A 57,671-nucleotide genomic window follows, 5' to 3' on the forward strand; every position below is an offset into this window, starting at 1 on the left:
GCGTCCCGCAACCGCGGCACCGGCCGCGCCTGCACCGCGGCCCGGCGCCCCCGCGGCCCGGCCCGGAACCACCACGACCCGCCCGGGAACCACGACGGCGCGTCCCGCAACGACGACCGCGCAGCGTCCGGGCGGACCGGCAGGTCGCGGCCCCGCAGTTGCAGCCGAACCGGACGAGGACGAGGCTCCGCGCCAGATCCGTCGCGGTCCCGGCGGCGCCGCGCGTCCCGCGCCTCCCCCCAAGACCACCCACAAGCCCGGCCCGCAGAAAGAGCGCGGCCGCCTCACCGTGGTCACCGCGCTCAACGCCGACGAGGTGCGCGAGCGCTCGATCGCCTCGTTTCGCCGCCGCACGCAGCGCCTGAAGGGCCATGCCTCGAACGAGCCGAAGGAAAAGCTCATCCGCGAGGTGATCATTCCGGAAGCGATCACCATCCAGGAGCTCGCCAACCGCATGGCCGAGCGCGCGGTCGACGTCATCCGCATGCTGATGAAGCAGGGCGCGATGCACAAGATCACCGACGTGATCGATGCCGACACCGCGCAGCTGATCGCCGAAGAACTGGGCCACTCCGTCAAGCGCGTGGCCGCGTCGGACGTCGAGGAAGGCCTGTTCGACACCGTCGACGATTCCACCGACACCGAGACGCGCTCGCCCGTCGTGACCGTGATGGGTCACGTCGATCACGGCAAGACTTCGCTGCTCGACGCACTCCGCCACGCCAACGTCGTCTCCGGCGAGGCCGGCGGCATCACCCAGCACATCGGCGCCTATCAGGTGGTGTCGCCCGAAAGTGGCAAGAAGATCACCTTCATCGACACGCCCGGCCACGCCGCGTTCACCGCGATGCGCGCCCGCGGCGCCAAGGTCACCGACATCGTCGTGCTGGTGGTCGCGGCCGATGACGGCGTGATGCCGCAGACGGTCGAAGCCATCAACCACGCCAAGGCGGCGCGGGTGCCGATCATCGTTGCCATCAACAAGATCGACAAGCCCGACGCCAAGCCCGAGCGCGTGCGTACCGAGCTGCTTCAGCACGAGGTGCAGGTGGAATCCTTCGGCGGCGAGGTCGTCGACGTCGAGGTGTCCGCCAAGAACAAGACCAACCTCGACAAGCTGCTCGAAATGATTGCCCTCCAGGCCGAAATCCTCGACCTGAAGACCAATTCGCAGCGTCCGGCCGAGGGCACCGTGATCGAGGCCAAGCTCGATCGCGGCCGTGGTCCGGTCGCGACCGTGCTGGTGCAGCGCGGCACGCTCCGCGTCGGCGACATCATCGTCGCCGGTGCCGAAATGGGCCGTGTCCGCGCCTTGATCTCGGATCAGGGCGAGACGGTGCAGGAGGCCGGTCCCTCGGTACCGGTCGAAGTGCTGGGCTTCAACGGTCCGCCCGAGGCCGGCGATCGTCTCGCGGTGGTCGAGAACGAAGCCCGTGCCCGTCAGGTCACCAGCTACCGTGCGCACCAGAAGCGCGAGAACGCGGCAGCCTCGATCTCCGGCATGCGCGGCTCGCTCGAGCAGATGATGTCGCAATTGAAGACGGCGGGCCGCAAGGAATTCCCGCTGATCGTCAAGGCCGACGTGCAGGGATCGCTGGAAGCCATCCTCGGCTCGCTGGAGAAGCTCGGCACCGACGAAGTCGCAGCCCGCATCCTGCATGCCGGCGTCGGCGGCATCTCGGAATCCGACGTGACGCTCGCGGAAGGCTTCAACGCCGCGATCATCGGCTTCTCGGTCCGAGCCAACAAGGAAGCCGCTGCGGCCGCCAAGCGCAACGGCATCGAGATCCGCTACTACAACATCATCTACGACCTCGTGGACGACGTGAAGAAGGCGATGAGCGGTCTGCTCGCGCCGACCTTGCGCGAAACCATGCTGGGCAATGCCGAGATCCTGGAGATCTTCAACATCTCCAAGGTCGGCAAGGTCGCCGGCTGCCGCGTCACCGACGGCACCGTGGAACGCGGCGCCAATGTGCGCCTGATCCGCGACAACGTCGTGGTGCACGAAGGCAAGCTGTCGACGCTGAAGCGCTTCAAGGACGAAGTGAAGGAAGTCCAGTCGGGTCAGGAATGCGGCATGGCCTTCGAGAGCTATCACGACATGCGCGCCGGTGACGTGATCGAGTGCTATCGCGTGGAGACGATCCAGCGCTCCCTGTAAGTCCAAATCTTACCGAAGCGTTCGGATCTTTTTGAACTGAAATTGCGGGAGTGCGATGGCCGGATTTTTCCGGCCATCCACCCCTCTTCGTTTCAACAGGAAAACGACAATGCCCGTGTCCCAAGCACGGGCATGACGAGGTGATTTTCGAAAATGCCACGCCACCATCAGAAGAAAAGTTCCGCGCCCGGCGGAGGCTCGCAGCGTCAGTTGCGCGTCGGCGAGCAGGTTCGCCACGCGATGGCCGATATTCTGGCGCAAGGCAACGTGCATGATGCGGATCTCGAAGGTCACATCATCACCGTGCCGGAGGTGCGGATGTCGCCCGACCTGAAGCTCGCGACGGTCTACGTGATGCCGCTCGGTGGCCGCGACACCGAGATCGTGATCGCGGCACTCGAGCGCAACAAGAAATTCCTGCGCGGCGAGGTCGCGCGGCGCGTTAACCTGAAATTTGCACCTGACATTCGCTTCCGCGTCGACGAGCGATTCGACGAAGCGGAACGGATCGAGAAGCTTTTGCGAACACCTGCGGTGCAGAAGGACTTGGACAAGGATCTGGAACAGAATCCGGCTTCGGATCGGGAAGAAGAGCAATGACCATGGACCCGGCTCACGGCACGATCGGCGGCAACGATGCCGATCAGCGCGAGGTGCAGAAGAATAATTTTGCGGATCTGGGAGGCGATGCCCGACCGCATCAGGAGCCGCGCCGCGTCAACAACGATCCACGCGCCAAGCAGCAGAAGGGCAACCAGCCGCGTCGGGACCGCCGCGACGTCCATGGCTGGGTCGTGCTCGACAAGCCGATCGGCATGACCTCGACGCAGGCGGTTGCGGTGCTCAAGCGGCTGTTCAACGCCAAGCGCGCCGGCCACGCCGGTACGCTCGATCCGCTCGCCTCTGGCGGGCTGCCGATCGCACTCGGCGAAGCCACCAAGACCGTTCCCTTCGTGATGGACGGCCGCAAGCGCTACCAGTTCACGGTCTGCTGGGGCGAGGAACGCGACACCGACGACATCGAGGGCCGGGTGACCGCGACCTCCGACCAGCGCCCGACCCGGGAGGCGATCCTGGCTCTCCTGCCCCGCTTCACCGGGGTGATCGAGCAGATCCCGCCTCGCTATTCCGCGATCAAGATCCAGGGCGAGCGCGCCTATGACCTTGCCCGCGACGGCGAGGTCGTGGAACTGGCGCCCCGGCCGGTCGAGATTCACCATTTAACCCTTGTAGATCAACCGGATAAGGACCGAGCCGTATTCGAGGCCGAGTGCGGCAAGGGCACCTATGTCCGCGCCCTGGCCCGCGATATGGGCCGAATTCTCGGCACTTACGGCCATATCTGCGCGCTCAGGCGGACCCTGGTCGGCCCATTTGGCGAAAACGACATGATTCCGCTGGATCAGTTGGAGGCTTTGTGCGATAGAGCCGCGTCCGGCGAGGGCAGCCTCGCCGACGCGCTTTTGCCCGTTGAGACCGCGCTGGACGACATCCCGGCACTGGCCGTCACTCGGGCTGATGCGGCAAGGCTCCATCGGGGCCAGGCCGTTTTGTTGCGCGGACGGGATGCGCCCACTTGTAGCGGCACAGTCTATGTCACGGTGGCAGGCCGGCTTCTCGCGCTTGCTGAAGTCGGCAATGGCGAAATCATCCCCAAGCGTGTGTTCAACCTGACCGGCCTGACTGCCAGCTCCGGTCGCAACGAGAGAAATTGACGATGTCGATTGCCGCAGAACGCAAAGCGGAAGTCATCAAGACGAATGCCACCAAGGCCGGCGACACCGGCTCGCCCGAGGTTCAGGTCGCGATCCTGTCGGAACGCATCAACAACCTCACCAACCATTTCAAGACCCACGTGAAGGACAACCATTCGCGTCGCGGCCTCTTGAAGCTGGTCTCGACCCGCCGCTCGCTCCTCGACTACCTCAAGAAGAAGGACGAGGCGCGGTACAAGGCGCTGCTCGAGAAGCACAACATTCGTCGTTAAGTGTTCCTGCGCGCGCCACTGGCGCGCGTTTTCGTGCGTGGTTTCGAACGAAAGCGCTTCCTTAAAGGTTTTTGATCGATGCTGCGTGCGCGTCGGATGCGAGTCTTTGAGGATTCGCATCCGGGCATGAAGAGTGAAGACCGCGGTTCGGTGTTCGCGTTCGTGCCGACTGACAGTCCAGCAGCAATCCGGCGGCTGGGCACAACGGGCAAGGCGCCCGTATGACCCGAAAGGATGGACGCCATCCGAAATCCAAAAACCATGGCAGGATCGCAGGACGATGATCATCCGCTCCGATCAGCGTCCCGCAATCTTGCGCATGGTTTTTGTTTTTCGACGCATCCCTTCTTTCGAGAACCCATGAAAGAAGACCACTATGTTCAATAAGCATTCAGTCGAGATCGACTGGGGCGGACGCCCACTCAAGCTCGAAACCGGCAAGATCGCCCGCCAGGCCGACGGCGCCGTCGTCGCCACCTATGGCGAGACCGTGGTGCTCGCCACCGTCGTCGCGGCGAAGGCGCCGCGCGAAGGCGTCGACTTCCTGCCGCTGACCGTCGACTACCAGGAAAAGACCTACGCTGCGGGCCGTATCCCCGGCGGCTATTTCAAGCGCGAGGGCCGTCCGACCGAGAAGGAGACGCTGGTCTCCCGCCTGATCGACCGTCCGATCCGTCCGCTGTTCGTCGACGGCTGGCGCAACGAGACCCAGGTGATCGCCACGGTGCTGTCGCACGACATGGAAAACGACCCTGACATCGTCGCGCTGGTGGCCTCGTCGGCGGCGCTGACCTTGTCGGGCGCTCCGTTCAAGGGCCCGATCGGCGCAGCCCGCGTTGGCTTCGTCAATGACGAATATGTGCTCAACCCGACGCTCGACGAGATGGTCGACACCCAGCTCGACCTCGTCGTCGCCGGCACCGCCGACGCCGTGCTGATGGTGGAATCGGAGGCCAAGGAGCTGAACGAAGACATCATGCTCGGCGCAGTGATGTTCGGTCACCGTCACTTCCAGCCGGTCATCAACGCCATCATCGAGCTCGCCGAGAAGGCCGCGAAGGAGCCGCGCGAAGTCACCGTGATCGACAATGCCGCGCTCGAGAAGGAAATGCTCGGCCTCGTCGAGCAGGAGCTGCGCGCCGCCTACGCCATTCCGGTCAAGCAGGATCGCTACGCCGCAGTCGGCAAGGTCAAGGAAAAGGTGATCGCCCACTACTTCCCGGAGGGCCAGGAGCCGAAATACGACAAGCTCCGTATCGCCGGCGTGTTCAAGGAGCTGGAAGCCAAGATCGTTCGCTGGAACATCCTGGACACCGGCAAGCGCATCGACGGCCGCGACAGCAAGACCGTGCGCAACATCATCGCCGAAGTCGGCGTGCTGCCGCGCGCCCACGGCTCGGCGCTGTTCACCCGCGGCGAGACCCAGGCGATGGTCGTGACCACGCTCGGCACCGGCGAGGACGAGCAGTACATCGACGCGCTGTCCGGGACGTACAAGGAAACGTTCCTGCTGCACTACAACTTCCCGCCCTATTCGGTCGGCGAGACCGGCCGCCTCGGCGGCACCAAGCGCCGCGAGATCGGCCACGGCAAGCTGGCCTGGCGCGCGATCCATCCGGTGCTGCCGCCGCATCACGAGTTCCCCTACACGGTGCGCGTGGTCTCGGAGATCACCGAATCCAACGGCTCCTCGTCGATGGCGTCGGTCTGCGGCGCCTCGCTGGCGCTGATGGATGCCGGCGTGCCGTTGAAGCGGCCGACCGCGGGCATCGCGATGGGCCTGATCCTCGAAGACAAGCGCTTCGCGGTTCTCTCCGACATCCTCGGTGACGAGGACCATCTCGGCGACATGGACTTCAAGGTGGCCGGCACGGAAGCGGGCATCACCTCGCTCCAGATGGACATCAAGATCGAGGGCATCACCGAAGAGATCATGCGCGTCGCCCTTGGCCAAGCCAAGGAAGGCCGCATCCACATCCTCGGCGAGATGGCCAAGGCGCTGACCAACGCCCGCGCCGAGCTCGGCGAATATGCGCCGCGCATCGAGACCTTCAAGATCCCGACCGACAAGATCCGCGAAGTGATCGGCACCGGCGGCAAGGTGATCCGCGAGATCGTCGAGAAGACCGGCGCCAAGGTCAACATCGAGGACGACGGCACCGTGAAGGTCGCCTCCAGCGACGGCGAAGCCATGAAGGCCGCGATCAAGTGGATCAAGTCGATCGCCTCCGAGCCGGAAGTCGGCCAGATCTATGACGGCACCGTCGTCAAGGTCATGGAGTTCGGCGCCTTCGTGAACTTCTTCGGCTCCAAGGACGGCCTCGTCCACATCAGCCAGCTCGCTTCCAGCCGCGTGCAGAAGACCTCCGACGTCGTCAAGGAAGGCGACAAGGTCAAGGTCAAGCTGCTCGGCTTCGATGACCGCGGCAAGACCCGCCTGTCGATGAAGGTGGTCGACCAGACCACCGGCGAGGACCTCGAGGCCAAGGAGAAGGCCGCCGAGGGCGAGAAGGCCCCGCGCGAAGCGGCGGGCGAATAAGCTCTCGCACCACAGCCAGAAACACGAAGGGCGGCCGAGAGGCCGCCCTTTTTGTTTGTGTTCGCTTCGGGCGATATGTGCCGCCTCTCCCGCTTGCCGGAGAGGCGACCAAAAGCCCTCACGCCACGATGTCGTATCGGTCGAGGTTCATCACCTTGGTCCAGGCCTTGGCGAAGTCCTTGACGAACTTCTCCTTGGAGTCCGAGGTGGCATAGACCTCGGCGAAGGCGCGGAGCTGCGAGTGTGCGCCGAAGATCAGATCGACACGCGTGCCGGTCCACTTCACCGCGTTGGTCTTGCGGTCGCGCCCCTCATAGGAGCCGTCGGCCGACGGCGTCCACTGCGTGCTCATGTCGAGCAGGTTGACGAAGTAATCGTTGCTCAGCGTACCCACCTTCGGAGTAAAGACGCCGTGCTTCGAACCGTTCGCATTCGCACCGAGCACCCGCAGGCCGCCGACCAGCACCGTCATCTCCGGACCGGTCAGCCTCAGCAGCTGCGCGCGATCGACCAGCGCCTCTTCAGGATGCATGAACTGATGCCGCTTGCCGATGTAGTTGCGGAAGCCATCGGCCCGCGGCTCCAGCGGCGCGAAGGAGGCCGCATCCGTCTGCTCCTGCGAGGCGTCCATGCGGCCCGGCGTGAAGCCGACCTTGACGTCGACGCCGGCATCCTTGGCGGCCTTCTCGACCGCGGCAGTGCCGCCGAGCACGATCAGGTCCGCAAGCGAGACCTTCTTCGCGCCGGACGAGGCGTTGAAGTCCTTCTGGATCGCTTCGAGCTTGCCGAGCACCTTGGCGAGCTGAGCCGGCTCGTTCACCTCCCAGTCCTTCTGCGGGGCAAGGCGGATGCGCGCGCCGTTGGCGCCGCCGCGCTTGTCGGAGCCGCGGAACGTCGAGGCCGACGCCCAGGCGGTCGAGACCAGCTCGGACACCGAGAGGCCGGAGCCCAGGATCTTGGACTTCAGGGTAGCGATGTCCTGATCGCTGACCAGCTCGTGATTGACGGCTGGAATGGGATCCTGCCAGATCAGCGTCTCCTTCGGCACCAGCGGGCCGAGATAGCGCTGGATCGGGCCCATATCGCGATGGGTGAGCTTGAACCAGGCGCGGGCGAAGGCGTCAGCGAACTGATCCGGATTCTCCAGGAAGCGACGCGAGATCTTCTCATACACGGGATCGAAGCGCAGCGAGAGGTCGGTCGTCAGCATGGTCGGCCGATGCTTCTTCGACTTGTCGAAAGCATCGGGGATGATCGCCTCGGCGTTCTTGGCCGTCCACTGCTGCGCACCAGCCGGGCTCTTCGTCAGCTCCCATTCGAAATTGAACAGGTTCTCGAAGAAGTTGTTGCTCCACTTGGTCGGCGTCTTCGTCCACGTCACCTCGAGGCCGCTGGTGATGGAATCGGCACCCAGGCCCGATCCATACTTGCTCTTCCAGCCGAGCCCCTGATCTTCCAGCGCGCCCGCTTCCGGCTCCGGGCCGACCAGCGATGCATCGCCGGCGCCGTGGGTCTTGCCGAAGCTGTGGCCGCCGGCGATCAGCGCCACGGTCTCTTCGTCGTTCATCGCCATGCGGGCGAACGTCTCGCGGATGTCCTTGGCCGCAGCGACCGGATCCGGCTTGCCGTTCGGCCCCTCCGGATTGACGTAGATGAGGCCCATCTGCACCGCGCCGAGCGGCTCGGCGAGCTGACGCTCACCGCTGTAGCGCTCATCGCCGAGCCAGGTGCCTTCCGGACCCCAATAGAGCTCTTCCGGCTCCCAGACGTCGACGCGACCGCCGGCAAAGCCGAAGGTCTTGAAGCCCATCGATTCCAGCGCGACGTTGCCGGCGAGCACCATCAGATCGGCCCAGGAAATCTTGCGGCCGTATTTCTGCTTGATCGGCCAGAGCAGACGGCGCGCCTTGTCGAGATTGGCGTTGTCGGGCCAGCTGTTGAGCGGCGCGAAGCGCTGCTGACCAGCGCCGGCGCCACCGCGGCCGTCGGTGATGCGGTAGGTGCCCGCGCTGTGCCAGGCCATGCGGATCATGAGACCGCCATAGTGTCCGAAGTCGGCGGGCCACCATTCCTGCGAGTCCGTCATCAGAGCGGTCAGGTCCTTGATGACCGCATTCAGGTCGAGCGACTTGAACTCCTTGACGTAATCGAAGTCCTTGTCCATCGGATCGGACTTGTCCGAGTTCTTGTGCAGGACCTCGACGTTGAGCTGCGTTGGCCACCAGTCGCGGTTTGTACGCGTGGGTTTTCCGCCCGAAAACGGGCACTTCGAAGTGTCGTCCATGAATACCTCCTCTGGCGGCGTCGAACTCGCGCCCTTGACCAGGTAGAACCACTCTAAGCGCCACGTCCCATCAGGGGAAGTTGACTTTAGTGATCGCTGCGATAGGATTTTCTTATGATAAATCTGACGCTGCGCCAGCTCCGGTATTTTGATGCGCTGGCGCGTCATGGCCATTTCGGCCGCGCGGCCGAATCCTGTTCCATCTCGCAACCGGCCCTGTCGATGCAAATCAAGGAGCTGGAGGAGACGCTCGGCGGGCTGTTGCTGGAGCGCAGCGCGCGGCAGGTCGCGCTGACCCGGTTCGGCGAGGAACTCGCCCAGCGCGTCCGTGACATCCTGCGCTCGGTCGACGAGCTCGGTGATTTCGCCCGGGCCTCGCAGGACCGCTTTGCCGGCCGCCTGCGCATCGGCATGATCCCGACGATCGCGCCTTACCTGCTGCCCAAGATCACCAAGAATCTCACGCGCATGCATCCGGAGCTCGATATCCGCGTGCGCGAGACCATGACTCCCCGGCTGATCCAGGAACTGGTGGAAGGCCGCCTCGACACCGCCATCGTGGCGCTGCCGGTGTCGGAGCCCTCGCTCACTGAGGTTGCTCTGTTCGAGGAGAAGTTCTTGCTGGTCCGGCCGGGCTCCGACGAGGGCACACCGGTGCCGTCGCGCGAGATGATGCGCGAGATGCGGCTTCTGCTGCTCGAGGAGGGGCACTGCTTCCGCGACCAGGCGCTCTCCTTCTGCAACATGCAGTCGGCGCCGCCGCGCGAGATGCTGGACGCCAACTCGCTCTCGACGCTGGTCCAGATGGTCAGCGCCGGCATCGGCGTGACGCTGATCCCGGAGATGGCGGTACCGGTGGAGACGCGATCTGCCTCGGTCTCGCTGGCGCGCTTCCGCGACCCCGAGCCGTCGCGCACCATCGGCATGGTGTGGCGCAAGACCAGCCCGCTGGCACGGCAGCTGCTGCAAATCTCCGAGGTGGTCTGCCTGTCGGCCGGCAAGGTGCGCGCGCGTCAGAGCGTGCGCAGCCAGCGGGCCTAGCGCCGATGCCGCATCCCGTCATCCGCCCTGCCCGCGCAGACGAGTATGATGAGGTCGGCCGCGTCTGGATGGAGAGCTGGGCCTCGACCGGGCTTGCCGAGACGAGCGACTTCCTCCTGGCCAACCTGCGTGCGCGCATCAGGCGCGAGATCGCGAACGGCTGGAGCCTGTTCGTCGCCGACGACAACGGCACGGTCGCTGCGATGCTGGCGCTGCATGTGCCAAAGCTCTATCTCGACATGCTCTTCGTCGCGCCCGACCATCAGGGTCGTTCGCTCGGGCGGCGACTGCTCGCGTTTGCGCGGACGCAAATGCCCGATGAGATGTACCTGCGCTGCGTGCGCGAGAACGAAAAGGCCTGGCGCTGGTACGAGCGCGAAGGCTTTGTGTTCGAGAAGGAAGAGATCGAGCCGTCGAACGGGTTCATGATGAAATATTATCGGTGGAAGAGGCAGTAGCCCGGATAGACGCTGTTTCCACGCTGCAGCTTGCGGTTGTCACCGTACCCACCTAGTGTGACGGCATCCGACGTCCTCCGCCTTCTGATCCCCTGGAATCCATGTTTCGATTTGCTGCCACGGCGCTTGTCCTGCTGTCCATTCTGGCTCCAGCGGTGGCGCAGACGCCGCCTGCAACCACTGCGCCTTCCGCTCAGACCGCACCACAGGTAAAGCCGACGACCAAGAAAGCGGCGGCGAAGCCGAAGGCGACAGCCAAGCCTGCGGAGCCGGCGACGACCGGTCCGTGTGGTGTCGGCGTGATTGCGGGGACCGGGGACATTTTCGTCGTCCAGAAGATCGGCCTGACCGTGTTCGGGAACGACTATGCAGAAGTCCCGGTATCCTGGGGCCTCGACGATCTCGTCTTTGCGCGGGCGCGGGCAGCAGCAGGCAGCACGCCGGTGCGACGGATCACTTACGCCAAGGGTGCGCTCGATTCCTACTATCATCCCGAATCCGGCCTGCTCCGCAATCGGCGCGAAGAGCTGTCGAACCTGATCCGGCAGGTCGCGGGGAATGCCGGTTGCGAGCGTTATCTCGTCATCATGCGTAGCGAAGGACAGCTCGACGGGACCAATCAATCGCTCAGCGGCGTCGGAATCTTCAGCCGGGGTGTCGGCCTCATCTCCTATGCGTATGTTTTCGCCTATATCGGCGTGACATGGGTCGACGGCCGCACCTTCGAAATCATGAAAGGCCCGGCCGTAACGTTTGAAGGTGTCATGAAGCATATGGCGGACAACTTCGTCTCGAACGAGCTCTTGCAGAAAGTGGACAAATCGATGTTTCCGGAGACGGCCACGGACTCCGCCAACAACACCGCCCTGCGCGACACCACGCGCGAATTTCTGACCAAACGGCTGGACAAGATCTTGCCGCCATATTTCGCGCAGTGACGATGATGAAGGAAAGCCAAGCTCGCAAGAAAGCGACGGTCAAGGCGGCTCAGGCCGTCGCAATGATCGTCGCGGCTCATCTGCTCTCAACGGCGGGAGCCGGGGCCCAGACAGCGCCAAAGACGAGCACGGCCAACGGCAAGGTAACCGCGCGGCGCGATGTGACGGCGAGGCCCGCTTCTACTGGGGGCGGCTCGTGCGACATCGGCGTCGTCATCGCTACCGGCGACGAGTTCATCGTGAAATCGACTGGCTTGACGATATTCCAGAACAAGACGACCGCAGTTCCGATCCCGGGCTGGAGACTCGGCGATCTGATGTTCGCGCGCATTCGCGCCGCGATCCCTGCCGGCGTGTCCGTTTTGAGAATTCCCTACTTCCCGGCGAAAATTCCTTCCCACGATTCGTCCAAGGACACGTTGATGGACAGGTTGTTCCGCGACCTCAAGGCGGAGTTAGCCGACTACATGCGAGAGGTCGTGAAAGGAACGAGTTGTCGACACTACATCCAGATCGGAAATTCGATCAGCCCCATCGGCTCGTCTAATTACACGGTTCGCGGCTTCGGCATTATCAACCAAGATGTGTTGGTCGGGCACCGCATCTATCTCTACGCACTGGCCTTTATCCGCGTGTTTGACGGGCGCGACTTCTCCGTCATCCGGCAGAGCTCTGCACTGATCAACCTGCAGCCTCTGATGGTGCAGAGGCTTTTGGGCGCACAAATTAGCGGTCCTTACCGCGAATTGCCCGAAGCATCGTTTCCGGCGCGTCCCGAGGACGCCGCCGGCAATTCCGCACTGCGTGATGACGTACGCGCCATGCTGGCGGAAAGCCTGGACAAGACGCTTCCGTTCATGCTCGGAGTCCGACCAACAACGCGACAAAGCGACACCAAAGAGCGCTGACCCACATGTCGTTCGCGCAGCTGACTCCTTGCCCAGACGTAGTGCGTTGCGAATGCGCGACAAACGCGTCATGAATGGCGCGCCGTTCGCTTCTCGCCGATGGAAGGTTCCTCACCATGATCAAGCTCTATTGGTCGCCCCGCTCGCGCTCGTTCACGACGCTTTGGCTGATGGAAGAGAGCGGCCTGCCCTACGAGCGCGTGCTGACCGACATTTCGACCGGCGCGCAGAAGACGCCGGACTTTCTAAAGATCAATCCGATGGGCAAGGTGCCGGCGCTGACCGACGGCGACGCGGCGCTCGGGGAAGCCGCGGCCATCTGCGCCTACATCGCCGACCGCTATCCCGAGACGAAACTGGCGCCTGGCGTGACCGATCCGCGCCGCGCGCGCTACCTGCAATGGCTGTTCTTCTCGCCGGGCTGCATCGAGCCCGCCATCATCCAGATCTTCACCAAGATCGAGATCCCGACCTCGACCGCGGCGTGGGGCAGTGCGACGCAGGTGTTCGACGTGCTGGAGGCCGCGCTTGAGAAAGGACCGTGGATTCTCGGCGAAGAATTTTCCGCCGCCGACATCACGGTCGGCTCAGGCCTGAATTTCGCGGTACGCCTGTTCAAGATGGTGCCGTCGCGCCCGGCCTTCGACGCCTATCTGGCGCGCTGCATGGCGCGGCCGGCGTTCCAGCGTGCGGAGAAGATCGCGGCGGGTTAGAGCGTGATGAGATGAGGCTGGATCGCTGCAACGATGGAGGTGCTCTCCCGCTCGCGGGAGAGGGTATTTCCGCAATGGGACAATCCCCAAGAGGAGAAAGCCCTCACCCGGCGCTTCGCGCCGACCTCTCCCGCTTGCGGGAGAGGTGAAGGAGCCGCGGCAATCGACTCAACCTAAAGCCATTCCGCTTTAGTCCGGCGTCTTCAGATCGTCCGGCCGCGGCATCAGGATGACGTTGTAGCCGGAATCCACGTAGTGGATCTCGCCGGTCACGCCGCCGGAGAGATCCGACAGCAGATACAGCGCCGAGCCGCCGAGGTCGTCGAGCGTGACGCCGCGACGGAGCGGCGCGTGCTTCTGCATGAAGGCGAACATCGCCCGCGCCTCGCCGATGCCGGAGCCGGCGAGCGTGCGGATGGGGCCCGCGGAGATCGCGTTGACGCGGATGCCGCGCGGTCCGAAATCGGCGGCGAGATAGCGCACGGAGGCTTCCAGCGCCGCCTTCGCCACGCCCATCACGTTGTAATTCGGCATCGCACGCTCCGACGCGCCGAAGGTCAGCGTGATCATGCTGCCGCCTTCCGTCATCAGTTCGGCGGCGCGTTTTGCGACCTCCGTGAACGAGAAGCAGGAGATCACCATGGTGCGCGAAAAATTCTCGCGGCTGGTGTCCGCGTAGCGGCCCTTGAGCTCGTTCTTGTCGGCAAAGCCGATCGCGTGGATCACGAAGTCGAGCCGGCCCCATTTCTCGCGGAGCGCAGCGAAGGTGGCATCGACACTGGCGATGTCCTCGACGTCGCAAGGCAGAACCAGATCCACGCCAAGCTGCTCCGCCAGCGGCTTCACGCGCTTGCCGAGAGCCTCGCCCTGGAAGGTGAAGGCAAGCTCTGCGCCATGGGCATGCAGCGTCCGCGCCATGCCCCAGGCGATCGAGTGATCATTGGCGATGCCCATGATCAGACCGCGCTTGCCTTTCATCAAACCTTCCATCTCACCATCACCTTCCGCTTCGCCGTGACCGGGCTCATCGCTTCGATGCTTGAGGCCAACACGTGGATGGCCGGGACGAGCCCGGCCATGACGAAGAAATCAACAATGCACCAACAATGATGTCACGCATCCAGCCGGCTGAACACCAGCGTGGCGTTGGTGCCGCCGAAGCCGAAGGAGTTCGACAGCACGGTGCCGATCTTGACGTTGTCGATGCGCTTGCGCACGATCGGCATGTCGGCGAACACGGGATCGAGCTCCTGGATGTGCGCGCTCTCGCAGATGAAGCCGTTGTTCATCATCAGCAGCGAATAGATCGCTTCCTGCACGCCGGTGGCGCCCAGCGAGTGGCCGGTCAGCGCCTTGGTCGCCGAGATCGGCGGGCACTGCTCACCGACGCCGAACACTTTTCGGATCGCCTCGATCTCCGGCGGATCGCCGGCAGGTGTCGAGGTCGCGTGCGGATTGATGTAGTCGACCTTGGTCTTCACCGTCGACATCGCCATGCGCATGCAGCGCTCGGCGCCTTCGCCCGAAGGCGCCACCATGTCATGGCCGTCCGAGGTCGCGCCATAGCCGACGATCTCGCCATAGATGCGCGCACCGCGCGCCTTGGCATGCTCGAGCTCTTCCAGCACCAGCACGCCGGCGCCGCCGGCGATGACGAAACCATCGCGATTGAGGTCGTAGGGACGCGAGGCCGTGGCCGGCGTGTCGTTGTACTTCGAGGACATCGCGCCCATGGCGTCGAACAGCACCGACAGCGACCAGTCCAGCTCCTCGCAGCCGCCGGCGAAGATGATGTCCTGCTTGCCGATCTGGATCGTCTCATAGGCATTGCCGACGCAATGGTTCGACGTCGCGCAGGCCGACGAGATCGAATAGTTCACGCCCTTGATCTTGAACCAGGTTGCAAGCGTCGCGGAGGCCGTGGAAGACATCGCCTTCGGCACCGCAAACGGGCCGACGCGCTTGGGTCCCTTGGTGCGGGTGATGTCGGCGGCTTCGACGATGGTGCGGGCCGAGGGACCGCCGGAGCCCATGATGATGCCGGTGCGGATGTTGGAGACTTCGTCGGGCGACAGGCCGGAGTCCTGGATCGCCTGCTCCATCGCGACGTGATTCCACGCCGCACCCTGGCCGAGGAAACGCATCGCGCGGCGGTCGACCACCGTCGAAGGATCGAGCGTGGGCTCACCTTGCACCTGCGAACGGAAGCCGAGCTCGGCATATTTCTCAGCCCGCGAAATGCCCGACTTCGCCTCGTGAAGGCTCGCAAGCACTTCCTGGGTGTTGTTTCCGATGGACGAGACGATGCCCATTCCGGTGACCACAACCCGCCTCATGACAGCCTCGCCTCAATCGTTGTCTTCTTGGTGATGCGCTCAGCCCAGGCTCGCGCCCTGCTTGAACAGGCCGACCTTCAGATCCTTGGCGCGATAAATAATCTGGTCATCGACCGAAAGCCACCCGTCGGCGATACCGAGCACCAGCTTTGCCCGCATCACGCGTTTGATATCGACGTTGTACACAACCTTGCGGGCGTCGGTCAGCACCTGGCCGCCGAACTTCAGCTCGCTCAGGCCGAGCGCCCGGCCGCGGCCTTCGCCGCCGACCCAGCCGAGGTAAAAGCCGACCATTTGCCACAGCGCATCCAGGCCGAGGCAGCCGGGCATCACCGGGTCGTTCTTGAAATGGCAGCCGAAGAACCAGAGGTCAGGTTTCACGTCGAGCTCGGCGCGCACCAGGCCCTTGCCGAACTCACCGCCATTGTCGGTGATTTCCGTGATGCGGTCGAACATCAGCATCGGCGGCAGCGGCAGCTCGGCATTGCCCGGACCGAACATCTCGCCGCGGGCACAGGCCAGCAGATCTTCGTAGTCATAACCGTTGCGCCTGTTCAGCATTCACGAGCCTCTGTTCAATCCCGATTGAGCGGCGTTCTTTGGCGAAAATGGGCCCCGTCTCGATCGGACAGCAACGCCAATTGCCACCGTCGGCCGCGACTCGCGCAAGCCCCGGATGGACTGCGAACCAAGCCTTTCATGCTCGGCTGCACCAAAATCGGCTAAGCGGAACCGCGCGCTCTCTAACACAGGCCATTTCGGGTGGCAAAGCGCATCCATGAAGGTAAAATGACGCGCTCACCACGCGGTTCCAAGCCTGATTAGAACCTCTCTAGTTGCGAGAAACTTGCATCTGCATCTTTCTCTTCTTATAGTAACAAAGAGATATTGTTCACGCGTGCCCGAAATCTGGAAATGACCGAGAATACCGCGTCCCACTACGACGACGACGCCCATGCTGCGGCCCTCCTGTCCGGCCGCCAGCCGGCCTTGACCGGCTGCCCGTGGCACGACGTCAACGAAATGCTCCAGTCCGCGGGGCTCCGTCCGACGCGCCAACGCATGGCGCTCGGCTGGCTGCTGTTCGGCAAGGGTGCACGTCACCTCACGGCTGAAATGCTCTATGAGGAAGCGACGCTGGCCAAGGTTCCGGTATCGCTGGCGACCGTCTACAACACGTTGAATCAGCTTACCGATGCCGGCCTGCTCCGCCAGGTCAGCGTCGACGGCACCAAGACCTATTTCGACACGAACGTCACGACCCACCATCACTACTACCTCGAGAACAGCCACGAGCTGGTCGACATCGAGGACCCGCATCTGGCGCTGTCGAAGATGCCGGAGGTGCCCGAGGGCTACGAGATCTCCCGCATCGACATGGTCGTGCGCCTGCGCAAGAAGCGCTGAGTTCGTCCTGAACTGCTGAATTCGTCGTCATGGCCGGGTTTGTCCCGGCCATTTTCGTTTGCGGCGCCATTTCGGGCCGACGCCTGCAGCGTCAATTCACCTGCTCGTCCGAATAGACGCCCCAGAGGCGCTCCTGCTGGATCCAGCCGTCAAAACCGTTGCCTATGACGCGGCACCAGTTTGCGGCGCACTTCTTCACCTGCGTGACGACGCCAGCCTGGAGCTTTGCTGCAACCGCGCTGTCAGGATCGGGCCGGTCGTAGATCGGGGCGAGGTCGTCCTTGTGCTTCATGGTGACGACCGCGGTGCGGCGGCCCGACAGCAGCGAGTGATAGACCCAGCCTTCGGCGCCCTCGGAATCGCGCACCCGGCGCCAGTTCTCGAACTCGGCGGTGATTTCGACCGGCAGGCCGGCGCGGGTGTAGACCCAGGCGACGTCATTGTCCTTGGTCGGGCCGGCGCGGACGTTGACGTGATCCGATTTGAGGCTGACATAGCGTGGCACCGGCAAGCCGCTGGCGGTCTGCGGGGTATTGTCCTTCGCCGAATGCGAGGGGCCGACCGAGGCGCTCAACCAGGTGCAAACGAGCGCCATCACCGAACAAAAACGCCCCAACGCCATCAACCCGTCTCCTGTCGAAGACCCGGCCGAACCGGATCCTCACCCCAAATTCCAAAACCCTGCCGCGTCTGCCCCTTTTCCCGCCCCACGCGGGTTCCAAGCCTTGGCCCGTGGTTCTTGTCTTGGCCCGGCCTTCTGCTAGAGAGGACGGGCACTTGAACAACCAGTTTGCCCCGATTTTCCGGCCGGAAATGTCGGGAGAGCTTGGAGGAAGCGCCGGGGACGGACACGGCAAGGGCAGTGTCGAACAACCGGGTTAATGAGGCCTCAACGGCCGGCCTTTGGCGACAGAGGCGGACCGCGACGCCTCATGAGAGCAGGACATGTCGGTGAAGAAAAAGCCCCTCGTCGTGGTGACGCGCAAGCTGCCGGATTCGATCGAGACGCGAATGCGCGAGCTGTTCGACGCGCGGATCAATCTCGAGGACACGCCGATGTCGGCCGACCAGATCGCGGAAGCCGCGCGCACCGCCGACGTGCTGGTTCCGACCGTGACCGACCACATCAGCGCCGATGTCGTGAACCAGCCCGACTGCAAGCTCCGCCTGATCGCCAATTTCGGCAACGGCGTCGACAATATCGACGTTGCGGCCGCCCATGCCCGCGGCATCACCGTCACCAATACGCCGAAGGTTCTGACCGAAGACACCGCGGATATGACCATGGCGCTGATCCTGGCCGTGCCGCGGCGGATGATCGAAGGCGCCTCGATCCTGACCGAAGGAAAGCCCTGGGCGGGCTGGTCGCCGATGTGGATGCTCGGCCACCGCATCGGCGGCAAGCGTCTCGGCATCATCGGCATGGGCCGCATCGGCCAGGCGGTGGCGCGCCGCGCGCGCGCGTTCGGCCTTCAGATCCACTATCACAACCGCCGTCCCGTCGCTCCTGTCATCGCCGAAGAGCTCGGCGCGACTTATTGGGAAAGCCTCGACCAGATGCTGGCGCGGATGGACATCATCTCGGTGAATTGTCCGCACACGCCGGCGACCTATCATCTGCTCTCGGCACGGCGGCTGAAGCTGATCCGCAAGGACGCCTACATCGTCAACACCGCGCGCGGCGAGGTGACCGACGAGGACACGCTGATCAAGTTGATCGAAGGCGGCGAGATTGCCGGCGCCGGCCTCGACGTCTACGAGCATGAGCCCGCGGTCAACCCGAAGCTGGTGCGGCTCGCCAGGGCCGGCAAGGTGACGCTGTTGCCGCATATGGGCTCGGCCACGATCGAAGGCCGCGTCGAGATGGGCGAGAAGGTGATCATCAACATCCGCACCTTCCTCGACGCCCACAAGCCGCCGGATCGCGTGCTGCCGAGCATGCTCTGAGGCTTACGTCCCGCGCCCTTCCCGCTTGCGCCAGTCCGCAACGAAATCGATGAACGCACGAAGCGCAGGCGGCGTCTGGCGTCGGCTCGGATAGTATAGGAACGGTCCGGGAAACGGCTCGCACCAATCCTCCATCAGGCTGACCAGCGCGCCGGACTTCACGGCGTCATGCACGTAGCCATCGAGCGTTGCCCACACGCCGACGCCGTCGAGCGCAGCGCGCATGGCAAGGCTCATATTGGTCGAGATCAGCTTGGCCGGCGGATCGACCTTCATGATCTGACCGTTCTTCTCGAACTCCCAATCATGCATGACGCCGCTCGAATAGCGGGCGCGAATGCAATCATGCTCGAGCAGATCCTTCGGATGCTCCGGCCGGCCGCGGCGCGCGACGTAGTCGGGCGATGCGACGACGACGTAGCGCTGCGGGCCGCTCAGGGGGATCGCGACCATGTCCTGCGCGAGGTGCTCGCCATAGCGCGCTCCGGCATCAAAGCCGGCGCTGACGATGTCGACGAAACCGCTTTCGGAGACGATGTCGAGATCGACCTTGGGATGCGCGGCGAGAAACGGGCCGACCATCGGCGCCAGCACCAGATCGACCGCCGGCGGCGGTGCGTTGATGCGCAGCCGGCCCGAGGCGACCGCGCGCAGGCCTCGTACTTGGTCCAGCGCATCGCCGACCTCGCGCAGCGCCGGCGCCACCCGCGACAACAGCAATTCTCCCGCCTCGGTCAGAGCGACGCTGCGGGTGGTGCGATTCATCAGGCGGACGCCTAGGCGCTCCTCGAAGTCGCGCAGACGCTGGCTAAGGCTCGATACCGACACGCGAATTTCTACCGCCGCACGCCGGAAATTGCGGGTGCGGGCGACTGCCACGAAGACATCGAGGTCGCGCAGATCAGGCTCGGCCATTGTTCGCCATTGTGAACAAGCCATTCCGGATTGTCCAGCTTATCGGCTCAATCAGTCGGGCGCATATCCGTCCTCGTCACGCGGCGCTCAACCGCCGCCCTTCGAGGAGAGCCATCATGGAACAACGAAAACTCGGTTCAACCGGCCCCACCGTCTCGAGCCTCGGTCTCGGCTGCATGGCCATGTCCGACGCCTACGGTCCTTCCGATCGCGGCGAAAGCATCGCCACCATCCATGCGGCAATCGATGCGGGCATCACGCTGCTCGACACCGGCGATTTCTATGCCATGGGCCACAATGAAATGCTGATCCGCGAGGCGCTCAAGGAGGTTTCACGCGAGAAGGTGCGGATCAGCGTCAAGTTCGGCGCGCTGCGCGGTCCCGCCGGCGACTTCATCGGCATGGACTGCCGGCCGGTCGCAACAAAGAACTTCCTCGCCTATTCGCTCCAGCGGCTCGGCACCGATTATGTGGACATCTATCGTCCGGCGCGGCTCGATCCGAACGTTCCCATCGAAGACACCGTCGGCGGCCTCGCCGATCTCGTGAAGGCCGGCTACGTCAGGCATATCGGCCTGTCCGAGGTCGGCTCCGACACCATCCGCCGCGCACATGCCGTGCATCCGATCGCCGACCTTCAGATCGAATATTCGCTGATCGAGCGCGGCATCGAACGCGACATCCTCAAGACCTGCCGCGAGCTCGGCATCGGTATCACCGCGTACGGCGTCTTGGCGCGCGGCCTGATCAGCGGTCACTGGTCGAAGGATTCGGGCAAGGCCGGCAAGGATTATCGGCTGATGACGCCGCGTTTCCAGGGCGCGAACCTCGATGCCAATCTCGCGCTGGTCGAATCGCTGCGCACGATTGCGAACGACGTCGGTGCAACGCCGGCGCAAGTCGCGATCGCCTGGGTGGCCGCGCAGGGCCGGGAGATCGTGCCGCTGATCGGCGCCCGCACCCGCAACCGTCTCGACGAAGCGCTCGGCGCAACCAAGGTGACGCTGACGCAAACTCATCTCGCAGCGCTGGCAAAAGCCTTCCCGCCGGATGTCGCTGCCGGCACGCGTTACACGGCCGAGCAGATGGCGCATCTCGATAGCGAGAAACCGGCCACCAGGTAACGGCGGCAATCAGGTGCGATGGGCACTGAGATCGCGGATCACGGGCCCGTCGCCGTTGAGCGGATTGGCTGGATCGCGCCCGTAGCGCAGCGTTTCGAAGCGCATCGCGCGCGCGTCGATCATCAGGAGACGGCCGACGAGGCCGTCGCCGAAGCCGACGATCTCGCGGATCGCCTCCAGCGCCATCATCGAGCCGAGCACGCCCGCGAGTGCCCCCATGACGCCGGCCTCCGCACAGGCCGGAACGGTACCTGGCGGGGGTGCTTCCGGAAACAGGCAGCGATAGGTCGGATTGAACTCGCCCTGCTCGTTCGTCTCATGCGCGCGGATGGTGGTGAGCGAGCCGTCGAAGGTCCCGAGCGCCGCCGTGATCAACGGCCGCTTCGCGAAGAAGCAGGCGTCGGAGACGAGATAGCGCGTCGAGAAATTGTCGGAGCCGTCGAGCACGAGGTCATAGTCGCCGATCAGGCTGAGCGCGTTATCCGCGTTGAGCCAGGTGGCGTGGCCGACGAAGCGGACATGCGGATTGAGCGCCGAGATCCGCTCGGCGGCGCTCTCGACCTTGTGGCGGCCGATGTCGGGCGTGGTGTGGATGACCTGGCGCTGCAGATTGGACAGCGAGACCACGTCGTCGTCGACCACGCCCAGCGTGCCGATGCCGGCGGCAGCCAGATACATCAGCGCGGGCGCGCCGAGCCCGCCGGCGCCGATCACCAGCACGGAGGCCCGCTTCAGCGCGGCTTGGCCCGGCCCGCCGACATCGCGCAGCACGATATGGCGGGCATAGCGTTCGAGTTCGTCCGGGCTCAGCATCGTCCTACATTCCTCTCACTCCTCATGGTGAGGAGCGCGGAACGCGCGTCTCGAACCATGAAGGCCCCGATCTCGCCCGTGGCCATCCTTCGATGACGCGGCCTTGGGGCCGCTCCTCAGGATGAGGACTTGAGTTCGCGGCTCCTGTCAAACCTGAACCACCCCAACATTGTTCGCGACCAACGAGATGTGCTTCAATGACACTGCGTTCAATGGGCTGGCTGGATTTGTCATGAGATCGATGCTTGCGGCAACACTGATGTTTGCGGCCGCTACAGGCGCGAACGCCCAGATGACGGCGCCACAGGTCCCCGGGACCAAGCCGAAAACGGTTCAGACCGTCCCGGTCCGGCCTCCTGCGATGCAGACGCCGTCAGCGACGGCCGATGCCATGGCAAAAGCGGAGCGGCTGTCGCTCCAGTCCGACCTCGCCTGGGTCGGCCAATATAACGGCGCCATCACCGGCGACGTCAGCGAGCGCATGGTCAACGCCATCAAGGAGTACCAGAAGGCCAAGGGCGGCAAGCCGACCGGTGTGCTCAATCCGCAGGAACGCACCGCGCTCGCCGAGGCGGCCCGAAAGAAGCAGGAGAGCGTCGGCTGGAAGATCGTGACGGAGCCGACCAGCGGCGCCCGGCTCGGCATCCCCGGCAAGCTGGTGCCGCAGCAGGCAAGCGACGCCAACGGCTCGAAATGGACCTCGCCGACCGGCACGGTTCAGGTGCTGCTTAGCCGCCGCAAGGAGGTGAACCCGACCTCGGCAAAGCTCGCCGATCTGGAGAAGGAGCCGTCCGGGCGCAAGGTCGATTACACCGTGGTGAAGCCCGACTTCTTCGTGCTGTCGGGATTGCAGGGCCTGAAGAAATTTTACGTGCGTGGCACCTTCAAGGGCGACGAAGTCCGCACCATGACGATCCTCTACGACCAGGCGACCGAGAACACGGTCGAGCCGGTCGTGATCGCAATGTCGAGCGCATTCAATGCATTTCCGTCCGGACCGCAAGCCGGGCCGCCGCCGCGCAAGACCGTCGAATACGGCACCGGCATCGTCGTCAGCGACGACGGTGCGATCGTCACCGACCGCCTCGTCACCGATGGCTGCCTCGCGATCACGATCGCCGGTCATGGCAACGCCGACCGCCTCGCCGAGGACAAGGGGCATGATCTCGCGCTCCTGCACATCTACGGCGCCCGCGCCCTGAAGCCGCTCAGCCTCGCCGGCGGCGCAGCGAAGGCGAATGTGGACATCGTCGGCATCGCCGATCCGCAGAGCCAGGGCGGCGCGGCCGGCGTGTCGAGCGTCAAGGCTGCGCTGACGGCGGCGACAAGCAGCAATTTCGCGCTGTCGCCTCCGCCCGCGGTCGGCTTCTCCGGTAGCCCGGCCATCGACGCCGACGGCAAGTTCGCGGGCATCGCGCTGCTGAAACCGGCGATGGTTGCGGGACCTGCGACGTCGGTGCCGGCATTACAGGCTGTGATGGTCTCCGCCGAGAGGATACGGGATTTCCTGAAGGCGAACGGCGTCACTGCGAATGGCACGTCGACGGATGCGAAAGCGGCCGTCGTGCGCGTGATCTGCGTGAGGAAGTAGGACGGGCGAAAGCACCCATTCTCCCCTGTCCCGGACGCGGCGCGGCACAAAGTGACGCTCCGCAGAGCCGGGACCCATGCGTCCTCAAATTCCGTGCAAGCGGCTCACTGGGCCCCGGCTCTGCAGCGCATCGCTTTTGCGCTGCGCTTTGTCCGGGGCACAACGGTCAACCATCACACGTACGACTACGGGTCCGGTAATGGTACGGATTCGCTGGCATTCCCTATTCCGCCATCATCGTTACCGTTGATTCGGACCTCCGCGATCCCCCTTTGGATCGGGCCGGCACGTCCTGAGCGAGAAGAGCTCAGCATCGCGAAGCGGTGCACGTTCGCGTGGCGCATTCCTGACCCAGCACTCCAAAGGATTGAACTTCAATGCACACGATCGTACTGGCCACCCAAAAGGGCGGCAGTGGCAAGAGCACCCTCGCCGTCGGCCTCGCGCTGGCGGCCAAGCAGGTCGGTTTCACCGTTCGCCTGATCGAGACCGACCCGCAGGGCACCCTGTCCAACTGGCAACGCCGCCGCACCACGGACGATCTCGTCGTCGAACCGATCTATCACGCCGCCGACATCGAGCCGCGTCTGAAGATGCTCGCCGACAGCGGCCTCCAGCTCGCGATCGTCGACACCGCGGCCGGTCTCAGCGCCGCGACCACCGCCGCAATCCGCCATTCCGACCTCTGCCTGATCCCGGCCCGCCCGAGCGTCGCCGACATCGAGGCCACCGCCTCGACGCTGAGCGTCGCGCGCGCCTGGAAGCGGCCGTACGGCTTCGTGCTGAACCAGACGCCGATCCGCGGCCAGCGGATCGACAACGCCGCCAGCACCCTCGCTGAAGAAGCTTCGCTTGATCTCGCCGAGGTGCTCGCGCGTCCACTGATCGCGATGCGCAACGACCACCAGGATTCGCTCGCCAGCGGCCTTGCCGTGGGCGAATTCGCGCCGAACGGCAAGTCGGCGGACGAGATCCGCGGCCTCTGGCGCTGGATCCAGACCCGGCTGGAGCTCGAAGCCCCGACCAATGTCCTGATTGACCAGGTGATGTCGGCCGCCGACGGCATGTTGCACGTCGCCGCTGGCCTTGCTGCGGACGAGAGCACCACATTGGCGTCCTGAGCGGAGCGATCGCTCAGCCGCCAGACGGACTACTTCGCCATCCGGAGAAAGAGCCCAGGCGAGAAAGCAATCCGGCCATCAGCCCGGTCGGATTGCTTCGCTATGCTCGCAATAGTGGAGTAGTTCCTGCTGCGGCTTTGCGCTCATCTACGGTGACGACGTCACTTCTGACATTTCGGACACCAGAAGGTCGATCGGCCGTTCTGCGTGAACCGCTTGATCGTGCCGCCGCAGCGCGGCGTCGTGCATTTCTCGCCTTCGCGGTCGTAGACCTTGAACGAGTGCTGGAAGTAGCCGAGCTCGCCTGACGTCTGGCGATGGTCGCGCAGACTCGAGCCGCCGGCCTTGATCGCATCGTTCAATACGGTGTGAATCGCGCCGACCAATCGCTTGGCATGGTCCGTCGGCTCGCCCCCGGCAACGCCTTTGCGTTGTCCGGACTTCGTCGACAAGGTCGCGGCGATCCGACGCGGCGACAGATGCGAGCGATGCAGCGCCTCGCAGACATAGATGTTGCCAAGCCCTGCCACGACGCGCTGGTCGAGCAGCGCGGCCTTCAGGCTGGTGGTCTTGCCGGCGCAGGAGCGCGCCAGCATCGCGGCGTCGAATTCGTTGCCGAGCGGCTCGGGTCCGAGCCCGCGCAGCAGCGGCTCGTCGTCGAGCGCATTGCGCGCGATCACTTTCATGTAGCCGAAGCGGCGCGGATCGTTAAACACGATGTCGGCGCCGGAGGACATCCGAAACAGCACGTGGTCGTGCGTGGAATCCTTGGCCCGCGGATAATGAAACTCGCCGGGCTGAGTGTCGTTGCCCGGCTTGATGACACGGAACGAGCCCGACATGCCGAGATGCATCAGCAGAACGTCGCCGGAGGCGAGATCGGCCATGAGATATTTTGCACGGCGGCCGAGGCCCGTGACGACCTGGCCCTTGAGCCGGGCCACGAAGTCCGGCTGGAACGGGAAGCGCAAGTCCGGCCGCCGGGCCTCCGCGACAAGGATTTTCGCGCCCTCCATCACCGGCTGAAGCCCGCGGCGGACGGTCTCGACTTCTGGCAATTCAGGCATGGTCAGGCATTCACCTTATGAGGGCGGTGTGATAGCGCCATTGCGGCGGGCGCGCTATGGTCCGCCTCGCGGAGTAGAGTAATGGATCGGCCGGGCGAAACCACGCATTTTGGCTTCAGGGACGTCCCCCTGGGCGACAAGCAGACGCTGGTGAACGATGTGTTTCACAGCGTGGCGTCGCGCTATGACTTGATGAACGACCTGATGTCCGGTGGCCTGCACCGGGTCTGGAAGGACATCATGATCACGGCGCTCGACCCGCCCAGGGGCGACCGGCCGTTCGCCCTGCTCGACGTTGCCGGTGGCACCGGCGACATCGCGTTCCGCGCCGCCAAGGCCGCGGGTGCGGGTTTCCATGCCACCGTCTGCGACATCAACACCGATATGCTGGCCGTGGGCCGCGAACGCGCCGCCAGGCAGCATCTCGACACCCGGGTCGACTTCGTCGAAGGCAATGCCGAAGCGCTCGCCTTCGCCGATCGCAGCTTCGACGCATATACGATCGCTTTCGGCATTCGCAACGTGCCGCAGATCGACCTGGCGCTGCGCGAGGCCTATCGCGTGCTGAGGCCCGGCAGCCGCTTCCTCTGCCTGGAGTTCTCGACCGTCGAGATGCCCGGGCTCGACAAGCTCTACGATCTGTTCTCGTTCAAGGTGATCCCGCCGCTCGGCCGCATGGTCACGGGCGACGCCGAATCCTACCAATATCTCGTCGAATCGATCCGCAAGTTTCCGAGGCCTGCCGCTTTCGCCGACATGATCCGCGAGGCCGGCTTCTCCCGCGTCAGCTGGCAGACACTCTCCGGCGGCATCGTGGCACTGCATTCGGGCTGGCGTTTGTGATCTCTGCCATCACCCACATGACGCGCCTGATCCGCGCCGCGTTCGTGTTCGCGCGTGAGGGCGTGTTCGGCTCGGTCGATCCGAGCCTCGTGCCGCCCCCGGGACAGCTCGCGCTGAAGCTGGCGCGCCTCGTCGAACGCCGCGGCACCAAGCACGGCCCGCGGATCGCGCGCGCGCTGACGCGGATGGGCCCGGCCTATCTCAAGCTCGGACAATTCCTGGCGACGCGTCCCGACGTGGTCGGCGTCATCATGGCGCGCGACCTCGAAAGCCTGCAGGACCGCCTGCCGCCGTTTCCGCAGGACGAGGCCGAGGCCGCCATCGCGACGTCGCTGGAACGGCCGCTGAAGGACATTTTCGCAAGCTTCGGCCCGCCGGTCGCGGCTGCCTCGATCGCGCAGGTGCATCGTGCCGAAGTGCTGCGCGACGGTATCCGCAAATCGGTCGCCGTGAAGGTGCTGCGGCCCAACGTCGCCGCACGCTTCCGCCGCGATCTCTCCGATTTCTTCTTCGTCGCGCACAAGGCCGAAGCCTATTCGGCCGAGGCGCGGCGGCTGCGCCTGGTCGAAGTCATCAACACCATGTCGCGATCGGTCGCGATGGAGATGGATTTGCGGCTCGAAGCCGCCGCACTGTCGGAGATGGCGGAGAACACGCGCGAGGATCCTGACTTCCGCGTGCCGACCGTCGACTGGGATCGCACGACGCACAACGTGCTGACGATGGAGTGGATCGACGGCATCGCGCTGAACGACCACAAGCGCCTTGCCGAGTCGCAGGTCGACCTGCCCGACCTCGGCCGCAAGATCATCCAGAGCTTCTTGCGGCACGCGCTGCGCGACGGCTTCTTCCACGCCGACATGCATCCGGGCAATCTGTTCCTGGATGACGCCGGCCGTCTCGTCGCGGTCGATTTCGGCATCATGGGCCGGCTCGGCATGAAGGAGCGGCGCTTCCTCGCCGAGATCCTGCTCGGCTTCATCACCCGCGACTATCGCCGCGTCGCCGAGGTGCATTTCGAAGCGGGCTATGTGCCCGCGCACCATTCGGTCGAGAATTTCGCGCAAGCCATCCGCGCCATCGGCGAGCCCATTCACAACCGCACCGCCGAGGAGATCTCGATGGCGCGGCTGCTGACGCTGCTGCTCGAGGTCACCGGCCTGTTCGACATGACCACGCGGCCCGAGCTGATCCTGCTGCAGAAGACCATGGTGGTGGTCGAGGGCGTGGCCCGCGGCTTCGATCCCAAGCTCGACATCTGGAAGATCGCCGACCCCGTGGTACGCGAATGGATCGAGCGCAATCTCGGGCCCATCGGCCGGGTGCAGGGTGCGCTGGCCGGGACCGGCGACATCGCGCGCGTGCTGATGCGCCTGCCGGAGATCGCCGAGCGGTCGGTGAAGGTCCTCGAGCAGCTCGAGACCATGACCCGCGAGGGCATCAGGCTGTCGCCGGAGAGCATCGCGGCCATGGGGCGCAGCGAAGGCCGCAAGAACCGCTGGCGCACCGTGGCGCTGTGGATCATCGCCGCGACATTCATCGGCATCCTGATCGCCGTCCGGAATCTTTGATTGCACTGCAATCACGTGAGTGATAGCATCGCTATCATTCCGTGCTGGAGGGCGTCATGGCAAGCCTGACCATCCGCAAGCTCGACGACGGCGTCAAAACCTATCTGCGGCTGCGCTCGGCCAAGAACCGCAGGTCGGTCGAGGAAGAGGTCCGGGTCATCCTGCGGGAGCTGATCGAGGGCCGCGAGGAGCCGCTGACGCCGTTTGCGGTGCCGCCTGCCCCGTCCGCCGCACCGGCGCCGCAGCGCACCGGCGCCCTCCCCGAGGCCAGCGTCACCCTGATCATCGGCGGCGGGATCGCGGCGTACAAGTCGCTCGACCTGATCCGCAGGCTGAAGGAGCGCCGCATCGAGGTCCGCTGCGTGCTGACCAAGGCGGCCCAGCAATTCGTCACGCCGCTGGCCGTCAGCGCGCTCTCGCATGAGCGCGTCTACACCGACCTGTTCGACCCCCAGAGCGAATTCGACGCCGGCCATATTCGCCTCGCGCGCGATTGCGACCTGATCGTGGTGGCGCCGGCGACCGCCGACCTGATGGCGAAGATGGCGAACGGCCATGCCGACGATCTCGCCAGCGCCATCTTGCTCGCGACCAACCGCAAGGTGCTGCTGGCGCCGGCGATGAACCCGCTGATGTGGAGCAACGCGGCGACGCGCCGCAACGTCGGCTTGCTCCAGCGCGACGGCGTGGTGCTGATCGGCCCCAATTCCGGCGAGATGGCCGAAGCCGGCGAGGCCGGAATCGGTCGCATGTCGGAAGCGATCGAGATCGCCAATGCCGCCGAACGGCTGTTGCGGCCGCCGGCGCCGCGGCCGCTCGCGGGCAAGCGCGTGCTGATCACCGCGGGTCCCACGCACGAGCCGATCGACCCCGTGCGCTACATCGCCAACCGCTCCTCCGGCAAGCAGGGCTTTGCCATCGCCGCCGCCGCGCAGGCCGCCGGCGCCGAGGTGATCCTGGTGAGCGGCCCGGTCGACCTCGACGATCCACCCGGAGTGACGGTGAAGCACGTCGAATCGGCACGGCAGATGCTGGAGCAGGTGCAGGCCGCGCTTCCCGCCGATATCGCGATCTTCGCCGCCGCGGTCGCCGACTGGCGCGTCGCCAACGAAGGCGAGCAGAAGCTGAAGAAGACCGCAGCCGGCATGCCGCCGCTTCAGCTGGTCGAGAATCCCGACATCCTCGCCACGATCTCGAAACTGACCGACAAGCGCCCGCCCCTGGTGATCGGCTTTGCCGCCGAGACCGAACATCTCATCGACAACGCCAAAGCAAAACTCGCGCGCAAGGGCTGCGACTGGATCGTCGCCAATGACGTGTCGCCGGCCACCGGCGTGATGGGCGGCGACCGCAACACCGTCCACCTCCTCAGCCGCAAGGACGGTGCCAAGGACGGCGAGATTGCGGTTGATTCCTGGCCGGTGATGACCAAGGAACAGGTCGCCATCGAACTGGTCGCACACATTGCCAGACGCGCGACCGACAAATCCCTGGAGACGGCATCTTGAGCACGAAGGTCACGGTCGAACTGCAGCGCCTCGCCCATGCCGAAGGTCTGCCGTTGCCGGCCTATCAGACCAGCGAGGCCGCCGGCCTCGATCTCATGGCAGCCGTTCCGGACAGCGAGCCGATGACGCTCGCCCCCGGCCAATACGCGCTGGTGCCGACCGGCCTTGCGATCGCGCTGCCGCCGGGGCACGAGGCGCAGGTGCGGCCGCGTTCGGGGCTTGCCGCCAAGCACGGCGTCACTGTGCTGAACTCGCCGGGCACGATCGACGCGGACTACCGCGGCGAGATCAAGGTGATCCTGATCAACCACGGCGCGGCGCCCTTCGTGATCAAGCGCGGCGAGCGCATCGCCCAAATGGTGATCGCACCCATGGTGCAAGCTGCCCTGGTTCCCGTCGCGACGTTGTCGCCGACCGATCGCGGCGCCGGCGGCTTCGGCTCGACCGGCCGCTGAAGTCCTTACCCCTCCGCGAGCGAGCGGGAACGCGCACCCTGATCGTGGCGAGCAATCCGCGCGACCTGCGGAACCCCAAGAATTACGTGGGCGGGAACACCACGGCGGCATTTTTGGGGGCCCGCCTTTACGTTCACGATCTGGACTCTTACCGGCGGAGTCACGGTGGGGGTATTGTCTTTTGATTCGCGCGCGACGGGGGTCGCCGCGCGCAAATTCGTGCGGTCTTGGGGCAACTATGTCAGGCGTGATCGTGTCGATGCGTCGGACGCTGCTGTCGTGCACGTCGCTGGCGCGCAGCGGCTTGATTGGGAGCGCTCTTGCGGCGCTGCTGCCGGCTGCGCCGGCCCGGGCCGCCGATCTCATCGACACCCTCTCCACCATGCTGGATTTCAACCGGCAGGAACTCGCCGTCCTCGCCACCGCGCTGGCGCTGCTCGGATTCTCGGTGGTGGCCGCGATCCTGTTGATGCGCACGCGGGTCCGCCTGGTCAAGAACGAGGCGCGGCTGCGCGCACGGATCGGGGAACTTCAGCTCCAGGCCGACCGTTTCGGCGCGCTGCTGTTCGCCGAACCGCAGATTCTGATCTCCTGGCCGGCCGGCGATAACCGCGTTCAGATCTCCGGCGACATCTCCATGGTGCTGCCGCGCGACTCCTCCCCGCAGCGCGTGCTGGCGTTCGGAACCTGGCTGCCTCCGGAGCCCGCGCTTCAGATGGACCATGCCGTCGACGCGCTGCGCGATCGCGGCGACGGGTTCCAGCTGACCTTGACCACCGCGCACGGCCATACGCTGGAAGCGATCGGCCGCGCCATCGGCGGCCAGGCCATTGTCCGGATTCGCGAGCTCTCGGGACTGCGCCGCGATCTGGCCGAGACCCATCTGCGCTACAAGGCGCTCTCCGACGAGACCGAGATGCTGCGCGGCCTTGCCGCCGCCGCGCCCTGGCCAATCTGGGCCAAGGGTGAGAACGGCGCGCTGACCTACGCCAATCCGGCCTATGTGCGCGCCACCGAAGCGAACAGCGTCACCGATGCCCAGGAGCGCAAGCTCGAGCTGCTCGACAGTGCCAACCGCACCGCGATGGAACGGGGACTGAAGGACGCGGCCAATTTCAGTTCGCGGCTGCCGATCGTGATCGGCGGCGAGCGGCGTATCTACGACGTGCGCGCCATCAATGTGGGCGGCGGCAGCGTCGGCGTCGCGATCGATGCCAGCGAAGCGGATGCACTGAGGTCGGCGCTGGTGCGAATGGCGGAGGCGCACCGCCGCACGCTCGACCAGCTCTCCTCCGGCGTTGCCGTGTTCGACGGCCAGCGCCGCCTCGCCTTCTACAATGATTCCTATCGGCGGCTGTGGGACCTCGACCGCACCTTCCTCGACGCCAACCCTGACGATTCCAGCGTGCTCGACCAGCTCCGCGCCGCGCGCAAATTGCCGGAGCAGCCGGATTTCCGCGCCTGGAAAGCCAAGCTGCACGAAGCCTATCGCGCGGTCGAGACCGCCAAGGACACCTGGTTCCTGCCTGACGGCCGCGCGCTCTCGGTCGTCACCACGCCGAATCCCGAGGGTGGCGTCACTTACCTGTTCGACGACGTCACCGAGAGCCTCGACCTCGCCCGCCGTTTCGACGGCCTGATCCGCGTTCAGCGCGAGACGCTGGACAGCCTCGCCGAGGGCGTCGCGGTGTTCGGCAGCAACGGCAAGGCGCAGCTGTTCAATCCGGCCTTCGTCCGGATGTGGAAGCTCTCCAGCGATGCCATGCGCGACGAGCCGCACATCCAGACGGTGGAAGGCTGGTGCCATCAGCTCTACGACGATCCCGTCGTCTGGCGCCAGATCCGCGAGGCCATCACCTCGATCGAAAACCGCGCCGACGTGCCGCTGAAGCTGGAGCGCAAGGACGGCAGCGTGCTCGACGGCATGATCCGGCCGCTGCCCGACGGCGCCACCATGCTGACGTTCCAGGACATCACCGACACCGAGAATGTCGAGCGCGCGCTGCGCGAGCGCAACGAGGCGCTGGAGGCTGCCGACCAGATGAAGGTGGATTTCGTCCACCACGTCTCCTACGAGCTGCGCTCGCCGCTCACCACCATCATCGGCTTTGCACATTTCCTCAGCGATCCCTCGACCGGGCCGCTGACGCCGAAGCAGGCCGAATATCTCGACTACGTCACCAAATCGACCAATGCACTGCTCGCGCTCACCAACAACATCCTGGATCTCGCCACCATCGACGCCGGCGCGATGAAGCTGGAACTCGGGCAAGTCGACGTCAGCAAGGCCATCGAGCTCGCCGCAGAGGGCATCCAGGACCGGCTCGCCACCGACCGCATCCGCCTCAAGGTCGAGATCGCGCCCGACGTCGGCAGCTTCACCGGCGACGAGAAGCGCGTGGTGCAGGTGCTCTATAACCTCCTGGCCAACGCCGTCGGGTTTTCTCCACAGGATTCCACCGTCGGCATCAGCGCACGGCGCACCGAACGCAGCGTGGTCTTCACCGTGACAGATTCGGGACCTGGAATACCTGCCGACATGAAGGACAAGGTGTTCAACTGGTTCGAAAGCCGCTCGCAGGGCTCGCGTCACCGCGGCGCCGGGCTCGGCCTGTCGCTGGTGCGCTCCTTCGTCGAGCTGCATGGCGGCAAGGTGCGGGTGGATTCGATCGTCGGCCGGGGCACGGTCGTGATCTGCGATTTCCCGACCGACCAGGCGGCGCATCGCGACGCCGCCGAATGACGGAACCAACCACATTCTCCGTCGCGCTCCACAACGAGACGGCCACTGCGCAATTGATGGCCGACCTCGCGCTGCTGGTCGGCCCCGGTGACGTCATCACCCTCACCGGCGATCTCGGTGCCGGCAAGACTGCGGCGGCGCGCAGCCTGATCCGCTACCTCGCCGGCGACGAGACGCTGGAAGTGCCGAGCCCGACCTTCACGCTGGTGCAGGGCTACGAGCTGCCGCCTTTCCCGGTGATGCATGCCGATCTCTACCGCGTCGAGGACGAGAGCGAGCTCGAGGAGATCGGCCTGTCGCCGCTCCCGGATGCCACCCTCGTCCTGATCGAATGGCCCGAGCGCGCACCGTCGGCGATGCCCGAGGATCGCATCGACATCGCGCTGACGCACCGACCGGCGCTGGGATCGAGCGCACGCGCCGCCGACATCACCGGCCACGGCAAGGGCGCCGCCATCGTTGCACGGCTGCAGGCGCTGCGCGAATTCCTCGGCGCATCCGGTTACATGGAGGCGACGCGCAAGCGCATGGCCGGCGATGCGTCGACGCGCTCCTATGCGCGGCTGCTGCGCGACGACGGCATCGTCATCCTCATGAACTTTCCGCAGCGGCCCGACGGCGCGGCCCTGTACAACGGAAAGTCCTATAGCGCCGCGGTGCATCTGGCCGAGAACATCAGGCCTTTCGTTGCCATGGACGCAGGCTTGCGCGTGGTGGGGATCTCGGCGCCCGCGATCCACCATTACGATCTCGACCACGGCTTCCTGATCTCAGAGGATTTCGGCAGTGAAGGCGTGGTCGAAGGTGATCCGCCGCGCCCGATCGCCGAACGTTACGAAGCTGCGACCGACGTGCTGGCCGTGCTGCACAGAAGGACATTGCCGCAGACGCTGGAGCTGCCGGATCAGACCTACACCATTCCTGTCTTCGACACCGAGGCGCTACTGATCGAGATCGGGTTGATGCCGGAATGGTATCTGCCCGATCGCAACGCACCGCTGAGCGATCAGAAGCACGCAGAGTTCTTCGCGATGTGGCGCGAGTTGCTGAAAAAGCCGTTGGCCGGGCCGAAGACGTGGGTCATCCGCGATTATCACTCGCCGAACTTGATCTGGCTCGCTGACCGCGACGCCATTAAACGCGTCGGCGTGATCGACTTCCAGGACGCCGTGCTCGGGCCGCACTCTTATGACGTGGTGTCGCTGCTGCAGGATGCGCGTGTCGACGTCCCTGAAACCCTCGAGCTGGCGCTGCTGTCGAGCTACATCAAGACGCGCCGCTTAAGCGATACGAACTTCGATGCGGCCGGCTTTGCCGAGAGCTACGCTATTATGTCGGCGCAGCGGAACACGCGCCTGCTCGGCACCTTCGCCCGGCTCAACCGGCGCGACGGCAAGCCGCATTACCTGCGCCATCAGCCGCGGATCTGGACCTATCTCCAGCGCTCGCTAGCGCATCCCGCGCTGAGCTCCTTGCGCGAGTGGTATCTCGCCAACGTGCCGCCGCCCCAAGGGGCGTCCCAAGGACCGTTCCAAGCGGCATCTCAAGCCTGATTGAGACCCGATTTACCGGCCGTTAGCCAAAACGTCGGTATTCTGGCGGCGAGGCAGCCGGATGATTACGGGGCTGGAGCAGGACAGATGGCGGTACAGACGGATCAGCGCGGCAACAGCCGGGTTGTTTTCGAACGCGGGATTCCGGCCCAGGTGATGGGAATCGACGGCACCTGGCGGCGCGACTGCACCATGGAGGACGTCTCCGAGAGCGGCGCCAAGCTGACCATCGACGGCTCGGTGGAAGGGCTCCATCTGAAGGAATTCTTTCTCCTGCTGTCGTCCACCGGGCTGGCGTACCGGCGCTGCGAACTTGCCTGGGTCAATGGCGACCAGATCGGCGTCAATTTCCTCAAGCTCGGTGACAAGAAGAAAAGGGCGCGTTCCGCGACCATTGGGGCGTGACGGCAACACCCGTCGTACAACCGTCACGGCGGGTGGTTAAGGCGGTCGAGATGCGATGCGGCTGATCGAGCCTCGTGGTAGGATTGCTGCGAATGCGAACGGTCTGAGAAAGCGAAGGATGCCCGTCAAACCGACCAAAGCCATGGTGCTCGCCGCAGGGTTTGGCCTGCGCATGCGTCCGCTGACGGACAAGATGCCGAAGCCGATGGTGCCGGTGGCTGGCCAGCCGCTGCTCGACCACGTGCTCGACAAGCTCGGCCAGGCCGGCGTGACCGAGGCGGTGGTCAACGTGCATTACCTGCCCGACCAGATCATCAATCACGTCGCTTCGCGCCAGCATCCGCGCGTGACCATCTCCGACGAGCGCGACCAGGTGCTCGGCACCGGCGGCGGCGTGGTCAAGGCACTGCCGCTGCTCGGCGACGCGCCGTTCTTCCACGTCAATTCCGACACGCTGTGGATCGACGGCGTGCGCTCGAACCTGACGCGGCTCGCTGAAAATTTCGACCCGGAGCGCATGGACATCCTGCTGCTGATGGCGCCGACCGCAACCAGCATCGGCTATGGCGGCCGCGGCGATTACGGCATGCTGCCCGACGGGGCCCTGCGCAAGCGCAAGGAAAAAGAGGTCGTTCCGTTCGTCTATGCCGGCGCGGCGATCATGTCGCCGTCGATCTTCGCCGACGCGCCGAAGGGCGAGTTCTCTTTGACCAGGATGTTCGATCGCGCCAACGAGCAGGAGCGGCTGTTCGGCCTCCGGCTTGACGGTGTCTGGATGCATGTCGGCACGCCTGATGCCGTTCACGCCGCGGAAGAGGCGTTTCTGGAGAGCGTGGCGTAAGGCCCGCTCGTGTCCCGGACGCTGTGCAGCGCGTAGCGGTGCACAGCTGAGTCGGGACCCACACGTCCACAGCCGTGATGAAGCTACATCGGCCCCCGGCTCAGCGATGCGTCATTTCATGCCGCGTTGCGCCCGGGGCACGAGACCGCCGTCGCCGCGAACAGCGGGGACTACTCACCTGCGCCCATGACCATTTGACGCTGCCTCCCTATATTGCCCTGATTCTCGAATCAGGCGGCTCATGCGCGTTTTCAGCGTTCCCATCTCAGTTCCGTTTCTGCGCACGGTCGTCACGGCCCTGCTCGACGGCCGGCTGGTCGAGGGGTTCGAGGCCCGCAAGGAACCGGCGCGGCTGGCCGACGCCACGCTGTATTTGCCGACAAGGCGCGCGATGCGCGTCGTGCGTGAGATCTTCCTTGACGAGATGAAGGCGGACGCAGTGGTGCTGCCGCGCATCGTCGCGCTCGGCGACATCGACGAGGACGAGCTCGCCTTCGCCGGCGAGAGCGAACAGTTTTCCGGTGCAGCGCCGCTCGACATTCCGCCGCGGCTGGGCGAGCTCGAACGGCGGCTGACACTGGCGCAGCTCGTCGCCGCCTGGGCCAGGGGCCCGGTGCTGTCGCCCCTGGTGGTCGGCGGGCCGGCCTCGACGCTGGCGCTTGCATCCGATCTCGCGCGCCTGATCGACGACATGGTCACGCGCGGCGTGGACTGGAGCGCGCTCGATGGGCTGGTGCCGGACCAGCTCGATCGCTACTGGCAGCACTCGCTCGAATTCCTGCGCATCGCGCGCATGGCCTGGCCCAATCATCTTGCGGAGATCAACCGGATCGAGCCGGCCGCGCGGCGCGATCTCCTGATCGCGGCGGAAGCCAAACGGCTGACCGCGCATCCGAACGGGCCGGTGATCGCGGCGGGTTCGACCGGCTCGATGCCGGCCACCGCGAAGTTCTTGCACGCAGTCGCGTCGCTGCCGCATGGCGCGGTGGTGCTGCCGGGCCTCGACACCGATCTCGACGACGACGCGTGGCGCACCATCGGCGGCGTGCGCGATGCGCTCGGCAAGTTCGTGGAGCATCCGGCCTCGAACCATCCGCAATATGCCATGCACGCGCTGCTGCAGCGTTTCGGTATCAAGCGTGGCGATGTCGAATTGCTTCAGCCCCCAGCGGACGACGGCCGCGATCTGCTCGCGTCCGAATCGATGCGGCCCTCCGCCAGGACGGAAGTCTGGCACGACCGGCTGAAGCAGCCTGACGTCGCCGCGAAGATCGCCGGCGGCATGAAGAACCTCGCTGTCGTCGAAGCCCCCAACCCTGAGATGGAAGCGCTCGCGATCGCCATTGCGATGCGCGAGGCGCGGCATCTCGACAAATCGGCGGCGCTGGTGACGCCCGACCGCGCGCTGGCGCGGCGGGTGATGGCGGCGCTGACTCGATGGGACCTCGCCTTCGACGATTCCGGCGGCGATGTGCTGATGGAGACATCCGCCGGCACTTTCGCGCGTCTCGCGGCAGAGGCGGCGACAAAGGGGCTGGAGCCGGCAACATTGCTGGCGATGCTGAAGCATCCGTTATGCCGGCTCGGCCGCGCGCCCGGCACGTGGAAGATGGCGATCGAAGGCCTCGAGCTCGCAGTCCTGCGCGGCACGCGCCCGCCGGCGGCCACCGCAGGCCTCCTGCGCGAATTCAACCGTTTCCGCGAGGAACTCGCAAAGCTCTGGCGCCGCGAGGTCTCCGCGCTGCACCGCGCCGAGCCGCGGGCGCGTCTCAAGGCGGAGGATCTCGATCGCATCCAGGCGCTGATCGATGTCCTGCAAAAGGCACTGGCACCGATCGAAAGCCTGCCGCCCGCGAGACCATATGACTTCGCCGAGCTCGCGCATCGGCATCGCGAGATCATGATCGAGCTGTCGCGCGACGAGCAGGGCATCCCGCTCGCCTTCGAGGATCGCGATGGTCTCGCGCTTGCCAGCGCCTTTGACGATCTCCTGCGCAGCGGCACGGCCAGCGGGCTGATGGTGCCGCTGCCCGACTATCCCGACGTCTTCCAGACGGCGTTCGGCGATCGCGCAGTGCGGCGGCGCGACAGACCCGGCGCCCGCCTGCAGATCTACGGCCCGCTGGAATCGCGCCTGATGCAGGCCGACCGCATCATCATCGGCGGCCTGATCGAAGGTGTCTGGCCTCCGGCGCCGCGCATCGACCCCTGGCTCAGCCGGCCGATGCGACACGAGCTCGGGCTCGACCTGCCGGAGCGCCGCATCGGCCTCTCCGCCCATGACTTCGCGCAGCTGCTCGGCGGCGGCGAGGTGATCCTCACCCATTCCGCCAAGGCCGGCGGCGCACCGGCGGTCGCCTCGCGCTTCCTGCACCGTCTGGAGGCGGTCGCGGGCGATGATCTCTGGAGCGCGGCTGTCCGTGCCGGCGAGAAATATGTGCAGTTTGCGGCCGCACTGGACCAGCCCGACGAGGTCAGACCGATCAAGCAGCCGGAGCCGCGGCCGCCGCGCGCCATGCGGCCGCTCAAGATGTCCGTCACCGAAATCGAAGACTGGCTGCGCGATCCCTATACGATCTACGCCAAACGCATCCTGCGGCTCGATGCGCTCGATCCGGTCGACATGCCGCTCTCGGCTGCCGACCGCGGTTCGGCGATTCACGATGCGCTCGGCGAGTTCACCGAGGCCTATGCCGCACATCTGCCCGACGATCCCGCGCGCGTGCTGCGTGCGATCGGCGAGAAGCATTTTGCGCCGCTGATGGAGCGCCCCGAGGCGCGGGCGCTGTGGTGGCCCCGCTTCCAGCGTATCGCGCGCTGGTTTGGCGAATGGGAGACGGCGCGGCGCGACGCGATCGAGGCAATCACGGCCGAGACCCGGGGCGAGATCTCGATCCCGCTCGACAACGCGCGCACTTTCTATCTTTCCGCGCGCGCCGACCGCATCGAGCGCCGCCAGGGCGGCAGCTACGCCATTCTCGACTACAAGACCGGGCAGCCGCCGACCGGCAAGCAGGTCCGCATGGGCCTGTCACCGCAGCTCACGCTGGAAGCCGCGATTTTGCGCGAGGGCGGCTTCCCAGATATCGACGCCGGCTCCTCCGTGAGCCAGCTCGTCTATGTCCGTCTCAGCGGCAACAATCCGCCGGGCGAGGAGCGCATCCTGGAGCTCAAGTTCAAGCAAGGCGACGAGCCGCAGCCGCCGGACACCGCGGCAGCCGAAGCGCGAGCCAAGCTGGAAGCGCTGATCCGTGCCTTCGAGGACGAGAGCCAGGCCTATACCTCGCTGAATCTGCCGATGTGGGCGAACCGCTACGGCACCTATGACGACCTCGCCCGGATCAAGGAATGGTCCGCCGCCGGAGGATTGGGGATCGAGGAATGGTGAAGGCGCCGCGTCCCATCCCCGACGAGGCGCGCGCGCGACAGGCGCGCGCGTCCGATCCGACTGCATCGGCCTTCGTCTCGGCCAATGCCGGCTCGGGCAAGACCCATGTGCTGGTGCAGCGCGTGATCCGCCTGTTGCTGTCGGGCGTGCCGCCGGAAAAGATCCTCTGTATCACTTTCACTAAGGCCGCCGCGGCCAACATGGCCGAACGTGTGTTCACCACGCTCGGGCATTGGGTGACGCTGGATGATGCCGCCCTCGATGCCGCGATCCGCGCCGTCGGCATCCCGCATCCCAGTGCAAAGCTGCGGCGCGACGCGCGAAAACTGTTCGCCTGCGCACTGGAGACCCCGGGCGGGCTGAAGGTGCAGACCATCCATGCGCTGTGCACCCGCCTGCTCCAGCAGTTTCCGTTCGAGGCCAACGTGCCGGCGCGCTTTGCCGTGATCGACGAGCGCGACCAGACCGACATGATGGAGCGCGCCAATCTGAAGGTGCTGCTGGAGGCAGCGCGCGCCCCCGAGAGCGTGACAGGACGCGCGCTCCTGACCGCGATGTCGAGTGCCGCCGATGTCACCTTCAAGGAGGTCGTGCGCGAAGCGTGCCTCAGCCGCGATCACTTCATGGCCTGGACCGACGAGGCCGGCAACGCGGAAGCCGCAGCGGCGCAGATGGCTGCGGTGCTCGGCGTTGACGTGAGCGACCGCATCGAGGACATCGAAACGGAGATTCTGGATGGTCCGTTCCTGCCGCGATCGCGCTGGGACGACATCGCCTTCGCGCTGGAAAACGGCAGCAAATCGGACAATGACCAGGCGGGGCGCCTCCGCGCGGCAAAGGCGTTCTCCGGCAGCGACCAGGTCGATGCCTATTTGTCCGTCTTCCTCACCGACGACAAGCTGCCGCGCAAGGCGGTGCTGACCAAGAAATTCTGCGATCACAATCCGTCCGTTGCCCGCCTGTTCGAGGCCGAGGCGCAGCGTCTTGCAGGACTGATCGAAAAGCGTCGCGCCGTGACGGTTCGTGACCGCACCGCCGCGCTGCTGCACATCGCGACCGCCGCTGCCGCGAATTACCGCCGCGAGAAGCAGGAGCGCGGGCTGCTCGACTATGACGACCTCATCGACAAGACGCTGGCGATGCTCGATCGCGTCTCCTCGGGCTGGGTGCATTACAAGCTCGACCGCGGCGTCGACCACGTCCTGATCGACGAGGCGCAGGACACGAGCCCCCGGCAGTGGGACATCGTCGCGCACATCATCTCCGAATTCACCGCCGGCGAAGGCGCGCGCGAGGGGCTGAACCGCACCATCTTCGCGGTCGGCGACGAGAAGCAGTCGATCTTCTCGTTCCAGGGCGCAGCGCCCCACGAGTTCGATGCGCGCCGGCGCGAGCTGCATCGCAAGTTCACGGCCGCCGGGCTGAAATTCGATCCGGTCGCCTTCACCTATTCGTTCCGTTCGGGTGCGACGATCCTGCACTCCGTCGACCACGTCTTCCGCGATCCGCAGATCTACAAGAGCATCCATTCGGTCGAGATCGGTCATCCCCTGCACAATGCGCTCGCCGATGCAGGGCCGAGCGTGATCGAGCTGTGGGATCTGGCCGAGGCCGACGACAGGCAGGACATCGAGGGCTGGCGCGCGCCCTTTGACGGCGTCGCCGTCACCAGTCCGGAGGTGAAGCTCGCCCGCCGCATCCAGGCCGAGATCAAGCGGCTGGTGGAGAGCGGCACGCTGACGGGACACGAGGGCGAGCGGCGGCCGCTGCGTTATGGCGACATGCTGATCCTCGTGCGCCGGCGCGGCAACGCATTCGACGCCGTGATCCAGGCGCTGAAGCACGCCAACATTCCGGTCGCCGGCGCCGACCGTCTCAAGCTCACCGAGCACATCGCCATCATCGATTTGATGAACCTCGCCGACGCGCTGCTGCTGCCGCAGGACGATCTCGCGCTCGCGGTGGCGCTGAAGAGCCCGCTGTTCGGGCTCGATGACGACGATTTGTTCACGCTGGCCTGGGACCGCAAGGGATCGCTGCGCCGCGCGCTCGGCGAGCACGCAGCTGGAAGCGAAAAGTTCGCCGCTGCGTTGCGGCGCCTGGAAGCCTGCGAGATGCTCGCCACCGAGGAGACGCCGTTCGCGTTCTATGCCTGGCTGCTCGGCGGCGACGGCGGCCGCGCGCGCATCCTGCGCCGGCTCGGCCATGAGGCCAACGACGCCCTCGATGAATTTCTTGAGCTCGCGCTGAACTACGAGCGTAAGGCACCGGCCTCGCTGCAGGGCTTCATGGCCTGGCTGCGCTCGGCCGATACCGAGGTGAAGCGCGACATGGAGATCTCGCGCGACGAGGTCCGGGTGATGACCGTGCACGGCGCCAAGGGCCTCGAGGCCTCCGTCGTGTTCATGGTCGACACCACCTCCTCGCCCGCGGACTCGCAGCGGCTTCAGCTGATCAACGTATCGCGCGACAATGGCGGCGAGGTCGTGGTCTGGGCCGGCCGCAAGGCGGATGATCCCAGGCCCGTTGCCGAGGCGCGCAAGGCGATGATCGAGGAGACAGAAGACGAGTATCGCCGTTTGCTCTACGTCGCGATGACGCGCGCGGCGGACCGGCTGATCGTCGGCGGCTGCCTGCCGGGCAACAGGAAGGACGTCCGCAAGCTGAGCTGGTACGACCTCGTCGACACCGGTCTCGCCGGCGCGGGCCTGAACAAGCAGATCATCGAGACGCCGCTCGGCAAGGTCACCCGATTCGCCCGACCGGAAGATGTCGCGGCGCTGGGGGCGCCGGCGGCGCCCCGGGACCAATCGATCGTGCTGCCGGACTGGCTGCGGACGCCGGTGCCGAGCGAGCCCATCGACGACGATCCCGTGCGCCCCTCGGGCCAGTCTGCCGAGGAAGGCCGCAGCGTGCGGACCGGCGAGTCAATCCAGTCGCGCGCTCTGGCGCTGCAGCGCGGCACGCTGGTGCACCGTCTGCTGCAATCCCTGCCCGACATCGCCGTTGAGCGCCGGCGCGAGGCGGCGCTCGGCTTTATGGCACGCAATGCCTCGGACTGGCCGGAGGCCGACCGCATTGCGCTGGCCGATAAGGTGCTCGCCTTGATCGCCGAACCGCGTTTCGCCCCGGTCTTTGCCGTCGGAAGCCGCGCGGAGGTTGCCATCGCCGGCCGGCTGGAGCGGCCGGGCCGCGCCCCGGCGCTGGTGTCGGGGCAGATCGACCGGCTGGTGGTTCGCCCCGAGGAGGTCCTGATCGTCGATTTCAAGACCAACCAGGCAGCCCCCAGAAGCGCCGCAGAGGCGCCGGCGGCTTATGTCCGACAGCTTGCGCTGTACCGGGCGGTGCTGTCGCGGCTCTATCCCCGAAAGCCCGTCAGGGCCGTCCTGCTCTGGACGGAGGCCCTTGAATATATGGAGATTTCGGCCCCCGCGCTGGACGCGGCGCTGGCATCCCTTCATCTCGGTGTGAGCGTCCTTGACCCGGCAAGGAGCCGTTCATAGGTTGACCACATGATCCCGGGCGCGATTCCAGGTCGCGCCGATTCTCTTTCAACCGAGTGAGGTACTCCCAATGGCCGTTAGCAAGGTTTCCGACGCCGATTTCGAAGCCGAAGTGCTCAAGGCGAACGGCCCCGTGGTCGTCGATTTCTGGGCCGAATGGTGCGGCCCCTGCCGCATGATCGCGCCTGCCCTCGACGAGATCGCCGGCGCGATGGGCGACAAGGTCAAGATCGTGAAGCTCAACGTCGACGAGAGCCCGAAGACCGCCTCCAAGTACGGCGTGATGTCGATCCCGACCCTGATGATCTTCAAGGGCGGCGAGATGGCCTCCCGCCAGGTCGGCGCGGCGCCCAAGGCGAAGCTGCAGCAGTGGATCACCTCCGCGGTCTGATCCGCCTCCAGGTTTATTTTCGGAAACGGCCGGCGAAAGCCGGCCGTTTTGCGTTGATGGGACGTGTTCAGCGTATGACGAGCCCCGCCGTTGCCAGCCCCTCCCGCGAAGCGCGTCCGAAGATCGAGCTCTCTCGTCGCGATGGAGGCGCGTTCGGTCGACGAGATCCCGCGCGGCAAGGAATGGCAATATGAACCCAAGTGGGACGGCTTCCGCTGCCTGCTGTCGTGCGAGGGCGGCAACGTTGATCTGCGCTCGAAATCCGGCGAGGACCTTGCGCGCTATTTCCCCGAGATCGTTGCCGCCGCGCTGAAGCTGAAGGCCGATCGCTTCACGCTCGACGGCGAGATCGTGGTGCCGCAGGGCAAGGGTTTTTCGTTCGACGCGCTGCTGCAGCGAATTCATCCTGCCGCAAGCCGGGTGAAGAAGCTCGCCCAGGAGACGCCCGCGCTCTACCTCGTTTTCGACCTGCTCGCGACGGCCAGGGAGAAGCAGCTTGCCAAGGCGCCGCTCAGCGAGCGACGGCCGGCACTGGAAGCTTTTGCGAAGTCCCATCTCAAGGGCAGCATCTTCCGGCTTTCGCCTGCGACGGCGAGTTATGCCTCGGCCAGGAAATGGCTCGCACAATCCGGCGGCGGCTCGGATGGCGTCATCGCCAAGCGCGTCGACCTGCCTTATCAGGCGGGAAATCGCGACGGCATGCAGAAGATCAAGAAATTCCGCAGCGCCGATTGCGTGGTCGGCGGCTTCCGCTACGCCACCAACAAGATCGCCGGCCGCAACGTGGTCGGCTCGCTGCTGCTCGGACTCTACGACGATGACGGCCTGCTGCATCATGTCGGCTTCACCTCGGCCATCAAGGCACAGGAGAAGCCCGACCTGACCGACCGACTGGAGGCGCTGATCGGCGAGCCCGGCTTCACCGGCAACGCGCCGGGCGGGCCGAGCCGCTGGTCGACCGAACGCTCGGCGAAATGGTGTCCGCTGAAGCCGAAGCTCGTCATCGAGGTCTGCTACGACCATTTCAGCGGCGAGCGCTTCCGCCACGGCACCTCGATCCTGCGCTGGCGCCCCGACAAGGCGCCGCAGCAATGCCGCTTCGAGCAGTTGAAGCAGAAGTTGGCCGACCCGATGAAGCTGTTGAAGTGATGGCCGACGCGCGCGGCCCTACTTGATCCATCCCGTCGCGAGCGCGTTCGCCAGCTCCGGCTGATCGTTGCGGCGCGCCAGCGCGGCCATGGCCTCGTGATCATAGACCACGTTTCGAAACGTCACCTGCCAGGCACCATCGACGAGTTCGAGGATCGCATAGCGCGCGTGGGGGGTGCCTGCCTCGACGACATGCGGGAATGGATGCTTGTCGCGATAACCAGGGCTGCCGACGCTGCCGGGATTGACGATCAGCCGGCCGTCGCGCAAGCGCACGGCACGGGCGAGATGGGTGTGGGCGCACAGGATCAGCGACTGCGTGATCCCTTGCGCAAATTGCTCGATGCGATCGAGCGGCGACAGCGCGACCGTGCCGTCGGGATGCACGGTGTCGAGCCAATAGACTTCATCGCTGCCGGGCGTCGCGTGGCAAAGAAACACCCGCTCACGGAACACGCGCGTCATCGGCTGCGCACGCAGCCAGTCGAGCTGAGCGGCATCGAGCTGTGCGTGGGCGGGCCGGTCCCACGAGCCCATCTTCTCCGGCGGACGGTCGAGCAGATAGCGGTCGTGATTGCCGAGCACGTGTACCGCATCGAGCGTCATCAGGATCTCGATCGTCCGGCGCGCATCGAGCGGGCCACTCAGCATGTCGCCGAGATTGACGATGTCGCCGATGCCGTGCGCGCGGATGTCGGCGAGCACGGCCTCCAGCGCGAGGTAGTTTCCGTGGATATCGGCAATCGCGGCAAAGCGCATTGGCATTTCTCTCTCGTTCCCCGGACGCAGCGCAGCGCCTCTTCAGCGGTGCGCTGCAGAGCCGGGGCCCATGTTGCGGCATTCTGGGTCCCGGCTCTGCGGCTCATCGCTTGCGCGATGCGCCGCGTCCGGGACACGAGACCGTCATGCAGGAGGCGTGCCGTTGATTGCCAGCACGTGGCCCGCCAGATACAGCGAGCCGGTGATCAGGATGCGCGGCGGCACCTCGTAGGCGAGCTTCGCCAAGGCGCGCAGCGCGGCTTCGACGCCGGAAACGGTCTCGACGCGCATGCCGAGGCTGCGCGCGGCATCCGCGAGGCGATCGACCGGCATTGCGTTCTCGGTGTCGGGAATCGGCACGGCGATGATATGACGGGTGAGGCCAGCGAAATTGGCGAGAAATCCCTGCGCGTCCTTGTTGGACATCATGCCCGCGATCACCACCAGCGGCCGCGACACCCGTTCCTCGAGATCGCCGAGCGCCGCCGCTGCGACCCGCCCGCCCTCGGCATTGTGGCCGCCGTCGAGCCATATCTCGGAGCCCTGCGGACCCCAGGACAGCAGTTCGCCCGAGGTGAGGCGCTGCATCCGCGCCGGCCATTCGGCACCGACGATGCCGGCTTCGAACGCGGCGTGGTTGACCTTGATGGCTGGAAGCGCACGCAGCGTCGCGATCGCAAGCCCGGCATTGGCGAATTGGTGGCGGCCGAACAGACGCGGCGCCGGGAGATCCATCAAGCCGCGATCGTCGGAATAGACCAGACGCCCGCGCTCGACATTGACGTGCCAGCTCTCGTTTGCGGCAAACAGCGGCGCACGCATGTGCTTCGCCTGCGCTTCGATCACGGCCATTGCCTCGGGCATTTGCTCAGCGCAAATCACGGGCACGTTGCGCTTGATGATCGCGGCCTTCTCGCCAGCAATCGACGTCAACGTATCGCCGAGGAAATCCATGTGGTCCATGCTGACAGGCGTGATCACGCAGGCCGCCGGCGCATCGACCACGTTGGTCGAATCGAGCCGGCCGCCGAGGCCGACTTCGAGCAGCACCACATCGGCCGGGTTCTGCGCGAACAGGTGAAACGCGGCAGCCGTCTTCAACTCAAACACAGTCGCCGGCTCGCCGGCATTGACGCGCTCGACCTCTTCCAGTGCGGCGCGCAACTCGTCGTCACCGACAAGCACGCCGCCGCCCACGCGGCCGAGCCGGAAGCATTCGTTGATGCGGACGAGATAGGGCGAGGTATAGGCGTGGACGCTCAGACCTGAAGCTTCCAGCGTCGCGCGCAGATAAGCCAGCGTCGAACCCTTGCCGTTGGTGCCGGCGATATGGATCACCGGCGGCAGCTTGCGTTCGGGGTGACCGAGCCGTTCGAGCAGACGGTGCATCCGCTCGAGCCCGAGATCGATGCGCTTCTGATGCAGGGCCGACAGCCGCCCGATCAATTCGCCGAGCGATGTCTTTGCACTGTCAGAGGGGGCGTTCACGCGTGGGGCGCAGCCGGCGCCGTCTCGGCGGCCGATACGATCTGCGCCGGGCTCGCCACCGGCTGCACTGGTTTCGATGCGCCTTCCAGCGCCGGCGCCTTGGTCAGCAGTCGGCAGAGCCGCGCCAGTGTCGGGCGCAACTCGTGACGGTGCACGACCATGTCGACCATGCCGTGCTCCTTGAGGTACTCGGCGCGCTGAAACCCTTCAGGGAGCTTCTCGCGAATGGTCTGCTCGATCACGCGCGCACCGGCAAAGCCGATCAGCGCACCCGGTTCGGCGATCTGCACGTCGCCCAGCATCGCATAGGACGCGGTGACGCCACCGGTGGTCGGATTGGTCAGCACGACGATGTAGGGCAGTTTTGCCTCGCGCAGCATCTGCACCGCAACCGTGGTGCGCGGCATCTGCATCAGCGACAGGATGCCCTCCTGCATGCGCGCGCCGCCCGAGGCGGCGAACACGATGAACGGCGACTTCTTCTCGACCGCGAGCTCCATCCCGCGCACGATGGCCTCGCCTGCGGCCATGCCGAGCGAGCCGCCCATGAAGTCGAAATCCTGCACGGCGACGACGACGGCGGAGCCTTCAAGCTTGCCATAGCCGACCTTGATCGCGTCGTTCAGATTGGTCCGCGCCCGCGCATCCTTGATGCGGTCGACATATTTCTTCTCGTCGCGGAACTTGAGCGGGTCGGGCGTGACATCGGGCAACGCGACGTCGAACCAGGTCTCGTTGTCGAAGATCGACTTCAGACGCGCCACCGCGCCCATGCGCATATGGTAATTCGAGCCGGGAATGACGAACTGGTTGGCCTCGACGTCCTTGTAGAACACGAGCTGCCCGGAATCCGGACATTTGATCCACAGATTCTCCGGCGTCTCCCGCCGCAGCATGTTGCGGATCTTCGGCCGGACCACATTGGTAAGCCAGTTCATGGTTTGCTCCGATGTGCGAACCCGCCTCGCGGATCGCCTGAAGGGATATATGGCGGCCCGCCCTCTGCCCGGCAAGCCGCCGTGTCGCTCGCCTCAAAAGCGGAATTATGGCCTATTCCGCCGCCTGAGACGCGCCCTTGACGCCCTGGGCCAGGGCCGCCGTCAGCTCGGCCACGGCGTTGACGGTTTTGCCGGTCGCCCGCCCCTCCGCATCGAGGCTTTTCTTGAGCGCATCGACCAGTGCCGTGCCAACGACCGCGCCATTGGCATGCGAGGCAATGGCGCGCGCCGTCTCCGGCGTCCGGATGCCGAAGCCGACGCAGACCGGCAGTTTCGTATGCCGCTTGATGCGGGCGACCGCCTCGCTCACCGCCACGGAGTCCGCGGCCGCCGCACCGGTGATGCCGGTGATGGAGACGTAATAGACGAAGCCCGAAGTGTTGGCGAGCACCGCCGGCAGGCGCTTGTCGTCGGTCGTCGGCGTCGCCAGACGGATGAAATTGAGGCCGGCCTTCATCGCGGGCAGGCAGAGCTCGTCGTCTTCCTCCGGCGGCAGGTCGACGATGATGAGACCATCGACGCCCGCGCTCTTCGCATCGACCAGGAACTTGTCGACGCCGTAGATGTAGATCGGATTGTAGTAACCCATCAGCACAATCGGCGTCGCGTTGTCGTCCTTGCGGAAGCCGCGCACCAGCTCGAGCGTCTTCTTCAGCGTCATGCCGGCCTTGAGCGCGCGCAGGCCCGCAGCCTGGATCGACGGGCCGTCTGCCATCGGATCGGTGAACGGCATGCCGATCTCGATCACGTCGGCGCCGGATTTCGGCAGCGCCTTGATGATCTCGAGCGAGGTCGCGGGATCAGGATCGCCGGCCATCAGGAAGGTCACGAAGGCCGAGCGGCCCTGCTTCGCAAGCTCGGCAAAACGGGTGTCGATACGCGTGGTCATGATCCGGCCGCCGCTGTGCTATACCTCTCCCCTCCGGGGAGAGGTCGGCTGCGAAGCAGCCGGGTGAGGGGGATGGAGAGGTTCAAGTCCAGAGCGCGAAGGCTCCGCGAGTCGCAGACGAGCGCCGAAGCAAAGCTTTGGCAAGCGCTGCGCAACAGGCAGCTCGCCCACTGGAAGTTTCGCCGACAGCATCCGATTGATCGGTACATCGTCGACTTCGTGACTTTGGACGGCAAGCTCATCGTTGAAGTGGATGGAGTCACGCATTCCAGCCCAGCGGAAGTCGAACGCGACGAAGTCAGGACCGAAATTCTCGAGGCCTGCGGATTCCTGGTCATTCGGGTCTCGAACACGGATGTGTACGAGAATCTCGAGGGCGTGCTTGAGCTCATCGCATCTTCACTGAGATTCGAGTAAGCGGAGAGCCCCCTCACCCGGCTGCTTCGCAGCCGACCTCTCCCCGGCGGGGAGAGGTGAAGAGAGTGCGACACCCGCCTCACTTGCTCTTGCCCCTCAGGATGTCGCCAACCTGCGGGACGTCCTTGTCGCCGCGGCCGGAGAGATTGACGACCATCAGGTGATCTCTTGCGCGCTTCGGCGCGAGCTCCATCACCTTGGCGATGGCGTGCGCGGGTTCGAGCGCGGGGATGATGCCTTCGAGCTTCGACAGTAGCTGGAACGCGGCGAGCGCCTCGTCGTCCGTCGCGGAGAGATAGTTCACGCGGCCGACCTCATGCAGCCAGGAATGCTCGGGGCCGATGCCGGGATAGTCGAGGCCGGCCGAGATCGAATGCGCGTCCTGGATCTGGCCGTCCGCATCCATCAAGAGGTAGGTGCGGTTGCCGTGCAGCACGCCGGGACGGCCGCCCGCGATCGAGGCCGCATGCAGTTGCGTGAGCCCATGGCCTGCGGCTTCGACTCCGAAGATCTCGACCGTGGGATCATCGAGGAAGGGATGGAACAGGCCCATCGCGTTCGAGCCGCCGCCGATGCAGGCGACCAGCGAGTCCGGCAGGCGTCCTTCGACCTCCTGCATCTGCGCCTTGGTCTCGTTGCCGATGATCGACTGGAAGTCGCGCACCAGCGTCGGATAGGGATGCGGACCTGCGACCGTGCCGATGCAATAGAAGGTGTTGTGCACGTTGGTGACCCAGTCGCGCAGCGCCTCGTTCATGGCGTCCTTGAGCGTGCGCGTGCCCGACTGCACCGGCATCACCTTGGCGCCCAGCATTTCCATGCGGATGACGTTGGGCTGCTGCCGCTCGACGTCGACCGCGCCCATATAGACCACGCATTCCAGGCCAAAGCGCGCGCACAGCGTCGCAGTGGCGACGCCGTGCTGGCCGGCGCCGGTCTCGGCAATGATGCGCTTCTTGCCCATGCGCCGCGCCAGCATGATCTGGCCGAGCACGTTGTTCACCTTGTGCGAGCCGGTGTGGTTCAGCTCTTCGCGCTTGAGGTAGATCTTGGCGCCGCCGAGATGCTCGGTGAGGCGTTCGGCGAAATAGAGCGGCGAAGGCCGGCCGACATAGTTCTTGAGATAGCCGTTCATCTCGGCCTGGAAGGCCGGATCGGCCTTGGCGGCGGTGTAGGCCTTTTCCAGGTCGAGAATCAGCGGCATCAGGGTTTCGGCGACGAAGCGGCCGCCGAAGATGCCGAAATGGCCGCGCTCGTCGGGGCCGCTGCGGTAGGAATTGGGTTTGGCGACGGTCATCGAACACTCAACTCTTGGCTTGTATCTTGGCTGGCGCGCGCGGCGCGAATGAAGGCCTTGATCATCTCGGGATCCTTGACGCCGGGGGCGCTCTCGACACCGGAGGACACGTCGACGCCGCCGGCGCGGGTGACGCGGAGGGCTTCGGTGACGTTGTCGGCGTGAAGCCCGCCCGAGACCATGTAGGGCAGCTTCAGATCGAGATTTTCCAGCAGGTGCCAGTCGAAGGGCTCCCCCAGGCCGCCGGGCCGCGTCGCATCCTTCGGCGCGCGCGCGTCGAACAAAATGCTGTCGGCGACCGCGGCGTAGCCCGGCAGCGCGGCGAGATCGGCCGATGTTGCGACCGGAACCGCCTTCATCACCGGACGGCCGAACCGCTGCTTGATGTCGCGCAGCCGCGCCACGCTCTCCTTGCCATGGAGCTGGAAGATGTCCGGCGACAGCGCATCCATGATGTTGTCGAGCGTGGCGTCGTCGGCATCGACGGTGAGCGCGACCTTGAGCGCGCGCTGCTTCACCTGCCGGCCGAGCTCGCGCCCGGCCTCCAGAGAGAGATGCCGCGGCGACGGCGGAAAGAACACGAACCCCACCATGTCGGCGCCGGCGTCGAGCGCCGTTTGAAGCGTCTCGCGCGTGGACAGGCCGCAGATTTTGACGAGCAGGGACATGGTCTCAAAGCAGATGGAGGCCGCGGGTCCGCGGCCGGAAAACGGGGCTTTCGGTCGGGGCCGCTTCTACAACGTCGCGCGCTGCTTGTCTCGCCCGATGGGCCCGTACAGGCCCACCCCGGAGGGAGAGGGAAGGCGCTGGGGCTCGGGCCTGGCCGCAGCCGCCTGGGCCCGCAGATCGGACAGCTCGGCCCGGGCGGCCCGGGCCTCCGCATCATTCCGGCGCGCCGCGCGCCGCCAGTGCCACTGGCCGAACCAGACGGCTGAGCCGCCGACCACGACGCCCAGCGCGGCCACCAGAATCAGGAGCATGAACAGCGGCAACGTCAGCGACAGTGACGGGTCGTCGGAAATGAAGGGATCGAAGGAGACCGTGACGAAATGCCGGTTGGCGACGGCAAACGCGACCAGGATCAGGCCCAGCGGAATCACGATCAGCGCGGTCAGGAACTTTCGCATCTCGCTTCGCTCGCCTTGAATCAAGCCTGCGGCCGCATCGCGCGCGACCGCGAAAAACCCTGATGCCGGCCCTAGAGCATGATCCGGAAAAGTGTGCCGCGGTTTTCCGAAAAGATCATGCTCAAACAATAAACTAAAGCGCGATCACATCGCGCTTTAGTCTGCCGCGCCGGGATCCGGATGGTCGCGGTTCAGCCGCTCGCGCATTTCCTTGCCGGTCTTGAAGAACGGAACGCTCTTCTGATCGACGGGCACATGGGCGCCGGTGCGTGGATTGCGCCCTGCGCGGGCAGGGCGGTGCTTGACCGAGAAGGCACCGAAGCCGCGCAACTCGACGCGATCACCGCGCGCAAGCGCCGCTACGATCTCTTCGAGAATCGCATTCACAATGTTCTCGACATCCCGCTGGTACAGATGCGGGTTGTGCTCGGCGATACGCTGAACAAGTTCGGATTTGATCATCGAGAGATAGGACCCGGAAGCGTGCGGATGACCATTTCCGTGAAAATACCTTGATCTGTCAAGACGCTAAATCAAGGCTGGGCGTCGCGAAAATACGTGACAAATGCCGAAAAAGCGTGCTGCGACGGCACTCGCCACACGAGAAAACCTTTTGGAACTCGCCTGCCCAGTCAGTTTGATGCGGCCGGCTGCCACAAGGCCAGCATTCCATCCATTCCGAGCCGATCGACCGCCTGCGCGACGCCGGTTTGGCCGATCTGATGCGCAATCGAGCCCAAACCGAGCGCTTCCAGCGTCACGGCGGCGGCCGTCTTGAGGAAAGTAAGATCGCCAAAGCGCGGCTGAAGCTTGTAATCGCGTACCGGAAGCCCCTTCTTGACACCCTTGTGCTCGACCAGCCAGGTCACCGCCGTCTTCTCGTCGCCGATCTGGTCGATCAGCTTGAGATCGATCGCCTGGCGCCCGGTGAAGACACGGCCATCGGCGACTTTTTCGAGCTGCGTGTCATCCATGCCACGCCGCTCCTTCACCATTCCCTTGAACCAGGCGTAGGAATCCTTGACCAGCGCATCGAGCGCGGCGCGCGCCTCGGGACTGGTCGGCTCAAAACCGTTGGGTGCAGCCTTCAGCGGCGAGGACTTCACCTCCTCGACCTTGACGCCGATGGTCTTCAGCAGCTCGGAGACGTTGGGGTACTGGAACAGCACGCCGATCGAGCCGACCAGCGAACTCTGCTGGGCGATGATGTGGTCGCTCGCGATCGCCGTGATGTAGCCGCCCGACGCGGCGAGACCCTCGACGACGACGACCAGCGGTTTCTTCGCCTTCAGCCGGGTGAGCGAGTCGTAGAGCTGCTCGGAGCCGGCAGTGGTGCCACCCGGCGAGTTGATGTGAACGATGACGGCGGCGGCCCCCGAATTCTCCAGCCGCTCCAGCGCCTGGGTGCGCTCGGCATCGCTGCGGATCAATCCATCGATATGAACGCGCGAGATCGAGCCGGCGGATGCGAAGGTGCCGCGCGCCCCGGGTGTCGCGATCAGCGCGAAGCTCGCGATCGCCGCGATCGCGATCAGCGCGGCCATCACACGCCAGAACGTCAGCTTGCGGCGGATCCTGCGGCGATCGACGATGATGTCCGAATCGAGCGACATCGGAATATCTCCAAATGAAAGGCCGGGCGCGTTGTGCCGTCACAGCGTGACCATTGGCTTATCTGGATACATCAATTGCGGCGCATTTTGAAGAAAACAAGGCTGTGGCCGGCAGGAGGCCGCCACACATTCGGCGTCGTCCCCACGAAGGCGGGGACCCATAATCACAGGGAGGCGTGTAACGCGAGGCGCCCACTCCGAGTCGTCGTCAAACGGCACCCTGTGGGTATGGGTCCCGGGCTCGCGCTTCGCGCGCCCCGGGACGACAATCGAGTACGCAGCAACAAAAAAGCCCCGGCTCGCGCCGGGGCTTCGATGCAGCAAAACGGACGTTTCGCTTACTTGCTGTCGCGGTTCTTGAGCGCGGTGCCCAGAATATCGCCGAGCGTCGCGCCCGAATCGGAAGAGCCGTACTGCGCGATGGCTTCCTTTTCTTCGGCGACTTCGAGCGCCTTGATCGACACCTGGACCTTGCGGGCCTTCTTGTCGAACTGGATCACGCGGGCATCGACCTTCTCGCCGACGGCGAAGCGTTCGGCGCGCTGGTCGTTGCGGTCACGCGCGAGCTCGGAGCGCTTGATGAAGGTGGTGAAGTCGGTACCGGCGATCTTCACCTCGATACCGCTCTCCTTCACTTCGAGCACTTCGCAGGTCACGACCGCGCCCTTCTTGACATCGCCCGGCTCGGCGAAGGGGTCGCCTTCGAGCTGCTTGATGCCGAGCGAGATGCGCTCCTTCTCGACGTCCACATCGAGCACCACGGCCTTCACCATGTCGCCCTTCTTGTAGTTGTCGATCACCTGCTCGCCCGGAAGCTTCCAGTCGAGGTCGGAGAGGTGGACCATGCCGTCGACGTCGCCCTCGAGACCCAGGAACAGACCGAACTCGGTCTTGTTCTTGACCTCGCCCTCGACCACCGAACCGGTCGGGTGAGCTTCGACGAAGACCTCCCAGGGGTTGCGCATGGTCTGCTTGAGGCCGAGCGAGATGCGGCGCTTGACGGAATCGACTTCCAGCACCTGCACGTCGACTTCCTGCGAGGTCGAGACGATCTTGCCGGGATGCATGTTCTTCTTTGTCCACGACATCTCGGAGACGTGGATCAGGCCTTCGATGCCCGGCTCGAGCTCGACGAACGCACCGTAGTCGGTGATGTTGGTGACGCGGCCGGTGAAGCGGGCACCCAGCGGGTACTTGGCTTCGATGCCCTGCCACGGATCGTCCAGCAGCTGCTTCATGCCCAGCGAGATGCGGTGCGTCTCGTGGTTGATCTTGATGATCTTGACCTTCACGGTCTGGCCGATCGAGAGCACCTCGGTCGGGTGGTTGACGCGGCGCCACGCGATGTCGGTGACGTGCAGCAGGCCGTCGATGCCGCCGAGGTCGACGAACGCACCGTAATCGGTGATGTTCTTGACCACGCCGTCGATGACCTGACCCTCTTCGAGGTTCTGCACCAGCTCCTGACGCTGCTCGGCGCGGGTCTCTTCCAGCACCGTGCGGCGGGAGACGACGATGTTGCCGCGGCGACGGTCCATCTTGAGGATCTGGAACGGCTGCGAGTTGTTCATCAGCGGCGCAACGTCGCGGATCGGGCGGATGTCGACCTGCGAGCGCGGCAGGAACGCCACGGCACCGTCGAGGTCGACCGTGAAGCCGCCTTTGACCTGGTTGAAGATGACGCCGTTGACCTTCTCGTTGTTCTGGAAGGCCTTCTCGAGCTTGCCCCAGCTCTCTTCGCGGCGCGCCTTGTCGCGGGACAGCACGGCTTCGCCGAGGGCGTTTTCGATGCGATCGAGGAACACTTCCACCTCGTCGCCGACCTTGAGGTCGCTTTCACGGCCGGGGCCGGAAAATTCGCGCAGCGCGACGCGGCCCTCGGTCTTCAGGCCGACGTCGATGACGGCCATGTCCTTTTCAATTGCAACCACCTTGCCCTTAACGACGGAGCTTTCCTGCAGGTTGCCGCCTGCGAAGGACTCGTCGAGCATCGCGGCGAAATCGTCACGCGAGGGGCTATAGGTATCAGCAGAAGTCGAAGCCATTTGTTCTCCAGTTGCGGATCTCTTGCCGGCCGTTGGGTTCATGGGCGCATCGCACGCGCAGTGTCGGAAGGTCCGCAAAACCTTCGAGCGACCGCTCGCTGCCCCGGCTTGGCGCCGGAACAGCGGGAGCGGGCCGGCAGGGGCCCGCGCGTTCGATACGTGGAATCTTTGTCCGGAGCCTGGATCGCGCCGGCCCCGAAACAGGGACCGAGGGTATCGACATCAAAGAGGCGGGAGCGGGCGCTTCCTCCAATGACGGCTGCGGCTTAACCCCGCGACCGGCCCGCTCGGACAGCCTCGATAATGTCGATGGCAGCCCGGACGCCGCCTTCTATATCCAGTTGGGAGTTATCTAGCAAGTGAGCATCCGGGGCCGGTTTCAAAGGCGCAATCGGCCGGTTCTTGTCGCGCTCGTCGCGCTGGATGATGTCGGCGAGCACGGCGGCCTCGTCCGCCTCCTCGCCCCTCGCCCTGGCCTCCATGGTGCGGCGGCGCGCGCGAACCTTGGGGTCTGCCACGACGAAGATCTTCACGTCGGCATGGGGGCAGATCACGGTTCCAATGTCCCGGCCGTCCAGCACCGCCCCGGGCGGATCGGCGGCGAACTGCCGCTGGAAGTTGACAAGGACCTCGCGGACCCTGGGGATCGCCGAGACGATCGAGGCACCCTCGCCGGCCTTCTGGGTCTTCAGCGCGGGATTGCCAAACTTTTCGGGGTCGAGCTCCAACGCGGCCTGCACCGCAGCCGCCTCGTCGTTGAGGTCGTGCCCTGACTGCATCAAGGCATAGGCGACCGCGCGATAGATCACGCCGGTATCGAGATGACGATAGCCGTAATGGTGGGCGAGACGCTTGCCGAGCGTCCCCTTGCCCGAAGCCGCGGGCCCGTCGATGGCGATGATCATGTCACTCAAACCTTGGCTGTCTGCGGCCCGCGCGCTCGTCGCAATGGCCGCTCTTCCGCAAAAATGTTGCGAGACGCGAACTCCGCGGGGCTCGCAAAAGTGAGATATTCGCGCATCGCGTCGGACGGCGATGACGTCGTGAACCATGGCTCGGCAAGGCGCCGCGCCGGATCGCAGACCCACGCTGGCACCCGACCGCCGGCTCGTCCTCGATCGTCTCGTATTGAGCGCAGGCGGTCCCTGCCAGATCGAACGTGTCCACGAATTCGGCCAGGACCGCGTCCCGCGGCGCGCCAGCCCGAATGCGATCGACGGCTTCAGCGAGGGTATTCGGGCGCATCCGCTCCTCCCCCGAGATCCATGTTCTTCAGCAAGAAGCGTTGCTTCTCCGAAGATGCCGCGCTGACGGGAAAATACCGGCCAAGCAGAGCGATGGCTTCCTCTACGGTCGAGATTCCAACCAATTTCATCAAGTTCAAGATATCCAGCCGCTCCGTCTCCCCGCGGACGGGGTCCGTGATGCGGAACGCCTTCAATTTCAGTGCCAGAAGATATTCAGCGGACGGCACCCAAACCTCAAGCCCCGGCGGCGTGCCATCGCGCGGGAAGGTCCCAAATTCCAGATGATCCGCGGCGCGGTCGGCGAGTGGACTGAGATGAAATACGAGGTGGTCGTTGAACCAGTCGGCACCCCATCCATTCCTTGCGGCAATATCGGCCGTTGTTCTTTCCAGCCAATCCGGCAGCGGGCGCTCGAGCTTCGAGACGTCGACATCTTCGGTCGCGAAGCGGAAATTGCTGGCCAGCATGAGGGCCGAGCCGTCATAGACCGCGATCTGAAGCTTTGTTCCGGCGTCGGCCGCAGCACGACCGATCGAATCGAAAGCGTCCAGCAAGGCGTCGCGATCGAAGGCTACGCTCATAGCCGCGGCCTCATGAGAACTCGGCCCCTAGCGAACGCATCATCGGAATGAAATCCGGGAAACTGGTGGCGATGAAAGCGGTGTCGTCGACCGTCACCGGCTGGTCGGAGGCGCAGCCCATCACCAGGGCCGACATCGCGATGCGATGGTCCATGTGGGTGGCGACGGTCCCGCCACCGGGGACATGGCCGCGGCCCTCGACGATCAGATCATCGCCTGAGACCTCGACCTTGACGCCGTTGACGCGGAGCATGGCGGCGGTCGCCTCCAACCGGTCGGATTCCTTGACGCGCAGCTCCTGCAGGCCGCGCATGATCGTCGTGCCCTCGGCGAAGGAGGCTGCGACCGCCAGCACCAGATATTCGTCGATCATCGAGGGCGCGCGCTCCGGCGGCACCTCGACGCCGCGCAGCTTCGAGGCGCGCACGCGCAAGCGCGCCATCGGCTCGCCGGCATCGCCCCGCACTTCGCTCTCCTCGATCGAGGCACCCATTTCGCGCAGCGTGGTGAACAGACCGGTGCGCAGCGGATTGGTCATGACGTCGGACAGCACGATATCGGAGCCCTCGACGACCAGCGCCGCAACAATCGGGAAGGCCGCCGAAGAGGGATCGGCGGGGACGACGACATTAGCGCCATGCAGCTCGGGCTCGCCCACCAGCGTGATGCGGCGGCCGTGCTGACCTTCCTGGGCCGAGGTGATGTCGGCGCCAAAATGCTTCAGCATCAGCTCGGTGTGGTCGCGGCTGGCCTCGCTCTCGATCACGATCGTGGTGCCCGGCGCAGCCAGGCCCGCCAGCAGCACGGCCGATTTGATCTGGGCCGAGGCGACCGGGGTCCTGTAGATGATCGGCAGCGGATCGCGCGCGCCCTGGAGGGTCAGCGGCAGGCGGCCGCCCTCGCCCCCGGACACGACCCTGGCGCCCATCTTTTCCAACGGATCGAGGATCCGGCGCATGGGGCGGCTGCGCAGCGAGGCGTCGCCGTCGAACACCGCCGAGATCGGGCATCCGGCAACGGCGCCCATGACCAGCCGGCAGCCGGTGCCGGAGTTGCCGAAATCCAGCGCCGCCTTGGGCTGGGCGAAGCCCCCAACGCCCACGCCCTGCACCTTCCACGCGAAATCGCCGGTACGCTCGACCCTGGCGCCGAGCGCCTGCATGGATTTGGCTGTGTTGAGGACGTCCTCGCCCTCCAGCAGGCCCGAAATCCTGGTCTCGCCGACCGCGAGCGCGCCCAGGATGAGGGCACGGTGGGAGATCGACTTGTCCCCGGGCACCCGTACTTTCCCGGTCAGGGGACCGCTGGCGCGAGCCCGGAGCGGCCTCGGTTGGTCGGAATGGGTCAAGATTGTGTCCTTGGATGCACCCTCACCGGGCTGCGGCGCAGGTACCACATGGTCCGCGCCTCGTCACGGGCATGTCTTTCTCCTGTAATGCGCTATTGACAGCGGGCCGCCAACTAGCCAAGTGAAACACCGCTTTTTCAGACATTCCCAGGATTCCTG

The 57,671-nt window shown here is 65.3% G+C and carries 49 protein-coding genes; 28 read left to right on the top strand and 21 right to left on the bottom strand.

The features are described 5' to 3' along the window. The 5 genes from infB to pnp form a co-directional block, all read left to right on the top strand. On the top strand, positions 1-2,164 hold a 2,164-nt coding region (gene infB, locus ACM42_RS15205; protein WP_271528697.1), incomplete at its 5' end, for a translation initiation factor IF-2. Between the two features lie 153 nt (positions 2,165-2,317). Continuing rightward, positions 2,318-2,764: a 30S ribosome-binding factor RbfA gene (gene rbfA, locus ACM42_RS15210; protein ID WP_028176497.1), complete on the top strand. Its 447-nt coding sequence runs from the start codon at positions 2,318-2,320 to the stop codon at positions 2,762-2,764. Then, on the top strand, positions 2,761-3,879 hold the full coding sequence (gene truB / locus ACM42_RS15215) for a tRNA pseudouridine(55) synthase TruB (protein ID WP_247799917.1): 1,119 nt from the start codon (positions 2,761-2,763) through the stop codon (positions 3,877-3,879). Before rbfA ends, truB begins: the two co-directional genes overlap by 4 nt. A 2-nt stretch (positions 3,880-3,881) precedes the next feature. Further along, complete coding sequence (gene rpsO / locus ACM42_RS15220; RefSeq protein WP_008540131.1) at positions 3,882-4,151, top strand: 30S ribosomal protein S15; 270 nt, start codon at positions 3,882-3,884, stop codon at positions 4,149-4,151. A gap of 376 nt (positions 4,152-4,527) precedes the next feature. Further along, positions 4,528-6,690 (top strand): polyribonucleotide nucleotidyltransferase, encoded by a 2,163-nt coding sequence (gene pnp, locus ACM42_RS15225; RefSeq protein ID WP_271528698.1) that lies wholly within the window; start codon positions 4,528-4,530, stop codon positions 6,688-6,690. A gap of 118 nt (positions 6,691-6,808) precedes the next feature. Here the strand turns inward: pnp and katG are convergent, their stop codons facing one another. Then, positions 6,809-8,974: a catalase/peroxidase HPI gene (katG, locus tag ACM42_RS15230; RefSeq protein WP_271528699.1), complete on the bottom strand. Its 2,166-nt coding sequence runs from the start codon at positions 8,972-8,974 to the stop codon at positions 6,809-6,811. A 114-nt stretch (positions 8,975-9,088) separates the two neighbouring features. On the opposite strand from katG, the gene ACM42_RS15235 reads away from it, so the two are divergent. The 5 genes from ACM42_RS15235 (at position 9,089) to ACM42_RS15255 (ending at position 13,032) form a co-directional block, all read left to right on the top strand. After that, the gene (locus ACM42_RS15235; protein ID WP_061879924.1) at positions 9,089-10,015 is read left to right on the top strand and encodes a hydrogen peroxide-inducible genes activator; all 927 of its coding nucleotides are present in this window, start codon (positions 9,089-9,091) and stop codon (positions 10,013-10,015) included. Between the two features lie 5 nt (positions 10,016-10,020). Beyond that, on the top strand, positions 10,021-10,473 hold the full coding sequence (locus tag ACM42_RS15240; RefSeq protein WP_271528700.1) for a GNAT family N-acetyltransferase: 453 nt from the start codon (positions 10,021-10,023) through the stop codon (positions 10,471-10,473). A gap of 101 nt (positions 10,474-10,574) precedes the next feature. Continuing rightward, on the top strand, positions 10,575-11,411 hold the full coding sequence (locus ACM42_RS15245; RefSeq protein WP_271528701.1) for a hypothetical protein: 837 nt from the start codon (positions 10,575-10,577) through the stop codon (positions 11,409-11,411). Between the two features lie 2 nt (positions 11,412-11,413). After that, the gene (locus tag ACM42_RS15250; protein WP_271528702.1) at positions 11,414-12,319 is read left to right on the top strand and encodes a hypothetical protein; all 906 of its coding nucleotides are present in this window, start codon (positions 11,414-11,416) and stop codon (positions 12,317-12,319) included. Positions 12,320-12,435: 116 nt separating this feature from the next. Next, positions 12,436-13,032 carry a glutathione S-transferase family protein gene (locus ACM42_RS15255; RefSeq protein ID WP_271528975.1) on the top strand — a complete coding sequence of 199 codons (597 nt, stop codon included), beginning with the start codon at positions 12,436-12,438 and terminating at the stop codon, positions 13,030-13,032. Between the two features lie 189 nt (positions 13,033-13,221). Here the strand turns inward: ACM42_RS15255 and fabI are convergent, their stop codons facing one another. The 3 genes from fabI to fabA all read right to left on the bottom strand — a co-directional run bounded on the left by fabI (position 13,222) and on the right by fabA (position 15,929). Further along, positions 13,222-14,022, bottom strand: a complete 801-nt coding sequence (gene fabI / locus ACM42_RS15260) for an enoyl-ACP reductase FabI (RefSeq protein ID WP_271528703.1) — start codon at positions 14,020-14,022, stop codon at positions 13,222-13,224. 122 nt (positions 14,023-14,144) lie between these two features. Further along, positions 14,145-15,368, bottom strand: a complete 1,224-nt coding sequence (gene fabB, locus ACM42_RS15265; RefSeq protein WP_271528704.1) for a beta-ketoacyl-ACP synthase I — start codon at positions 15,366-15,368, stop codon at positions 14,145-14,147. A gap of 39 nt (positions 15,369-15,407) precedes the next feature. Beyond that, positions 15,408-15,929, bottom strand: coding sequence for a bifunctional 3-hydroxydecanoyl-ACP dehydratase/trans-2-decenoyl-ACP isomerase (fabA, locus tag ACM42_RS15270; protein WP_271528705.1), 522 nt, complete (start codon positions 15,927-15,929; stop codon positions 15,408-15,410). Between the two features lie 354 nt (positions 15,930-16,283). Between fabA and irrA the strand changes: the two genes are divergently transcribed. Beyond that, a complete protein-coding gene (gene irrA / locus ACM42_RS15275) occupies positions 16,284-16,775 on the top strand; it encodes an iron response transcriptional regulator IrrA (protein ID WP_035674497.1) in 492 nt (163 codons plus the stop codon). A 91-nt stretch (positions 16,776-16,866) separates the two neighbouring features. Here the strand turns inward: irrA and ACM42_RS15280 are convergent, their stop codons facing one another. After that, a complete protein-coding gene (locus tag ACM42_RS15280) occupies positions 16,867-17,397 on the bottom strand; it encodes an SH3 domain-containing protein (protein WP_028176484.1) in 531 nt (176 codons plus the stop codon). Positions 17,398-17,720: 323 nt separating this feature from the next. Here ACM42_RS15280 and ACM42_RS15285 point away from each other — a divergent pair, with 323 nt between their 5' ends. Beyond that, entirely contained in the window at positions 17,721-18,722 is a 1,002-nt protein-coding gene (locus tag ACM42_RS15285) for a 2-hydroxyacid dehydrogenase (RefSeq protein ID WP_028176483.1), read from the top strand. Between the two features lie 3 nt (positions 18,723-18,725). On the opposite strand, the gene ACM42_RS15290 is transcribed toward ACM42_RS15285, so the two are convergent. Beyond that, positions 18,726-19,637, bottom strand: a complete 912-nt coding sequence (locus ACM42_RS15290) for a LysR family transcriptional regulator (protein ID WP_271528706.1) — start codon at positions 19,635-19,637, stop codon at positions 18,726-18,728. A gap of 116 nt (positions 19,638-19,753) precedes the next feature. Here ACM42_RS15290 and ACM42_RS15295 point away from each other — a divergent pair, with 116 nt between their 5' ends. Further along, on the top strand, positions 19,754-20,761 hold the full coding sequence (locus tag ACM42_RS15295; protein ID WP_271528707.1) for an aldo/keto reductase: 1,008 nt from the start codon (positions 19,754-19,756) through the stop codon (positions 20,759-20,761). Positions 20,762-20,770: 9 nt separating this feature from the next. On the opposite strand, the gene ACM42_RS15300 is transcribed toward ACM42_RS15295, so the two are convergent. Further along, positions 20,771-21,574: a HesA/MoeB/ThiF family protein gene (locus ACM42_RS15300; protein ID WP_271528708.1), complete on the bottom strand. Its 804-nt coding sequence runs from the start codon at positions 21,572-21,574 to the stop codon at positions 20,771-20,773. A gap of 232 nt (positions 21,575-21,806) precedes the next feature. Between ACM42_RS15300 and ACM42_RS15305 the strand changes: the two genes are divergently transcribed. Together ACM42_RS15305 and ACM42_RS15310 are read left to right on the top strand one after the other, a co-directional pair. Then, the gene (locus ACM42_RS15305) at positions 21,807-23,165 is read left to right on the top strand and encodes a serine protease (RefSeq protein ID WP_271528709.1); all 1,359 of its coding nucleotides are present in this window, start codon (positions 21,807-21,809) and stop codon (positions 23,163-23,165) included. Between the two features lie 377 nt (positions 23,166-23,542). Beyond that, the gene (locus tag ACM42_RS15310; RefSeq protein ID WP_271528710.1) at positions 23,543-24,286 is read left to right on the top strand and encodes a ParA family protein; all 744 of its coding nucleotides are present in this window, start codon (positions 23,543-23,545) and stop codon (positions 24,284-24,286) included. Between the two features lie 161 nt (positions 24,287-24,447). On the opposite strand, the gene mutM is transcribed toward ACM42_RS15310, so the two are convergent. Further along, positions 24,448-25,353: a bifunctional DNA-formamidopyrimidine glycosylase/DNA-(apurinic or apyrimidinic site) lyase gene (gene mutM / locus ACM42_RS15315; RefSeq protein WP_271528711.1), complete on the bottom strand. Its 906-nt coding sequence runs from the start codon at positions 25,351-25,353 to the stop codon at positions 24,448-24,450. Between the two features lie 81 nt (positions 25,354-25,434). Here mutM and ubiE point away from each other — a divergent pair, with 81 nt between their 5' ends. The 12 genes from ubiE to ACM42_RS15375 all read left to right on the top strand — a co-directional run bounded on the left by ubiE (position 25,435) and on the right by ACM42_RS15375 (position 43,703). Beyond that, positions 25,435-26,196 carry a bifunctional demethylmenaquinone methyltransferase/2-methoxy-6-polyprenyl-1,4-benzoquinol methylase UbiE gene (gene ubiE, locus ACM42_RS15320; protein ID WP_028176477.1) on the top strand — a complete coding sequence of 254 codons (762 nt, stop codon included), beginning with the start codon at positions 25,435-25,437 and terminating at the stop codon, positions 26,194-26,196. Next, on the top strand, positions 26,193-27,767 hold the full coding sequence (gene ubiB, locus ACM42_RS15325) for a 2-polyprenylphenol 6-hydroxylase (protein ID WP_271528712.1): 1,575 nt from the start codon (positions 26,193-26,195) through the stop codon (positions 27,765-27,767). Before ubiE ends, ubiB begins: the two co-directional genes overlap by 4 nt. Positions 27,768-27,823: 56 nt before the next feature. Further along, the gene (coaBC, locus tag ACM42_RS15330; protein ID WP_271528713.1) at positions 27,824-29,275 is read left to right on the top strand and encodes a bifunctional phosphopantothenoylcysteine decarboxylase/phosphopantothenate--cysteine ligase CoaBC; all 1,452 of its coding nucleotides are present in this window, start codon (positions 27,824-27,826) and stop codon (positions 29,273-29,275) included. Further along, on the top strand, positions 29,272-29,730 hold the full coding sequence (dut, locus tag ACM42_RS15335) for a dUTP diphosphatase (protein WP_271528714.1): 459 nt from the start codon (positions 29,272-29,274) through the stop codon (positions 29,728-29,730). Before coaBC ends, dut begins: the two co-directional genes overlap by 4 nt. A gap of 238 nt (positions 29,731-29,968) precedes the next feature. Further along, positions 29,969-32,473 (top strand): sensor histidine kinase, encoded by a 2,505-nt coding sequence (locus ACM42_RS15340; RefSeq protein ID WP_271528715.1) that lies wholly within the window; start codon positions 29,969-29,971, stop codon positions 32,471-32,473. Continuing rightward, the gene (tsaE, locus tag ACM42_RS15345) at positions 32,470-34,026 is read left to right on the top strand and encodes a tRNA (adenosine(37)-N6)-threonylcarbamoyltransferase complex ATPase subunit type 1 TsaE (protein ID WP_271528716.1); all 1,557 of its coding nucleotides are present in this window, start codon (positions 32,470-32,472) and stop codon (positions 34,024-34,026) included. Before ACM42_RS15340 ends, tsaE begins: the two co-directional genes overlap by 4 nt. A gap of 87 nt (positions 34,027-34,113) precedes the next feature. Next, positions 34,114-34,431, top strand: coding sequence for a PilZ domain-containing protein (locus tag ACM42_RS15350; protein ID WP_271528717.1), 318 nt, complete (start codon positions 34,114-34,116; stop codon positions 34,429-34,431). 118 nt (positions 34,432-34,549) lie between these two features. After that, positions 34,550-35,272, top strand: a complete 723-nt coding sequence (locus ACM42_RS15355) for a nucleotidyltransferase family protein (protein WP_271528718.1) — start codon at positions 34,550-34,552, stop codon at positions 35,270-35,272. Positions 35,273-35,513: 241 nt separating this feature from the next. Further along, positions 35,514-38,660, top strand: a complete 3,147-nt coding sequence (addB, locus tag ACM42_RS15360) for a double-strand break repair protein AddB (RefSeq protein WP_271528719.1) — start codon at positions 35,514-35,516, stop codon at positions 38,658-38,660. Then, positions 38,654-42,163 (top strand): double-strand break repair helicase AddA, encoded by a 3,510-nt coding sequence (gene addA, locus ACM42_RS15365; RefSeq protein ID WP_271528720.1) that lies wholly within the window; start codon positions 38,654-38,656, stop codon positions 42,161-42,163. The genes addB and addA overlap by 7 nt, the downstream gene beginning before the upstream one ends. 70 nt (positions 42,164-42,233) lie before the next feature. After that, entirely contained in the window at positions 42,234-42,554 is a 321-nt protein-coding gene (gene trxA, locus ACM42_RS15370) for a thioredoxin (RefSeq protein WP_008540017.1), read from the top strand. 141 nt (positions 42,555-42,695) lie between these two features. Then, on the top strand, positions 42,696-43,703 hold the full coding sequence (locus ACM42_RS15375) for an ATP-dependent DNA ligase (protein ID WP_271528721.1): 1,008 nt from the start codon (positions 42,696-42,698) through the stop codon (positions 43,701-43,703). A gap of 18 nt (positions 43,704-43,721) precedes the next feature. Here the strand turns inward: ACM42_RS15375 and ACM42_RS15380 are convergent, their stop codons facing one another. The 4 genes from ACM42_RS15380 to trpA all read right to left on the bottom strand — a co-directional run bounded on the left by ACM42_RS15380 (position 43,722) and on the right by trpA (position 47,837). Beyond that, positions 43,722-44,462 (bottom strand): metallophosphoesterase family protein, encoded by a 741-nt coding sequence (locus tag ACM42_RS15380; protein WP_271528976.1) that lies wholly within the window; start codon positions 44,460-44,462, stop codon positions 43,722-43,724. A 144-nt stretch (positions 44,463-44,606) separates the two neighbouring features. Continuing rightward, positions 44,607-45,950: a bifunctional folylpolyglutamate synthase/dihydrofolate synthase gene (locus ACM42_RS15385; RefSeq protein ID WP_271528722.1), complete on the bottom strand. Its 1,344-nt coding sequence runs from the start codon at positions 45,948-45,950 to the stop codon at positions 44,607-44,609. Then, entirely contained in the window at positions 45,947-46,888 is a 942-nt protein-coding gene (accD, locus tag ACM42_RS15390) for an acetyl-CoA carboxylase, carboxyltransferase subunit beta (RefSeq protein WP_271528723.1), read from the bottom strand. Before accD ends, ACM42_RS15385 begins: the two co-directional genes overlap by 4 nt. A gap of 112 nt (positions 46,889-47,000) precedes the next feature. After that, on the bottom strand, positions 47,001-47,837 hold the full coding sequence (gene trpA / locus ACM42_RS15395) for a tryptophan synthase subunit alpha (protein WP_271528724.1): 837 nt from the start codon (positions 47,835-47,837) through the stop codon (positions 47,001-47,003). A gap of 72 nt (positions 47,838-47,909) precedes the next feature. On the opposite strand from trpA, the gene ACM42_RS15400 reads away from it, so the two are divergent. Continuing rightward, positions 47,910-48,254 (top strand): endonuclease domain-containing protein, encoded by a 345-nt coding sequence (locus ACM42_RS15400; protein WP_271528725.1) that lies wholly within the window; start codon positions 47,910-47,912, stop codon positions 48,252-48,254. Positions 48,255-48,333: 79 nt separating this feature from the next. Here ACM42_RS15400 and trpB read toward each other — a convergent pair whose 3' ends face one another. The 9 genes from trpB to aroA form a co-directional block, all read right to left on the bottom strand. Further along, positions 48,334-49,551: a tryptophan synthase subunit beta gene (gene trpB, locus ACM42_RS15405; protein WP_271528726.1), complete on the bottom strand. Its 1,218-nt coding sequence runs from the start codon at positions 49,549-49,551 to the stop codon at positions 48,334-48,336. Beyond that, positions 49,548-50,219, bottom strand: coding sequence for a phosphoribosylanthranilate isomerase (locus tag ACM42_RS15410; RefSeq protein ID WP_271528727.1), 672 nt, complete (start codon positions 50,217-50,219; stop codon positions 49,548-49,550). The genes trpB and ACM42_RS15410 overlap by 4 nt, the downstream gene beginning before the upstream one ends. Positions 50,220-50,285: 66 nt before the next feature. Further along, entirely contained in the window at positions 50,286-50,678 is a 393-nt protein-coding gene (locus tag ACM42_RS15415) for a lipopolysaccharide assembly protein LapA domain-containing protein (protein WP_271528728.1), read from the bottom strand. 156 nt (positions 50,679-50,834) lie between these two features. Further along, positions 50,835-51,140 carry an integration host factor subunit beta gene (locus ACM42_RS15420; protein ID WP_008539997.1) on the bottom strand — a complete coding sequence of 102 codons (306 nt, stop codon included), beginning with the start codon at positions 51,138-51,140 and terminating at the stop codon, positions 50,835-50,837. Between the two features lie 170 nt (positions 51,141-51,310). Then, positions 51,311-52,291 carry a signal peptide peptidase SppA gene (sppA, locus tag ACM42_RS15425; RefSeq protein ID WP_271528729.1) on the bottom strand — a complete coding sequence of 327 codons (981 nt, stop codon included), beginning with the start codon at positions 52,289-52,291 and terminating at the stop codon, positions 51,311-51,313. 338 nt (positions 52,292-52,629) lie between these two features. Continuing rightward, positions 52,630-54,336: a 30S ribosomal protein S1 gene (gene rpsA, locus ACM42_RS15430; RefSeq protein ID WP_194390595.1), complete on the bottom strand. Its 1,707-nt coding sequence runs from the start codon at positions 54,334-54,336 to the stop codon at positions 52,630-52,632. Between the two features lie 266 nt (positions 54,337-54,602). Beyond that, positions 54,603-55,241: a (d)CMP kinase gene (gene cmk / locus ACM42_RS15435; RefSeq protein ID WP_271528730.1), complete on the bottom strand. Its 639-nt coding sequence runs from the start codon at positions 55,239-55,241 to the stop codon at positions 54,603-54,605. Positions 55,242-55,558: 317 nt separating this feature from the next. Further along, the gene (locus ACM42_RS15440; RefSeq protein WP_271528731.1) at positions 55,559-56,164 is read right to left on the bottom strand and encodes a hypothetical protein; all 606 of its coding nucleotides are present in this window, start codon (positions 56,162-56,164) and stop codon (positions 55,559-55,561) included. A gap of 10 nt (positions 56,165-56,174) precedes the next feature. Beyond that, positions 56,175-57,512, bottom strand: coding sequence for a 3-phosphoshikimate 1-carboxyvinyltransferase (aroA, locus tag ACM42_RS15445; protein WP_271528732.1), 1,338 nt, complete (start codon positions 57,510-57,512; stop codon positions 56,175-56,177). Between the last annotated feature and the right edge of the window lie 159 nt (positions 57,513-57,671).

The organism is Bradyrhizobium sp. CCBAU 25338, from assembly GCF_028128965.1.
Lineage (GTDB): Bacteria > Pseudomonadota > Alphaproteobacteria > Rhizobiales > Xanthobacteraceae > Bradyrhizobium > Bradyrhizobium liaoningense.

Excerpts from the sequence above, each read along its gene's own strand:
- ACM42_RS15355 (WP_271528718.1), top strand. The coding sequence starts at position 34,550 with ATGCCCGTCAAACCGACCAAAGCCATGGTGCTCGCCGCAGGGTTTGGC.
- rpsA (WP_194390595.1), bottom strand. The coding sequence starts at position 54,336 with ATGGCTTCGACTTCTGCTGATACCTATAGCCCCTCGCGTGACGATTTC.
- ubiE (WP_028176477.1), top strand. The coding sequence starts at position 25,435 with ATGGATCGGCCGGGCGAAACCACGCATTTTGGCTTCAGGGACGTCCCC.
- ACM42_RS15290 (WP_271528706.1), bottom strand. The coding sequence starts at position 19,637 with ATGGCCGAGCCTGATCTGCGCGACCTCGATGTCTTCGTGGCAGTCGCC.
- pnp (WP_271528698.1), top strand. The coding sequence starts at position 4,528 with ATGTTCAATAAGCATTCAGTCGAGATCGACTGGGGCGGACGCCCACTC.
- ACM42_RS15250 (WP_271528702.1), top strand. The coding sequence starts at position 11,414 with ATGATGAAGGAAAGCCAAGCTCGCAAGAAAGCGACGGTCAAGGCGGCT.
- trpA (WP_271528724.1), bottom strand. The coding sequence starts at position 47,837 with ATGACCACGCGTATCGACACCCGTTTTGCCGAGCTTGCGAAGCAGGGC.
- ACM42_RS15420 (WP_008539997.1), bottom strand. The coding sequence starts at position 51,140 with ATGATCAAATCCGAACTTGTTCAGCGTATCGCCGAGCACAACCCGCAT.
- ACM42_RS15415 (WP_271528728.1), bottom strand. The coding sequence starts at position 50,678 with ATGCGAAAGTTCCTGACCGCGCTGATCGTGATTCCGCTGGGCCTGATC.
- fabB (WP_271528704.1), bottom strand. The coding sequence starts at position 15,368 with ATGAGGCGGGTTGTGGTCACCGGAATGGGCATCGTCTCGTCCATCGGA.
- irrA (WP_035674497.1), top strand. The coding sequence starts at position 16,284 with ATGACCGAGAATACCGCGTCCCACTACGACGACGACGCCCATGCTGCG.
- coaBC (WP_271528713.1), top strand. The coding sequence starts at position 27,824 with ATGGCAAGCCTGACCATCCGCAAGCTCGACGACGGCGTCAAAACCTAT.
- rbfA (WP_028176497.1), top strand. The coding sequence starts at position 2,318 with ATGCCACGCCACCATCAGAAGAAAAGTTCCGCGCCCGGCGGAGGCTCG.
- fabA (WP_271528705.1), bottom strand. The coding sequence starts at position 15,929 with ATGCTGAACAGGCGCAACGGTTATGACTACGAAGATCTGCTGGCCTGT.
- trpB (WP_271528726.1), bottom strand. The coding sequence starts at position 49,551 with ATGACCGTCGCCAAACCCAATTCCTACCGCAGCGGCCCCGACGAGCGC.
- katG (WP_271528699.1), bottom strand. The coding sequence starts at position 8,974 with ATGGACGACACTTCGAAGTGCCCGTTTTCGGGCGGAAAACCCACGCGT.
- ACM42_RS15350 (WP_271528717.1), top strand. The coding sequence starts at position 34,114 with ATGGCGGTACAGACGGATCAGCGCGGCAACAGCCGGGTTGTTTTCGAA.
- ACM42_RS15375 (WP_271528721.1), top strand. The coding sequence starts at position 42,696 with ATGGAGGCGCGTTCGGTCGACGAGATCCCGCGCGGCAAGGAATGGCAA.
- ACM42_RS15235 (WP_061879924.1), top strand. The coding sequence starts at position 9,089 with ATGATAAATCTGACGCTGCGCCAGCTCCGGTATTTTGATGCGCTGGCG.
- ACM42_RS15305 (WP_271528709.1), top strand. The coding sequence starts at position 21,807 with ATGAGATCGATGCTTGCGGCAACACTGATGTTTGCGGCCGCTACAGGC.
- mutM (WP_271528711.1), bottom strand. The coding sequence starts at position 25,353 with ATGCCTGAATTGCCAGAAGTCGAGACCGTCCGCCGCGGGCTTCAGCCG.
- ACM42_RS15440 (WP_271528731.1), bottom strand. The coding sequence starts at position 56,164 with ATGAGCGTAGCCTTCGATCGCGACGCCTTGCTGGACGCTTTCGATTCG.
- addB (WP_271528719.1), top strand. The coding sequence starts at position 35,514 with ATGCGCGTTTTCAGCGTTCCCATCTCAGTTCCGTTTCTGCGCACGGTC.
- ACM42_RS15310 (WP_271528710.1), top strand. The coding sequence starts at position 23,543 with ATGCACACGATCGTACTGGCCACCCAAAAGGGCGGCAGTGGCAAGAGC.
- ACM42_RS15255 (WP_271528975.1), top strand. The coding sequence starts at position 12,436 with ATGATCAAGCTCTATTGGTCGCCCCGCTCGCGCTCGTTCACGACGCTT.
- ACM42_RS15240 (WP_271528700.1), top strand. The coding sequence starts at position 10,021 with ATGCCGCATCCCGTCATCCGCCCTGCCCGCGCAGACGAGTATGATGAG.
- rpsO (WP_008540131.1), top strand. The coding sequence starts at position 3,882 with ATGTCGATTGCCGCAGAACGCAAAGCGGAAGTCATCAAGACGAATGCC.
- ACM42_RS15300 (WP_271528708.1), bottom strand. The coding sequence starts at position 21,574 with ATGCTGAGCCCGGACGAACTCGAACGCTATGCCCGCCATATCGTGCTG.
- tsaE (WP_271528716.1), top strand. The coding sequence starts at position 32,470 with ATGACGGAACCAACCACATTCTCCGTCGCGCTCCACAACGAGACGGCC.
- truB (WP_247799917.1), top strand. The coding sequence starts at position 2,761 with ATGACCATGGACCCGGCTCACGGCACGATCGGCGGCAACGATGCCGAT.
- ACM42_RS15340 (WP_271528715.1), top strand. The coding sequence starts at position 29,969 with ATGTCAGGCGTGATCGTGTCGATGCGTCGGACGCTGCTGTCGTGCACG.
- ACM42_RS15280 (WP_028176484.1), bottom strand. The coding sequence starts at position 17,397 with ATGGCGTTGGGGCGTTTTTGTTCGGTGATGGCGCTCGTTTGCACCTGG.
- accD (WP_271528723.1), bottom strand. The coding sequence starts at position 46,888 with ATGAACTGGCTTACCAATGTGGTCCGGCCGAAGATCCGCAACATGCTG.
- addA (WP_271528720.1), top strand. The coding sequence starts at position 38,654 with ATGGTGAAGGCGCCGCGTCCCATCCCCGACGAGGCGCGCGCGCGACAG.
- ACM42_RS15380 (WP_271528976.1), bottom strand. The coding sequence starts at position 44,462 with ATGCGCTTTGCCGCGATTGCCGATATCCACGGAAACTACCTCGCGCTG.
- ACM42_RS15245 (WP_271528701.1), top strand. The coding sequence starts at position 10,575 with ATGTTTCGATTTGCTGCCACGGCGCTTGTCCTGCTGTCCATTCTGGCT.
- ACM42_RS15295 (WP_271528707.1), top strand. The coding sequence starts at position 19,754 with ATGGAACAACGAAAACTCGGTTCAACCGGCCCCACCGTCTCGAGCCTC.
- ACM42_RS15410 (WP_271528727.1), bottom strand. The coding sequence starts at position 50,219 with ATGTCCCTGCTCGTCAAAATCTGCGGCCTGTCCACGCGCGAGACGCTT.
- ACM42_RS15400 (WP_271528725.1), top strand. The coding sequence starts at position 47,910 with ATGGAGAGGTTCAAGTCCAGAGCGCGAAGGCTCCGCGAGTCGCAGACG.
- cmk (WP_271528730.1), bottom strand. The coding sequence starts at position 55,241 with ATGATCATCGCCATCGACGGGCCCGCGGCTTCGGGCAAGGGGACGCTC.
- fabI (WP_271528703.1), bottom strand. The coding sequence starts at position 14,022 with ATGGAAGGTTTGATGAAAGGCAAGCGCGGTCTGATCATGGGCATCGCC.
- trxA (WP_008540017.1), top strand. The coding sequence starts at position 42,234 with ATGGCCGTTAGCAAGGTTTCCGACGCCGATTTCGAAGCCGAAGTGCTC.
- sppA (WP_271528729.1), bottom strand. The coding sequence starts at position 52,291 with ATGTCGCTCGATTCGGACATCATCGTCGATCGCCGCAGGATCCGCCGC.
- ACM42_RS15285 (WP_028176483.1), top strand. The coding sequence starts at position 17,721 with ATGTCGGTGAAGAAAAAGCCCCTCGTCGTGGTGACGCGCAAGCTGCCG.